This window comes from Desulfovibrio sp. (assembly GCF_041907885.1).
Classification (GTDB): Bacteria; Desulfobacterota; Desulfovibrionia; order Desulfovibrionales; family Desulfovibrionaceae; genus Desulfovibrio.
In genome coordinates, this window is sequence record NZ_JAYRGM010000001.1 from 287,220 (window position 1) to 344,890 (window position 57,671).

Sequence of the window (57,671 nt, forward strand, 5' to 3'; positions counted from 1 at the left end):
TGACCTTGTGCTCGATATCGGCAATTCGCGCACTACGGGCATTCTGGTTGAAACACTGCCCCAGCGCATCACCAACCTCAACGACAGCTATCTGCTTGAGCTGCGCGACCTGAGCCAGCCAGAACACATTTATTCTGACCCCTTTGAAACACGGGTGGAATTTGTGGACGCGGCCTTTGGCAACGATGCCCTCTCGCGCCGTTCTGGCCGTCAAACCCCAGCCTTTGCCTGGCCTTCTGCTGTGCGTATCGGGCCGGAGTCTGCCCGGCTTGCCACCCAGGCCGTGTGCGCCGAGGGTACAACAGGCATGTCGAGCCCCAAGCGTTACCTGTGGGACGAGCGCCCCTGGCAACAGAGCTGGCGTTACAATACCGGCGGCAAGGCAGAACCCATGGTGAGCCGTGGCCTGTTTCCCCGCCAGTTAAACCCGCAGGGCACGCCACTTTCGTGCTTTGACGACCCCTTGTTCAAACAGAGCCCGGCCCTGCGCAAGCAGGAGGCCGAGCCCATTTTTGAGTCGCTGTTCACGCGCTCTTCGCTCATGCTCTTTATGCTGGGCGAAATACTGACCCAGGCGCTTGTGACCATCAACTCACCAGCCACGCGCTCACGGCGCGAGCTGCCCAACCTGCCGCGCAGGCTTAGAAGAATCATTTTTACCGTACCCACAGCCATGCCCGTGGCCGAAAAACGCATTTTTCGCCGGTGGGTTACCTGGGCTGTGCGCGTGGTGTGGAATGCCCTGGGCTGGAGCGAGTGGCATACGCCAAGCCAGCAAAGACGCACCCTCATGGGCGATTACCGGCAAAGCCCGCAAGTGCGCTGCGATTGGGACGAGGCCAGCTGTTCGCAACTGGTGCTGCTCTACAACGAGCTTGCCGTCAAACAGCACGGCGATGCGCACCATCTGTTCCGTCTTATGGGCAAGCCGCGTAAATCGTGCGACATGCACCCCTGCGTGCGTATGGCATCCATTGATATTGGCGGCGGCACCACCGACCTTTCCATCACCACCTTCGAACTCGCCAGCGGCGAGGGCGACACGGCGCGAATAAAGCCCCATACGGAATTCAGGGACGGCTTCAACATTGCGGGCGATGAAGTGCTGCGCGAGGTGGTGGCCAATCATGTAATTCCCGCCATTGGCCAGGCGCTGTCGCGCGCAGGTCTTGCCGAACCCCGTTCGCTGCTTGGGCAGCTCTTTGGGCGCGACTCCATCGGCATGTCGCAGGAAGACCGCAACACCCGTGTGCGCCTGGTGCGGCAGATAGCCGTGCCCGTTGCCCTGGGCCTGCTTTCCACCTGTGAGAATCCCGATCTGCGCGGTACAAGCTTCAACTGTACCCTGGGCGACTTTTTTGAGCCCGATCCGGTAGCTGCCGCCATAAGCAAGGAAGCCGCCAAGGATACAGAGGAAGAAGACAAGGCCGGTTTTCACCCTGCAACGCTTGCGCCGCGCCCGCAGCCAGCCACCTTGCGCGATGTGGCGGCCATGGTACGGCGATCCACTTCCTTCATCCAGAACTTTAATGTTCTGGATGTGCCCATTGTCGTTAACCAGGCAGCAGTGGAAGAAACCATACGCAGCACGCTTGGGCCAACGCTTTCGGCCCTGTGCGAAGTGGTTCACATGTATGATTGCGACGTACTGCTGCTCACCGGGCGGCCCAGCTCGTGGAACGGCGTTATCGCAACCGTGCTTGCCAAGTTGCCCGTGCCGCCAGACAAGATCATTCCCATGCGGCGCTATCACGCCGGTTCGTGGTATCCCTTTGCAGACGCCCAGGGCCGCATTACCGACCCGAAAACCACGGTTGTGGTGGGGGCAATCCTGTGCGCGCTGGCCGACGGACACCTTGAAGGATTCTCCTTTGATTCCGCTTCTCTCAAGCTCACATCAACTGCCCGCTATATCGGCGAAATGGACATCAACAGCCAGCTCAAGCGGCCCAAGGTGTGGTTTACCGTAGATGTGGAAAACAAGGACAGCATCGACAAGGAACGCATAGTGGCTTTTAGCGGGCCCCTGTTCATCGGCTATCGGCAGCTGGATGCCGAGCGCTGGCCCACCACGCGTTACCATCTGCTCACGTTTGCCACAGAGGAAGCCCGTTCGCGTGCTTCGGGGCGTCTTCCCTACAAGGTCGAGGTTTGCCTGAGCGTTGCCGAAGCCCTGGACAAGGACGAAATCCGCAGCGAATCGGACAAGGACAAGCGCAGCGAAGGTGAGTTCTGCATCGTGTCCATTACCGATGAAAAGGGAAACAGCGTCAACCCGCGTGACCTTGAAATTCGCCTGCAAACCCTGAAACTGGACGAAGGCTACTGGCTGGATACGGGCATTGTTACCGACGCCGGATAATCGAGGATGGTTATGCAGCAACAGGATATGGATTTGGCGCGGCGTTGCCGCGAACTGTCGGAAAACTCGCGTAGCGCTGGTGCGTGGCTTCAGGACAATGCCGAGCTTGTGGGCAGTGAACGCGCAGCCCTGCAAAAGGATCTGCGCCACGCGGCCCGCTTTTTTGACAAATGTGAGCAGGCCGCCCGCCGCAAAATGTGCGTGGGTGTTTTTGGCCCCAGCCAGTCGGGCAAGTCCTACCTTATTTCAACCCTTGCCAGCAATGCAGACAAGGTGCTTCTGACCGATTTTTGCGGTCAGACATTTGATTTTATCAAGGACATAAACCCCGTTGGCGGCAAGGAATCAACGGGCCTTGTCACGCGCTTTACCACTACCCCGCCCGAAGGCGTGACAGAGGCTTTTCCCATCCGTCTGCGTCTGCTTTCTGAAACAGACGTGGCCCGCGTGCTGGCCAATACCTATTACGCCGACTGCGACCACAAGGACGCCCCCAATGCCGAGGCCCTGGCCAAGGAGCTGGAACGTCTGGAAGGCCGCGCCAAGGCCGGGCCGGTTGCTGGCGGCCTGACCGTGGACGATGTGGAAGAACTGCGCGATTACGTTAATAAAAACTTTATTTCGCGCCCCAGGGTGCAGATGTTTCAAAACGGCTTTTGGGTGCGGGCCATGGAACTTGCGCCGCGTCTTGAGCTGGAAGACCGCGCCTGCCTCATCAGCCTGATATGGGACAACGTGCCTGAATTCAAAGCCGTGTACTTGCAGCTTGGCGCTGCCCTGCAACAGCTTGGCAACCCCGCAGAGGCCACGTGCGGTATTGATGCCCTTATTCCGCGCAACAACAGCATAATCGACGTTGAACTGCTCAAGGGGCTTAACAATCCCTCTACCGATCTGCTGACGGTTGTGGGTATTGGTGGTCGCAAGGCTGATCTGCCGCGTGCGCTTGTAACGGCGCTTACGGCAGAAATCACCATACATATGCTTGAAAAGCCGGACGATTTCTTTGACCACACCGATCTGCTCGACTTTCCCGGCTACCGTGCCCGCTACAAAATAGGTGATCTGCGGGCCAAGCTTGGCGAAGAGGACATGCTCAAGCAGCTTTTTTTGCGCGGCAAGGTTGCCTACCTTTTTGAGCGCTACCGCGAAGAAAAAGAGCTCACCAGCATGTTGCTGTGCATCGGGCCCAGCACTCAGGAAGTGCAGGACCTTCCGCAGGCCGTGTACGAATGGATATGCTCCACCCATGGCGAAAAGCCCGAAATGCGCGCTGGCAAAGCGCCTTCGCTCTTTTTTGTGCTCACCAAGATGGATATGGAGTTTGAAAAAAAGGCTGGTTCTTCGTCAGACGAAAACCGCTGGTCAATCCGCCTTGAATCATCGCTGCTGAAATTTTTTGGCCAGTTGCACGACTGGCCTCAAAACTGGGACGGCACACATCCTTTCAAGAATGTCTTTTTGCTGCGCAATCCCAACTTTTTGTGCGAGGCCATATTCGACTACAACGGCAGAACTGAAACCGGCATTCGTCAGGATCAGCAGGCCTTTGTGGAGCAGGTGCGTCAGTCCTTCCTCAGCTCGGAGATGGTGCAAAAGCATGTGGCCAACCCCGAAGAGGCTTGGCAGGCGGCCATGACCCTCAACGACGGCGGCGTGGGCCTGCTGCGCAAGTGCCTGAGCCCCCTGTGCAATCCTGATCTCAAACGCCAGCAGATCAATGGCAGCCTTGCGGAAAAATGTGACCGCATACAAACGGGCCTTACGCCATTTTACCGCACAGACGACCGGGAAGAACTGCGCAAGCAAAAGGAACAGCTATCCCGTCTGCTGGTTTCGCTGATGGCCAAGGTTGCGGAAAGGCAGATGTTTGGCGAGTTTTTGCGCAGGCTTCAGGTGCGTGATTTCGACCTGTACGAAATTTGCCTCAACGCCCGCCAAAATCAGGGCGATGGCCAGAACGGCAACACTGTTCAGGTGGTGGGCGCACGCGTGTTGGCCAACGACATTCTGGACGACATATTTGGAGGCGATGCCCCTGCTGCCCCGCCTGAAAATGATACGGTGCAGGATGAACAGACCATGGACAATGCCCAGGTTTTTGCCGGGCTGGTCATGGATCACTGGACAGGCCGCCTGCATGACCTGTGCAACGATGCAGAGACCAGAAACCTGCTTGGCCTGCCCGCAAGGGAACTGGACCAGTTCTGCCACGAGCTTGCCCAGGCGGCGGCCCGCTGCAAACTGCGCGATACCCTTGAGGACGAGCTGCGGCGCTGCTCGGCATTCAGCAACATCACCCGCGAACGGCTTATGTGGAAGCAGGTGAGCCTTGCGGCAGATGCCATCAACGCCTTTGTGGACTGGTGGAGCTTTGACCCCCGTTTTAAGGACCAGCCCCAGCGCACCGTTGTTTTTGGGGGCAAAAGTGTGTCCCTGTTCAACCCGCCACCAGAAATCGAGGGGGAACCCTCCATTGGCGAGGTGGAATCTCCCTACGACCGCATGTGGTATACGGACTGGCTGCGCGCCATGGCCTACAGCGTTATGGCCAACGTGGATTTTGACGGCCAACAGAGCCTCAACCCGGAACAAAATAACCGTCTGCGCGAAATTTTGCAGGCGTTTAAAGGATAGCACATGCGTGCCAGCATTTCAGCTGATACCGGGCGCGGCCCCGGCAACGGCATCATCGAGATATTTGACGCGGGCATTGTGAGCGAACCACGTTTTACCCTGCTGCGCGCCTCGGACAGCAAAAGCCTCAGCCCTCGCGGCTGGCAGGAAAGTGAAACCCTGCTCACCCCAGAGGCATGGGATAATGACGGCGGCAGCCTGCGCCTTGCCGTAGGCCCGACGGTGGTTGACGAGGTGGATAACCTCGATGCCTACCGCATCAGCCTGCGGGGCGTGGGCAGCTGCGCACTGGCTGTAAAGTCGCTGGTGTACTCGCATATCGCTGGTGGCGATGGTATGGGCGAGGCGAAACCGTTAACGCCCCCCGCACCAGTACCGCCAAAGCCCAAGCCAGAGCCGGAACCCGTGCTGGAATCGCCAGAGCCGCCCCTTGCCTTTGAGGAGCCGCAGCCCGCACCCCAGCAGGAAGATCCGCTTGTAATGAACAGCCAGCAGCCGGAAAAATCCGGCAGCAAGACATGGCTGATCGTGCTGATTGTGCTTGCCCTTCTTGCCGCTGGCGCTGCCGCATGGTGGTTTTTGCTGCGCGAGCCGGAAAAAGCCCCCCTGCCCACTCCCCCTGCGCAAGAGCAGAATGCAGAAAAACCGCAGACTCCAGAGCCGGAAAAACCCAAGCCTGCTGACAATGCGCCACAAAAGGATGCCGAGGCTGCCAAACCGGCGCTTTCGCCCCTTGCTTCTGCCCGCGAACAGCTTCGCGGCCAGGCTTTGCCCGATGTAAGCCTTGGCATGGCCAAGCCCCTGCGCAAGGCCGAAGCCACACCCGAAGAGAGCGATGCCGCCTTTTTGCTGCTTGAAGATGCGGCGCAAAAGGGCGATGCCGAATCCATGTTTCTTGTGGGGCAGTATTATGATCCTGCCAGCACCCTGCCGCGCGGCAGTATCCCCGCCGATCTTGCCCAGGCCAAGCGCTGGTACGATCAGGCCGCGCAAAAGGGGCAGCCCCAGGCCAGGGCAGCGCTCGACACGCTCAAGGAACACGCCCGCGCCCTTGAGGCCAAGGGCGATGCCGAGGCCCGTTCGCTGCTGCAAAACTGGCAGTAAGGCCTGCACATCAGGCTGGCTGCTTTATTGGGGTTAAACAGACTAATCGGGCGCTTGTGCCTTTGTGGCGGGTGTTGCACTGCACCCGCCAGGGCATTCTCAGGCTGAGGTTGCCCTTTTCTGCAAGGAGTTCGCTATGCATTCCATGCCCTTCCTTCGCCGTTGCTGCCTTGTATTGCTGCTGATGCTGGGCTTTGGCGCCTGCCTGAACGGCAGCCTTTCTACCGTATCTGCCGCGCCACTGTTGCAACAGGGCAAAAAAACACTTTTCCAGCGGGTGGTGAGCCACCCCGGCGCGGCCCTGCTGGCCGAGCCCAAGGCCGATGGGGCCGTGGTACGCAAAAGTGTTGTGCCCTTTACGGTCATGTATGTTTATGACCGCAAGGAGGGCTGGATTCAGGTTGGCGCATCCACCGCGCAAGCCGATGGCTGGATGGAAGCCGCCAAGACAACGGACTGGAACCAGTCGCTTACCTTGCTGTTCACGCCGCGCACGGGCCGTGATCCTGTGCTGTTTTTCAAAACAGAAACAGGGCTGAACGAGCTGTGTGCCGCGCCCGATATGGAAAAAAGGCTCGACGCGCTGGAAGCCCAGGCAGCAGCCCTGCGGCAGAGCAAGGAACCGGCCCCCGAAACCATGCCCATTCTCGCCAGCGAACCGGCTGACGCTCAGGGCGCTGTTTCTGAAAAACGTTTTTATCTCATGCCCATACTGGACATGAAGGACCCCTTTGACGGTGTAAAATTTCTGCGTGTGGCCTCCATCGACCCCGGTAACGGCAATGCCAAGGACGGCAAGAACGGCCCGCCCAAAACCGGTATTGCCCTTGTCATCGACACCACAATTTCCATGAAGCCCTACATCGACCAGAGCCTCAATGTGGTGCGCCACATATACGACAAGATTGAAAAAGACCACATGGCAGACAATGTGGGCTTTGCCGTTGTGGCCTTTCGCAGCAGCACCAAGGCGGCCCCCGGTCTGGAATACACAACCCAGGTTGTGAGTGACTTTGCCACCGCCAAAGACCGCAAAAGTCTTGAAGAAAAGCTTTCAAAAGTGCAGGAGGCCAAGGTCTCCAGCCATGATTTCAACGAAGATTCACTGGCTGGCGTGTACAAGGCCGTTGAAGCGCTCAACTGGAGCGACTATTCCTCGCGTCTTATCCTGCTCATTACCGACGCTGGCCCGCTCAAAAGCGGCGACAAATATGCCTCTGTGAACATGGGGCCGAGCGAGGTCAACGACTTTGCCCGCCAAAAGGGCATCTGGATCACCGCCCTGCACCTCAAGAGCCCCAGCGGCAACGCCAACCACGCCTATGCCGAGCAGAGCTACCGCGCCCTGAGCAAGCTTTCTGGCAACCGCTCAAACTATCTGGTGGTTGCTGCGCCCACGCCCACCAAGGGTGCGGAACAGTTTGCCGCCATTACCAAAACCCTGGCCAACGGCATGGTGGATATGGTTAAAAACACCGCCGAGGGCAAGGTTATGACCAGACCCAAGGACGAAAAGCCCCAAACGGCCTCGGCAGAAGATCAGGCCGCCAACCTGGCCGCCACACTCGGCTATGCCATGCAGCTGGAATACATGGGCAGAACACGCGACAATGCCGCTCCCTCGGTGGTTAATTCGTGGATTGCCGACATGGATCTGAACCAGCTCGCCAAGAGCAGGCAAACCCCCTGTGTTGACGTGGCCGTGCTGCTGACCAAGAACCAGCTCAACGACCTGAGCACCCAGATCAAAACCATCATCGACAATGCCGAGCGCACCAAAAAGACCGATGCGCGCGACTTTTTCCAGGGCGTGCTTTCTGCCTCCACCCGTATGGCCCGCGATCCCAACATGCCCACTCAGGGCAAAAACCTGGCGGAACTGGGCGTGCTCTCCGAATTTCTGGATGGCCTGCCCTACAAGAGCGACGTTATGCTGCTGCGCGAGGAAGACTGGTACCGCATGAGCGTGGGCGAACAGACAGCCTTTATCAACCGCCTCAAGTCGCGCCTTGCCCGGTATGAAGAATACGACCGAGACCGCGCCAACTGGGAGAGCTTTGGCCAGTCCAACCCCGGCGACTGGGTGTACCGCGTGCCCCTGAGCATGCTGCCCTAGAACTGGGCAACTTTGAGAATGGCATTCTCGAAGTTTTCGGCACGCACGTTTCAGCATTTGGCAGCGTAGCAGACAGCTGCGCTGCCGCCACCCATAGCCGCCCATCCGTTTCTGGCGCTTATATGCGGCAAACGGATGCCGCAAGGCAAAAAAACGCCACGGGCTGAAGCAACGTTACACCCGCGCGGCGGGCTCTGCTCAGGCAGACGCCAGAGCATTTCAAAACCTAAATACGCTAATCGCAATATCTGGGCTGGGGTTTGCTCCGCTGCCCGGAGGTGTTAATGACTGACATGGTTTTTTTGCTGCGCAATATTGCCAAGACGCGCCCCGGCAATGAGGGCTTTCGTCTGCGCATAGAGCAGCTTGACGTTGCGCGGGGCAGCCTGCTTGCCCTTGTTGGCCCCAGTGGCTGTGGCAAAAGCACCGCGCTCGACATGCTGGCCTGCGCCTTGAGCCCCGATATGACACCAGAGGGCTTTGCCCTGCCCCACAACACAACACCCCAGGGCAGACCGCCCGTGGGAGGCTCTGCCTCGCCAACCTTTGTATTCTGCCCTGCCGCAGGCGTACCCACTGATATCATGTCTTCATGGCGCGGTGGCGGTACAGACGCCTTGGCCCGGCTGCGGCTGCACCATCTGGGCTATGTGCTGCAAACAGGCGGTCTGCTGCCTTTTTTATCCGCGCGCGAAAATATCGTGCTGCGCTGCAAAAGCCTGGGAATTCTGCCCCAGCGGCAGGATGCCGTGGCAACTGTTGTACATCGTCTGGGCATCGGTCATCTGCTTGGGCAGTACCCGGCAACGCTTTCTGTGGGCGAACGCCAGCGGGTGGCCATTGCGTCGGCGCTGGCCCACGGCCCCTCGGTAGTGCTGGCTGACGAACCCACAGCCGCCCTCGACCCCGGGCATGCGGCCAACGTGCTGCGTCTTTTTGCCGAGCTGGCCCGCCAGCTGGGTATTACGGTGGTTATGGTCACCCATAATCTTGATCAGGCCCGTCTAGCCGGTTTTACGCTGGCACAGGTTACTGTTGGGCAGGATGCCGGCGGCAGTGTATCTGTGTTGCGCTGGGCCGGGGGGGCTGCCTGACATGGCAAATACCATTTCAACCATGTTGCGGCTGTCCTGCAAGGATTACTGGCACGAATTTCTGCTCTCTGCCTGTGCCGTGCTTGGGCTGGCGGCCGTGCTCACGCCACTGCTGGTGCTTTACGGCATAAAGTTCGGCGTGGTGCAAACCCTTACAGAACGCCTGCGCAACGACCCGAGAAATCTGGAAATTTCACCCGTTGTGAGCGGCAGATACACGCCGGAATATCTGGCGCAACTGGCCGCCCACCCAGATGTGGCCTTTGTATTGCCGCGCACGCGTTCCATTGCCGCCACCATGGACTTGATCCGTGGCGAGGGAGAGGGACGCGCACTTCTTGTTGCCTCGCTGGAACCCACGGCAGCGGGTGATCCCCTGCTGCTGCGCTTTGGCGCGGCGGCCCCATCCATGCCGCAAAATCCCGCCACCGAGGTCATTGGCGTTACCCTGTCTGCCTCTGCGGCTGAAAAGCTGCACGTCAAAGCGGGCGATACTCTTAATGGAAAGGTTGAACGTCGCTTTCAGAACAAGGTGCAGACAGCCCGCGTGCCCCTGCGCGTGGCCGCCGTGCTGCCCCTGGCCGCACAGCAGAAGGATGTGGCCTACGTGCCGCTGCCGCTCATGGAAGCTACGGAAGACTACCGCGATGGCCGCGCCGTGCCCGAGCTGGGTGCGCAAAATGGCTGGACAGGCGAACCCCGCCCGCAAGAGGCACGTGTCTACCCTGGCTTTCGGCTATATGCCCGCAGCCTTGATGATGTCATGCGCCTGCGGCAGAATTTTGCCGCCCAAAAGCTTGATGTTTACACCCATGCGGAAGAAATCGAACAGGTAACGGCACTTGCCCGCGCCCTCAACATGATATTTGCGCTCATTTGCGCGGCAACGGCCATCGGTTTTCTGGCATCCACTGCCAGCAGCGTGCTTGCCAGCATCAAGCGCAAGCAGCGCATTCTTGGCCTGCTGCGGCTCAACGGTTTTACCACCGGCAGTCTTTTGCTGTTTCCGCTGTCGCAGTCGCTGCTCACGGCGCTTTTTGGCACGGCACTGGCTGCCGGGGTGTACGGGGTGGCCGCATTTGTCATCAATACGCTGTTCAGCGCCCGCGTGAGCGGCCTTGAACAGGTATGCCTGTTGCTGCCACAGCATTTTTTGTTCACCTTTGCCGCCGTTGCCGGGCTTGCCCTGCTGGCGGCCCTTGGCCCCGCCCTGAGGGCGGCCCGCATTGAACCTTCGGAGGTTATCCGTGAAATATAACGTGTGCCCGCTCTTTCGCGCCCCGCTGCTGCGCGGCCTTGCCGCCACAGCGTGCTGCCCCCTGTTGTTGTCCATGATGCTCGTCGTTATGTTCACCCTGCTGCTTGCCCCCTGCGCATCCCGCCCCGCATTGGCCGCTCTGGCCCGCAAGGCCGATGTGAGCACCGCTGACGCCTTCAACCCCAAGCCGTCTGATACAGACGTAATCCTGCCCATGCCTTGCGGTTTGAGCATGGTTTTCAAGCTGGTGGCCGTGCCTGCCAAGGGTTTGCTGTGGGATATGCCCATGCGCCCCGGCGTGGACGACAGCGCCCATCAGGAAAGGGCCTATTACGACCGCCGTTTCAATACCGCCCTTTCGGGATCCTTTACGCTCGAAGATCTGCCCGCCGCATGGCGCAAGCTGGCTCCTCAGGGGCAGAATTTTTTCTACCTTGTGGCAAAATACGAGGTCAGCAATCTGCAATGGCGCGCCATCATGGACAATGCCTGCCCGGATACGGCCCAGCCCGGCGCAGAGGCTGCCCGCCCTGTCACCGACATAAGCTGGTACGATGCCGTGGATTTTACCCGCCGCTATACCACATGGCTGTTGCAGAACGCGCCAGATTCCTTGCCCCGCTTTGCCGGTGACCAGCGCAATGTGGGCTTTGTACGCCTGCCCACAGAAGTGGAATGGGAATATGCGGCGCGCGGCGGGCAAACCGCAGGCAGCCAGCTGCTGTTGCAGGAAAACTTTTTTGCCATGCAGCCCGAAGAAAGCAAGGCAGATTACGCGGTGTTCCGGCCCGAACAGGGGGCGCGCGCCGAGGGCATGGCCAACATAGGCACACGCAAGCCCAACCCGCTGGGCATTTATGACACGGCGGGCAATGCGGCTGAAATGGTGCTGGACACGTTTCGCTTTTCCATGGCGGGGCGGCAGCACGGCTCTGCGGGCGGATTTGTGCGCAAGGGCGGCTCTTTTCTTTCTGGCGATGCCGAAATTTTGCCTGGCCGCAGAGAAGAAACCCCCTTCTTTATGGTCGATGGCCCGGCCCACGCCCGCGACCTGGGCTTTCGGCCTGTAATATCGGGTATCAACACCCCTGGCGGCGCACGGCCACAGGAACTGACAGCAGAATGGAACAAGGCTGGCGAAAAACCGGCCCCCCTGGCTGATGGTCAGACGGCGCGCAATCCTCTGGACGAGCTCGACCGTCTGCTGGCAGCCGCGCCCGACGATACATCGCGCAAAAATCTTCAGGAATTGCGCAATACCATCAAAGAAAACAATATCATGCTTGAACGCCAAAAGCAGATGGAGGCGCAATCGCTGCTGCGCACAGGCGTGTACATGATCGAAACCATACGCAACTATGCCAGTAGGCGTAACACGCTAAAAACGCAGATAGAAATCATGGAGCGAGATAAAGCTGCCGCCAAGGGTGCGGAGCTTGAAAAGCTCAAGAAGATATTAGATACTGCCCAACGAGGAATGGTCATGCTGAATACCAGCCTGGAAAAATCCCTCACCTTCTACCGCAGCAAAGTGGAAGAAAGCGCTTTGCTTGCTCCTGAAGTGCTGGCAGCCGCCAACGAATCCCTTACCAAGGATTTCAGCGGTGCGGACCCGTTCAACGAAAACATGCACAAAAATTTAGAACTGTATCGGCTTCACGTAGATGCAATGCGCAAAAACAAGCTTTTGTCGCGTGAATCCATGCAGAAAGACATTCTGGAACGTCGGTTTCAGTAGAAAAAAGGAGTAGATCAATGTCTGATAAAATGCGTATTGGCTGGATTGGCACTGGTGTTATGGGCCTTTCGATGGCGGGACACCTTCAGGCTGCTGGCTGGCCGCTGACCGTATATAACCGCACCAAGGCCAAAACCGAACCCCTGCTCGCCAAGGGTGCCAAGTGGGCCGACACGCCCCGCGCGGTGGCCGAAGCCTCTGACGTGGTGTTTACCATTGTTGGTTACCCCCACGATGTGGAAGAAGTGACCCTGGGCGAAAACGGCGTGCTGCGCGGCCTGGCCGCTGGCGGCATTGTGTGCGACATGAGCACCTCCAGCCCTGTGCTGGCCGAGCGCATTGCCGCTGCCGCAAAGCAGCAGGGCTGCGAATCGCTTGACGCCCCTGTTACGGGCGGTGATGTGGGCGCGCGCGATGCCAAGCTCTCCATCTTTGTGGGCGGCGATCAGGCTGCTTACGACCGCGTGCTGCCCTGCTTCAACAAAATGGGCACCAACATTCTGCACTGCGGTGGCGCGGGCTTTGGCCAGAAGGGCAAGCTTGCCAACCAGGCGGCCATTGCTGGCGTGATGATCAGCACCTGCGAATCCTTCCTTTTTGCGCAGGAGGCCGGGCTTGACGTTTCCAAGTGGATGGAACTGGTAGTTGCTGGCTCTGGCGGCAGCTTTGCCATGAACACCCTTGGCCGCCGCATGCTCAAGGGTGACTTTGCCCCCGGCTTTTTCATCGACCACTTTATCAAAGACCTGGGCCTGTGCCTTGAAGAATGCCGCCGCATGAAGCTTGTGCTGCCCGGCATTACCCTGGCAGACCAGCTGTACCGCACCATGCAGGCCAAAGGCCAGGGCAGCAAGGGAACCCAGGCGCTGGTGGAATGCCTGGCCGAGCTTTCGGCCAAAAAGTGGAACGCCTGCTGCAAATAGTTTGAATCACGGCCCTGTGCGGCCTAATGCCTGCCCGGCCACGCGCCGGGCGGGCAGCATTGCATGACGAGCCTGAGCCCGCCAATTTGGGCAACCGCAAACAGGAGATCCGCCATGCCCCCCGCCATTGCTCCTGGCTGTCAAGCCAGCCCTCCAGCCAGCCCGCCAGCCAACCCAATGGAAGACCCAGCCCTGGAGCCCTACCGGCCCTTTCTCCAGCGCAGAATACGCTCGTTTATGGCAGAAAGGGAACGCATCTGCACCCATTACGGGTCGCTGCGCGCCTATGCGAATCTGCACCTCACCCTTGGCGCACAACGCGTTGACGGCCCTTCCGGCAGCCTGTGGCGCTGGCGAGAATACATGCCCAATGCCGAAAGCCTGTGGCTGACAACCGACAAGCTGAATTTTCAGCGCCACGCCAAATACCGCTTCAAACGCTGCGCCAACAATATTTTTGAGCTTGAGCTGCCGCCCGATGCCCTGGAGCACGGCACATATGTGGAACTGCGCCTGGTTGCCGCCCACAGCCCTGAAGCGCAAAACGGTGCATCGCAGAACGGTGCGTCGCAGAACGGAAAATCGGGCTCGGCCAAGGCCCTCAAGCGTGTGCCAGCCTTTGCCACCTGGGTGGAGCAAAACGCCGCCGTGCCAGAACAATGGTGCGCCCGCCTGTGGGCGCCGCAAACGCCCTACCGCTTCAGGCACAAGCGCCCGCCGCGCACGGCCTTTCCTCGCATTTACGAGGTGCATGTGGGCATGGCGCAATCCTCTCTGGCTCACAGTGGCAACAGCGTGGGCAGCTATGCCGATTTTTGCCGCCACATACTGCCGCGCATCAAGGCCTGCGGTTACACCACTGTGCAGCTCATGGGCATTCTGGAACATCCTCTGTACCGTTCGTTTGGTTATCAGGTAAGCAGCTATTTTGCGCCATCTTCGCGCTACGGCACGCCAGACGGCTTTAAAGAGCTTGTGGACACGGCCCACGGGCTTGGTCTGGCCGTTATCCTCGACATACCGCACGGCCACGCCAGCGCCAATACAGAGCAGGGTCTGGCCCGATACGACGGCAGCAACTATCTGTTTACCGAGCAGCAAAACCAGTGGGGCACGCCCTCCTTTGATTACGGGCAGGAGATGGCCCGGCGTTTTCTGCTCTCAAACTGCCGCTACTGGCTTGAAGAATTTCAGGTGGATGGCTTTAGGTTTGATGCCGTTGGCAACACTCTGTACCACGATTTTGGTGCGGACGACGATTTTTCGCATGTGGGGCGCTGCTTTTACGACAAGCAGGGCCAGCCGCGCGCCAATGTGAACGGCGAACTGTATCTTAACCTTGCCAATGCCCTGACCCACGAAATATCCCCGCCTGCCCTGACCATTGCCGAAGAGTTTTCGGGCATGCCCGGCCTCACCTGCCCGCCGGAACAAGGCGGCCTTGGCTTTGACTACCGCTTTGCCATGGGCATACCCGATTACTGGGCCAAATGCATTGCCGAGCCGCGCGACATGGGCAGCCTGTGGTACGAAATGACCAACCACCGCCCCTACGACCGCACCATAAGTTATGTGGAATGCCACGATCAGCACATCAACGGCAGCGATGCCATGATCTGGCGGCTGCTGGGCGAAGAAATGTACCGTCACATGGGCAAGGATGCCGAAAGCTGGAACATCTCGCGCGGGCTGGCCTTTTACAGGCTTATGCGGCTTATAACACTGGCAACGGCAGATGCGGGCTACCTCAACTTTATGGGCTGCGAATTTGGCCACCCCGAATGGCTGGATGCGGAAAAGCACGCCCACCGGCAATGGCATCTGGCCGATGACCCCGGGCTCAAATACCACGCCCTTGCAGACTGGGACAAAGAGCTGATGGCCCTAGTGCAGAGGCATCTGCCAGATTTTGCCCAGCCGCCGGTCTTTAGGTTTATTCACGAAGAAAAACGCCTGCTGGCCTTTGAGCGCGGCCAACTGCTGTTTGTGTTTAACTTTCATGAGCTTGAGGCGCAGAAAAATCTGCTCTTTGCCGTAAGACCCGGCAAATATGACGAGCTGTTGAGCTCGGATGAACAGCGTTTTGCCGGGCATGGCAATCTTGTGGTAAAATGCCCGCCAACGGCGCATTTTACGGCTCCCCTGCCGGACCGGGCCGAGGGCGATATTGCCCTGTATATGCCGCCGCTCGTGGGGCTTGTTTTGGAAAATTCAAAATAATTTAGAAAAACTGTTGACAGGTGAGGCTGTTCCGCGTAGTTACTTCTCTCGCGTCGGGATGTAGCGCAGCCTGGGAGCGCACTTGAATGGGGTTCAAGGGGTCGAAGGTTCAAATCCTTTCATCCCGACCAGTTTTAAAAAGCAAATGAAATTGACCGTTTAGATGTAAAATCTAGGCGGTCTTTTTCGTTGTAAAAATTGCAACAAATTAGCATGTTACTTGAGCCTTGGACATGACAAAATTTAGTTTTTAAAATAAGGTTTGGTGGGCAAGGTAGTTACATATGTGCATTGTCCAGAAAACTTTGCATTTTAAGATTTTTAATTCAAAGCAAGTAGTTGCTATATGCCTATAGATCATCAAAAAATTATACATTTTGGCTATATTACTGAGAAGAATTTTGAATTGCAGGGAGATTTTCCTGTATCTATTACAACACGTTGCTCTCAATCTTTTATAGATGAACTTGCAAAAAATGATTTTTGGTGCTATTCACCATCAAATAAAAGTAAAATTTTTGGCCAACCAACAAATTGTACAATGCATAATGTTCATTCTGAGGAGCATGGACAGTTTATGGTTCAATGTCTTTCGTTTTTGTATGGGCAGAAATTATTTACAAAAAGCAATGAATATGTAGATTCTGTTAAATTGATAAGGGATAATTGGGGGTTGCTTATTTCAAATGAAAGCATTGAAAAAGGACTTACATATTGCAACATGCTATGGGATGATATAACGCACAATAAAGCTGAAGTTGATGCCTCTAGGTTAAAGAAGCGAATATTCGGTGTTATTCATCTCCTTTTCATGAGCACTTCAAATAAGATTCTTCAATTCGAACGCTTTATGTTTCTATATATTGCTATTGATGCCTGTTTTAAACATTTTCTTGACATGAATATAATCACTAAACAAAAAAGAAATATTCCTCACAAGGAAAGGATAAAACATATCTCTGAAATAACTGGTGTTAAGTTCTCAGATCAAATCACAGAAGAATTCTTTTATAATATCCGCAACGATGTGTTTCATGAGGGGATATATCTCGAAGAGCCACTTGGATATAGTTGTGTTGGTGGAACTAAAAATTTATTATTTGCTCAAAATTTTTTAGTACGGGTAATATTTTTTGTTCTTAAAATAAAGGCTAAGGGATTTATACAGACTGTCGACACATTAGATAGAACCTGTGTTGTAATAGAATAATATTCTATAATTTTTTAAGAAATCTCATATGCATTGTTGTAATTTGTTTGATCATTCACAATTTTGATAATTTCCTTCAATACATACAAATATAGTGTTTTACCATGATATGCTTTGGAGGAATTAAAGAATGAAGATTACAGAAGCCCACATGGCAGCTATATGTGAAGTAGCTTCGTCAATGCGAATTACTGTGAAGAACTTCTTAACAAAGGAGGTGAAAGGAATCACGGCTGAACAGACACGGGAATTTTGAAAGCGTTTGCTGATGTTGCCGATGATAGCAAGATATTTACAGCGTATTGCCTTATCAGGGCTACCACTGAACAGCTTCATGGGTAGAGAGTTTTTGTTCCAGTGGAATTTTTTGATGGTATCCCCCTGACCCTCCCTCCAATCCCTCCGTCCCAAAATCTCCCGCCCTGGGGTTCGCCCTGGGTCAAATTTGAGCCCTCCTGCGATTTTTTTCTTGGAATGATGTTGGGTCAGGATTTGTAAAAAATCCCCTTAGAATCAAAATTTGGCCCAATGTCCGATTTCATATGGTAACGGCAAGATCATGCGTTTGAGCAATTAAAATCGTTCTAATGAATATTTTCAGATAGATATGTGAATAAAATCTATTTGTAGGTATTCTGATGGAATGTAATGATTGGAAATTGATCTGCTGCTACAAGAAATAAGTGATTGATAAGCTTCCTTCTCGCATCCGTTAAGCTTGTCTTAAGAAAGTATTCTGCATCATCCCCCCTGTACTTTTTGCTCTGTCTCAGAAATAGAGCATTCACTTTTGCGATGCTTTATTTCATATCTTTTTTGTATTTTTACATTTTTTTACTCATTATTGTTTTTTATGGCTGCATTTTGTAGTATAATCAATAAATTGGAAACATAAATACTGCTAACTCTGCCAACTGTATAATTAAAGGTGCAGCTATGCCAAAAAATGCCATGCAGGCCATTTATGATGATGCGAAGCGGTTTTTTCTCAAAAAGATACCTTCAGAACAGCGGGAAGAAATTCTGCAAAGCTATCTTGATCTGCCAGATTCCAGCACAGAACCGGCAGACATGCCCTTTCTTTTTGAGCGATTGCTGAATTCGGCGCAAAATGCCAGCATGAAGGCTGGCGTTATTGGAAAGTCCGTGGGCAGCGTTCAGAATTTTGGAAAGGTGTTGTTCGATTTTGATGTAGCCAAGACTCTGGAAAAATATTCTGGCAAGCCAGAAAAGCTGTTGGCCGACATTGAAAAGAAGCTTAAGCCACGGGGAGAGATCAGAAAGGAGCCCAAAAGCATCTGGCCGCTGTACTGCAAAACCATATTGTCAGCGGCATTGTTTCTTAACCAGTTCAAGAATGGCGAAGACTTTTACCAATGGGCAAATCTGTTCTACACAAACAGGCAGGCCATGGCAGCTTTGCCTTTGGTTATTGGCGAAGAGGTTGAGGGCTTTGGCTATCCGCTTGCCTGTGATTTTCTTAAGGAGCTTGGCTTTATCGAATATGGTAAGCCGGACGTACATATTATAAAGATTTTTTCTGGCATAGGCTTATGCGGAGAAAAAGACCGCCCCTATATGATACAAAAGGTCATAGTAAAAGTTGCTGATGCGGCCAATGTTTCACCTTACAACGTAGACAAGTTGTTCTGGCTGATTGGCAGCGGCAAGCTGTACAGGCACAAAAACCTTGGACGAGATGGAATAATTGGTAATTTCAGGCAGGAATACATTGATCACGCCAACGCAAAACTAAAGCGATAGCGTACACGCACCTGGCAGGGCCAAAGCCGCTGCCGGGCGTCTGGGTTACCGCCAGCATGTTTTTATGCTGACAGCCATAATAATTTAGGGAATTCATGTAACAATGAATTCCCTAAATTATTATACAGGGATTGAATAATTTAATTTTAGATCGTTTGAACAGAATAAAACATGTTGTATGCTGTCAAATTCATTCTGCTATGCAGTATTGGTAATCCGTTAAACAGCAGAATGTAGCCATTATTTTCAGTGCCAGGCATGTTTTGCTCATGCGCAGTTGTAGAGCAGTGCAAAGTAAAAGGGCCGGAGAAATCCCCGGCCCACAGACTTGCAGCAAATAGAGCGCTGTCTTTCAATGCTTAGAACGTATAACGCAGGCCAAGGCTGAATTCATTGGCATACGGGGTATTGCCGATAGAAACCCTGTTGTCGTCAACACGCTTGCTGACATCTGTATACCCCAGCCCCACAAAGCGGTAGGCCAGATCAGCCGACAGGTTTTCCGTAAAGGCATAAGAACAGCCCGCGCCCAGATTCCAGGCAAAAACTGTATTGTGCTGCGTCAGGCTGCCAGAATCGCCGTCGCCGTCAACATCGGCAGTGTACTTGGTTTTGATAAAGCCGAGGCCAAGACCACCCCCAACGTAGGGGGTAAAGGCGGTGGAGTTGTGGAAGTCCCAATACGCATTGGCAAACAGAGTTTGCACTCCCCATTCACCCTTAAAAGATGCCGTGCCAGCAGCACCTCTGGCATCCCAGGTTTTGGTGGTATTGCTTCTGATCGCATACTCCAGCTCGGCACGCATGGGCACCTGAAACTGCGGATAAAAATCATAGCCCACAAATACGCCGCCACCCACAGAATTTTGTGAATACTGGCCGATACCAATGCCCTTTACATCCCCGCTGAGCGAGAAAGGCCCCGTGCTTTGAATGGAATCAATAAATTTAAGACCAGCATATACGCCGGTAGTTTCTGCCGCCGCTGGGGCGGCAAGCGCCAGAGACAGAACCAATGCTAGCACCGCACGCTTAAACATGATGTTCTCCTTTGGTAAAACAGGATATCAGCTTTATGATGTAAGTAATCTTTTTTTATCTTAATAACAATAGCAGTAAAATATAGTTTAATTCAGTGAATGCCTCAAAAGTAGATGAAGAACAGTTGATGAAGCTGGCTCCTGAAGGTGCAGTATGGAATTTGCGGAGCTGGCTGTGATGAGCGGATGGGCAGGGTAGGATAGGCAGGCCGCAGAAACGAAAAAAGGGAACTCATGTTTCCATGAATTCCCTAAATTTCTGGTCGGGATGAAAGGATTTGAACCTTCGACCCCTTGAACCCCATTCAAGTGCGCTCCCAGGCTGCGCTACATCCCGACGCGAAAAGAGTAACTACGCGGAACTGCCGCGCCTGTCAACTTTTATAATCATTACGAGCTTTTTCTTGCACGGCAATCCGCAAATGCGGCGCGGAACCTCACTATTCTCCAACTGGCCTGCAAATTTCACCACGGCCCGGCGCAGTTACTTTTTTATGTAGCTGCCTTCAAACTGCACGCCAGCCCCGCAGCCCTGGTCTTCAATATAGGTCACTTGCGCCCCTTTGCGGGTAAACAGCACATAAAATTTGGCAATGTCATTTTCAATCACAGTCCAGCCATTGCCCGCAGTGCCCTTGCCTTCAATGGTACACGTATTCTGGCCCCTGTAGGCGTCGCCCTCTACAGAAACGGTTTTATCCTGAACCTTTACGGCGATTGTGCCATTTTGCGATTCAAACGTACCGGCCACCGGCCTGGTGGCCACCAGGCGCACAAGGGCATCGGTGCGCTCCTGCATGGCCTTGATAAAAGCCTCCACCGCTGGCATGGATGCGGCGTATTTGCTGGCTGCGGCATCACGCCCCAGACTGGCCCACTGGCGCTGCTCCTGCAATATCTGCTTGTACTGCTCTTCGCTCACGTTGGCTTTTACCTGCTTCCATGTGCTGTTGAGCAGCAAGTCTGCCAGCCTGTAGCCTTGATCCTGCAACAGTTGCGAGTGCAGTTTTTCATCAAGCTTGAGCGGCTTGCCGCTGGCGGCGGATGCGGTGGCTCCGGCTGAACAGCGGGCGCTATCCTCATCAAAACCGCCGGTCCCGTTATCGTACATGGTCAGCTTGCCACTGATGGTAACGGTGTCGCCAGAGGCCTCGGCTTTTTCAAGGCATTCGCCGTTTGCGCCAGTAAAAACGTACACAGCGCCAATAAGCAACGGTTCCCCCTTGCCCGTGTTCAGATCATACCAGAGCATGGCGGCTTCCCTGTGGGTTTCAACCTTGCCGGAAACACTGGCCTGCTTTTCGCTAACGATCTTGGGTTCTGCGGCTTGTGCGGATACAGAAAATCCGAGCAGCAACACGGGCAGGGCCGCTTTAAATAAAAAAGTGCGCATTAAAGACTCCATACATAACTGATATAGTTTTGTGAGTGTAGCGCACTGAATTAGTGCAGGCAAGACAGACACATGTACCAGCAAGTATTTTAAACAACAGTGGGCCACTATTCTGTAATCGTGCCGAGCGCCAACAGAGAGGTTAAGCCAGGCGTAAAAAATTCCCGTTGCCGCATGTTCCCACAACAGAAAAAGTGGTTTGCTGCCAGCCAAATCACCCCCATGCCTCAAACAGCCCATATTTGTCCCCAGACCCAAAAAGCACCTCAACGCGACTATACATTCAAAAATGCCAGTCAGGCCACCTCAAATCGAATGCCAGAGCGTGCTGAAAAAATTGCGCTACAATTTTGCACTCAGAAATCTTACGCAAATTCAGTCACTGCCAGACACTCGGCCAGACACCCGGCCAGACCCCCGGCCTGATCCCGGCCAGCCCCCCCGGCCTGTTCGCCAACCTGAGTATTCAAAAAACGCAGCATGCCATACGTAAACACGGCGGCCCGCTGCGCTGCATGCCCGCACCGCAGCATCTACCTGGTTCTGCATGCCCGCGCCGCAGGAGCACAAACCGCAATACCCAACAGATACAAAGGGCAAGGCCGCTGCATTTTTTAGTGGTTTGGGATTTTTTCGGCAACTGGCCGAGCCGTCATGATTTAATTTTGCCACCCCCCCTTGTGTTACGTTTTATAAAAAAGTAACATCATCCAACGAAAAACAAGTGTCTACCTCTTGGCAGATTATCTGCCAATAATACCGCAGTGTTATAAAAAACATGAGCCTGCATATGATATTTATGTGATCTTGCTCATATTTTTTTAATTTTGAGTGTATTTATATTGTATAGTTTTGATAAGAACTATGTAATTTTTTTAACAAATATTGACACAATATATTACAGGTGGTATTATTTAATATAATAAAAATTTCACAATCAACGCAGTTACAGTTTTTTTGTCTTATTGCTGTCAGATATTGCAATTTTATTCCTATAAACAAGGAAAAAATCCATGTCCAGCAGTGAACTTGTTGATATTGTCTATATCATGGCATTTTGCCTTGGCGGCATGAGCTTTGCTCTTGGGCCATTTGTAATAGTGTTTTTTCTCGCCCCCCGCCTCACACGCAACACGGTTGGCAAAACCCGGCAGATTGTCGAATGCGGCATTGACCCCATTGGCGATGCCTGGATCAAATTCGGCGCTGTGTACTACATGTACTCGCTGCTGTTTCTGGCCTTTGCGGTCGACATTCTCTTTCTCTTCCCCGTTGCCATCATCTACAACAAGGCCTCTCCCGTCAGCGACCTGTTAACCTTCGCAGAAGTCTTTCTGTTTGTGGGCATCTTGTCCCTTGTCATTGTCTATGCGTGGAAAAAGGGAGTGTTCCAATGGCAACGGAAAATATATTCGGATCGGTAGTCCACTTTTCGCGGCTCGATACCCTGTTTGACATGTGCCGTGCCAATTCGCTCTGGCCCATGACATTTGGCCTGGCCTGCTGCGCCATTGAAATGATGGCCACCGGCGCATCACGTTTTGATCTGGCGCGGTTTGGGGCAGAGGTTTTTCGCCCGTCGCCCCGGCAAAGCGACGTGATGATTGTTTGTGGCACCATCAATAAAAAGATGGCCCCGGCTGTGCAGATTCTCTACGACCAGATGCCAGAACCCAAATGGGTTATCGCCATGGGCAATTGCGCCATATCTGGCGGGCCATTTGTGTACGAAGGCCAGTACGGCGTGGTGGAAGGCGTGGGCAAGCTGTTTCCTGTGGATGTGTATATACCCGGCTGCCCTCCCCGGCCCGAAGCGCTTATAGAAGGCATTTTGAAGCTGGAAGAAAAGCTCACCGGAACCCGCCGCTGGCCAGTGGTGACGCCCCCTGGGCTGCCCGGCCCTGCTGCTGCACAGGTGGCGGCAATGGCGGCGGCTCAAGCAGAACAGGCCAAAACCGAGACTGAAGCTGAAGTTGCAGCCGGGGATGCGGCGCAATCCCCCCCTGATGCCACGCGAGAGCAGGCGCCAGAAGGACATGCGCCAGAAGGACACTCGGCTGGAGGGCAACAGGCATGAACACAACTACCCTTAACGCACAGCTTGCAGCCCTGCCTGGGGTACAGGTGCGCGAAACCGCGCACGCCTCTGTGGGCTACGATCTTTCGGTGACGCTGCCAGAAAGCACCCTGCTTGCAGCAGTAACCCTTATGGATAAAGCCGGATACTTTTTGGAAGGCATGACCGGCGTTGACTGGTTTGGCGAATGCGAGGCCCTGCGCAAAGAGGCCGAGGCAAAGGCCAAAAAGGCTGCCGAGGCTTTGGCCGCAGCCGCCAGCGCTGCTGCATCAGGCACGGCGGATGCCCCCACGGCAGCGGATGCTGCGGATACTGTGAATGCAGCGGCAGCCGAATCCCCTACCCCAGCTTCAATCCCGCAAGAAGACGAGCTTGAAGTGGTGTACGACTTCAACCGTTTTTCTGCCCGCCACCGGGTATGTCTGCGGGTACGCACGCCGCGCTCCAACCCGGAAATCGCCACAATTGCCGAAATCTATCCCATAGCCCACTGGCACGAACGCGAAATTCATGAGTTCTTTGGCATCGTCTTTGTCGGGCATCCCTACCTTATTCCCTTGCTGCTGCCCGAAGACGCGGAATACCACCCCTTGCTCAAGGACTACAGCGCATGAACTATCTTGCCCAAAGTCCCACAGACGAGCGGTTTGTTCTCAACCTTGGCCCGCAACACCCGGCAACGCACGGTGTTTTGCGCGTCAAAATGGTTATGGACGGCGAGTATATTGTGGATGCCGAGCCCGTGCTTGGCTACATCCACCGCATGCACGAAAAAATGGCCGAAAACCGCACCTGGGCGCAGTTTATGCCCAATACGGGCCGCATGGATTATCTGCACGCCCTGGCCTACAACCACGGCTATGCCTGTGTTGTTGAGCGGGCTGCGGGTATAGAAGTGCCGGAACGCGCCGAGTATATCCGCGTAATCACCAACGAGCTCAACCGCGTTTCAAGCCATCTGCTGTGGTTTGGAGCCTTTGTGCTCGACCTTGGCGGATTTTCTCCTCTCCTGTACGCCTTTGACGACCGCGAACAGATTCTTGATCTGCTCGAATCTGTCACCGGCTCGCGCCTCACGTACTGCTATTTCCGCTTTGGCGGCGTGTACAACGACATCGACGATGCCTTTGTTACAGGCACACGGGCCTTTATTACGCGCATGCGCAAGCGCCTGCCCATGTACCATTCCCTTGTATCAAAAAACCTGATTATTCAGCAGCGCCTTGTGGAAGTGGGCTTTGTGGATGCCGAAATGTGCCGCAAATACGGTGCTACCGGCCCTGTGGCGCGCGGCGCTGGTATTGCCTTTGACGTGCGCAAGCACGAACCTTACGGCGTTTACAACCGCTTCAGCTTTGATGTGCCGGTGTACCACGAGGCCGATTGCATGGCGCGCTACAACGTGCGCATGGATGAAATAGAACAGAGCCTGCGCATCATCGAACAGGCGCTGGATCAGCTGCCCGGTGGCCCTGTTATGGCGGCCAAGGTTCCCAAAACCATCAAGCCGCCCAAGGGCGACTATTACCACGCGGTTGAAACAGCGCGCGGTGTGTTGGGCATCCATGCCGTCAGCGACGGCAGCGGAACCCCCTGGCGGCTCAAGTGGCGCACGCCCTGCTTTTCAAATCTGCTTGTTTTTGGCGAGGCGTGCAGGGGCATGCTGCTGCCCGATGCCCTGGCGCTGCTCGGCAGCCTTGATCTGGTTATTCCTGATATCGACCGCTAAGGAGAACAGCCATGACGTTCTACTCCGAAATGCTGCGTCTTCTTGGGTATCTGGTGGGGTTTCTTGTTTTTGTGGCGCTTAACGCGGCCTACCTTGTGTGGGTTGAGCGCAAGGTGGCAGGGCACATCCAGCGCCGCATTGGCCCCAAGGAGGTTGGCCCCTACGGGCTGTTGCAGCCGCTGGCAGACGGCCTCAAGCTTATGACCAAACAGGTGTTCATTCCCAAGGACGCCGACGGCGTGCTGTTTTGCCTTGGCCCCGTACTGGTCATGACCCCGGCCTTCATGAGCTTTGTGACCATTCCCTACACCGAGGGGCTGGTGGCGCGTAACCTTAACCTGGGGCTGCTGGCCATTTATGCCTTTGCCTCGGTAAACGTGCTGGGCCTGCTGCTTGGGGCCTGGGGATCGCGCAACAAATACGCCGTTATTTCTGCCGCGCGCGTGGTTTCGCAAAACGTGGCCTACGAAATCCCCATGCTGCTGGTTGTGGTGAGCCTTGTGATGGTTATGGGCACGCTCAATCTCAGCGAAATAGTGGGTACGCAGTCGGGCGGGTTCTGGCACTGGAATGTGTTCCGCCTCTCTGCAAGCCCGCTCATGCCTGTTTCGTGCATCATCTTTTTCATCTGCATGCTGGCAGAGACAAACCGGGCCCCCTTTGACATGGCAGAGGCCGAAAGCGAGCTGATCGCCGGTGCGTTTACGGAATATTCCGGCATGGGTTTTGGCGTGTACTTTATGGGTGAATACGCCAACGTGGTGGTGGGCTCCAGCCTGCTCACCCTGCTGTTTCTTGGCGGGTGGGATTGCCCCCTTGGACTGTGGCCGGGGGCGCACTGGTTTGCCATCAAGCTGTACGCGGTCATCTTTACGGTCATATGGGTTCGCTGGACCTTTCCGCGCACCACCTTCTACGGCCTGCTTAACCTCTCGTGGAAGGTGCTCATACCCATTGCGCTCGTCAATCTTCTCATAACCAGCGCGTTGCTCAAGGTGCTGTAGTATGAACACATACTTCAAGAATATCTTTTCAGGCGGATGGAGCCTCTGTGTAGGCATGGGCATAACGCTGCGCTACTTTTTCAAGCCTGTGGTCACCAAATCGTACCCGCACGAGGTGCTGCCCATTACGCCGCGTTACAGAGGCCACATTGACCTTGTGTACGACGCGCAAACCGGCACAGACAGATGCATTGTGTGCGGATCGTGCCAAAAGGCCTGCCCCTCTGGCTGCATAGAGCTTGCTGGCGAAAAGCTGGAAGGAGCCAAAAAGAAAACCCTTACCAGCTACAAACTGGATTTTACCAAGTGCAGCCTGTGCGGCATGTGTGTGGAATCGTGCCCCACCGACGCGCTTACCTTTTCTCATGACTACAATCTGGCCGGTTTTGACGAGGCAGAGTACCACTTTGACCTTGTACGGCGGCTCAAGGAGCGTTCCTGATGCACAGTCATGACACAATGCAAACCCTGGCCGAGGGCATCTTCTGGTTCTTTGTGCTGGTGACCTTTTGCGGCGCAATACTGGCTGTTTCGGCGCGCACGCTCATACGCCGCGTGGCCGGGCTTGCCCTGTGCTTCACCGGTGTGGCGGGAATCTACTACTACCTGTCGAGCCCCTTTGTGGCCTTTATGCAGATGCTTGTGTACGTGGGCGCGCTGTGCGTTACCATAACATTTGCCATCATGCTGGCAGAAACATCAGATGCCAACCGCGCCCCGCGCCGTCACAAACTCAGCCTGTTGCTTGGGGCAACGGCCAGCTGTGCCATTACGGCTGCGCTGGTGGCGCAATCCATAGTGGCCCCCTGGCCCGACACCCCGCCAGCGCAGACCGAAGGAACCATTGAACGCATTGGTCAGGCGCTGCTGAGCACGTATGCCATGAGTTTTGAACTCATTTCGGTGGTTCTGGTGGTAGCCATGGTGGGGGCGCTTGCGCTGGCCCGCCACGGGAGGGACAAGTGATGCACTACGCCAGCCTGAGTCAGAATCTGGAGACATACCTTGTCATCGGCGCGGCCCTGTTCGGCCTGGGGCTGTTTGGCATGGCCATGCGCCGCACGTTCATAGGCATGCTTATCGCCTCAGAGCTCATTCTTTGCGGTGCTTCGGTCAACTTTATGGCCTTTGGCCGGTTCTGCGCGGCCGATACGATAACCGGGCAGATCGCCGCCCTGTTTGTCATGGCAATAGCGGCGGCAGAAGCGGTTATTGTGCTTTCGATCATCATTGCGGTGTACCGGCTGTACCGGTCTGTTGAAACAGACGCTCCGTCAGACCTCAAAGGCTAAGGGGAACAGCGTATGGACATTGTTGAATCCGTCAGACCCCTGGCCGCCATACTTGCAGCCTTGATAGGCGCTTGCCTCATCATGCTGACAGGGCGTCGCCCCAATCTGCGCGAAACCGTTTCGTTCATAACAGCGGTGGTCATGTTCTGCATCATCGCCTCAATGATCGGCGAGGTGGCGCCCGCGCCCATGGGGCAGGGGCACACACTGCATCTTACGGTTTTTGCCATACTGCCGGGGCTGTCGGTAAGCCTGCGGGCAGATGCGTTTTCCATGGTATTTGCGCTGGTTGGCTCATTTTTGTGGATCATCACCGTTTTTTACGCCGCAGGCTACATGCGCGGCCTCAACGAACACGCCCAAACGCGCTTCAGCGCCTGCTTTGCCCTCACGCTCTTTGGAGCCATGGGCGTGGCCTTTGCCGACAACCTGTTTACGCTCTACCTCTTCTATGAAGTGGTGAGCGTGTGTACCTACCCACTTGTGGCCCACCATCAGGATGCCGAAGGGTATGACGGCGCGCGCAAGTATATTGTGTACCTCACCACCACGGCCAAGGGCCTGGTGCTGCCCGCCATGATCGTCATCTACGTGCTGACCGGCAATCTTGATTTTGCCCACAACAGCCACACGGGCATCTTGCCCGCAGGGGCCAGCGACGCCCTGGCAACAGTGCTGTATGTGTGCTGCATTCTGGGTTTTGCCAAGAACGGCATCATGCCCTTCCACCACTGGCTGCCGGGCGCCATGGTGGCCCCCACGCCTGTTTCGGCCCTGCTGCACGCGGTGGCGGTGGTCAAGGTGGGTGTGTTTTGCACCACACGCGTCATGCTGTTTGTGTTTGGCACTGACCTTATGAAGGCCCTGAATCTGGGCGTGCCCACGGCCTATTTTGTGTCGTTTACCATTCTTGCGGCCTCCATCATCGCCCTGACCAAGGACAACCTCAAGGCGCGGCTGGCCTACTCCACTGTAAGCCAGCTTTCGTACATCATACTTGGCGTGGCCCTGCTGACGGTAGACGGTATTCAGGGAGGCATTGTGCATATCGCCAATCACGCTTTCTCAAAGATCACGCTCTTTTTCTGCGCGGGCGCAATCTATGTGGCAACGCACAAAAAATGCATCTCTGAAATGAGCGGCCTTGGCCGCACCATGCCCTTTACCTTTGCGGCCTTTGCTGTGGCCTCGCTTTCCATGATCGGCGCGCCGCCCGTGGCCGGGTTTGTCACCAAGTGGAAGCTGCTGGTGGGGGCCATGGAAATGCCCACGCATTCCATGGGCATTCTGCTGGTGCTGCTGGCAAGCACCCTGCTCAACGTGGCCTACTTTGCGCCTGTGACCTACAAGGCCTTTTTTGGCAAAAGGCCGGAAGGCGAAGAAACAGGCATCCGCGAAGCCCCGCTGAGCATGGTCATACCCATACTTGTGGCTGCTGGCGTTTCTGTGTTCATAGGCATTTACCCAGATGCCATCATGTCCTTCGTGAAGGTGGTGACAGGATGATAGTGAACATTATCGAGTTCTTCCGCGCCCGCCTCAAGGCTACCATACGCATAAGCCTGGTTGTGCTGGCGGCGCTGGTGGTGTGGGATGCCCTGTTTGTCTCCAAGGAACACGTACACACCTTTGTGGAGCGCATACCCGGATTCTGGGCCGCATTCGGCTTTGTGGCCTGCGTTGTGATTATCATCGTTTCCAAGTGGTTCGGCCACCTGGGCATCATGACCCGCGAGGATTATTACGATGACTGAACCATGGATTCACCCCTCGGCCATTCTGTTGCTTGGCGCGGTTATTCTGCCGCTGCTGCCGCGTGCCGTGCGCCGGATATTCATTGTGCTTGTGCCGGTGCTGGCCTTTGGCGCGGTGCTGCTCATGCAGGGGCACAACGGCGTGTACGGCGTGCTGCCCTTCATGAAATGGCAGCTCATATTCGGCAAGGTTGATGCGCTGAGCATGGTCTTTGCCTACATCATGACTCTCATGTGCGTGATAGGCTCCATCTACGGCCTGCATGTGGAGGAAGCCGCACAGCATTCTGCCGCCTGGACGTATGTGGCGGGATCACTGGGCGTTATCTTTTGCGGCGATTACCTGACGCTGTTCCTGTTTTGGGAGCTGATGGCCTTTTCGTCCGTATTTCTGGTGTGGTTCAGGCGGCGCAAGCAGTCGCTGGCCTCAGGCTACCGCTATCTGCTGGTACACACAGCTGGCGGGCTTTTACTGCTGGCGGGGCTTGTGCTGCGCTACCGCGCCACGGGCGACCTTACCTTTGGGCCCATCGGCGTTGCCGACCCGCAGCTGTACACTTACCTGATCATGGCAGGGTTCATTCTCAACGCGGCAGTGCCGCCCCTGCACGCATGGCTGCCCGATGCTTACGGCGAGGCTACGGTGACAGGCGCGGTATTCATGTGCGCCTTTACCACCAAAACAGCCGTGTATGTGCTTGCGCGCAGCTTTGCGGGCATGGAAATTCTTGTGCCGCTGGGCGTGTGCATGGCCCTGTACGGCGTTGTGTACGCCGTGCTTGAAAACGACAGCCGCCGCCTGCTGGCCTACCATATCATCAGTCAGGTGGGCTACATGGTGGCCGCCGTGGGCATAGGCACGCCGCTGGCCATCAACGGAGCCTGCGCCCACGCCTTTGCCCACATTCTCTACAAGGGCCTGCTGTTCATGGGCTGCGGCTCGGTGCTGCACATGACTGGCGTGAGCAAGTTTACCCAGTTGGGCGGGCTGTACAAAAAAATGCCCAAAACCTTTGTGTTTACGCTGGTGGGCGGGCTTTCCATTTCTGCCTTCCCGCTGTTCAGCGGTTTTGTAACCAAGGCCATGATTGTGGCTGCCGGATTTGAAGCGCACAACTACTGGGCGGGATTTTTGCTTACCCTGGCCTCGGCAGGCACGTTTTTGCACACCGGCCTGAAGGTTCCATACTTTATCTGGTTTGGCAAAAACAACTGCTCGCAGGAAACATGGGAACGCGCTGGCGACCCCCCGCGCAACATGCAGGTTGCCATGGCCGTGGCGGCGTTTTTGTGCATCTTTATCGGCTGCTACACGCCGTACCTCTACGACATGCTGCCCTTCCCCGATGTGGCGGCGCAGTACCACCCCTACAGCGCGGCGCATATTTCTGAAACGCTGCAAATACTGCTGTTTACGGCTGTGGGTTTCTTTTTGCTGCTCAAAAAGCTCACGCCAGAGCCCACCATCAGCCTGGATCTCGACTGGTTTTACCGCATGGGCGGCAGGCTGTTTTACTGGATTGCGCGCAAGCCCGTGCAATCGGCTGATAATACCGTGGGCGAGGCCTGGAACCGGCAAGGCATTGTGCCGCTTATGCGCACGGCGCGCTTTTGGTCGTGGTTTGACTGGCACGGCATAGATACTGTGGTTGACGGCACGGCCCGCAGCGTGCGCGCCCTGGGCGGTGTGCTGCGAGTGGTACAGAGCGGCAGCCTGCAAATCGACATCATTTCCATGGCCGCAGTGGTGGCCCTGGTGCTCACGCTGCTGGCTCTTGTATGAGCTGCGCAGAAAGGAGATCGCCGCGATGGATTTTCTGAGCATGAACACCCTGGGCTATCCCATCCTCAGCATTCTTGTTTTTCTGCCGCTGGCAGGGGCCGCCATTGTGCCTCTGCTGCCGGGAGAAAACAGCGTGCGGGTGTGGACGCTGCTTGTCACCCTGGCCAACGCCGTTGTTTCACTGCCGCTGTTTACGCGGTTTGACCCCACATACGCCCTGTACCAGTTTGCGGAACACCGGCCCTGGATCGAGAGCCTGAATGTCAACTACACCCTGGGTGTGGACGGCATTTCGCTGCTACTGGTGATGATGACAACCCTCATCATGCCGCTGTGCGTGCTGGGATCGTGGAAGTATATCCAGAGCCGCGTCAAGGAATTCATGATCTGCCTGCTGGTCATGGAAACATCCATGCTGGGCGTTTTCATGTCGCTGGATCTGGTGCTGTTTTATGTGCTGTGGGAAGCAATGCTCATTCCCATGTATCTGCTTATCGCCGTATGGGGCGGGCCGCGCAAAAGCTATGCCTCCATCAAGTTCTTTTTGTACACGCTGGCGGGCTCGGTTTTTCTGCTGGTGGCCATTGTGGCCCTGTACATCAATCAGGGTACGTTCAGCATTCCCGCCCTCATGGGGCAGCAGTATTCCGAACGCTTCCAGCTGCTGGTGTTTCTGGCCTTTTTCATTGCCTTTGCCATCAAGGTTCCCATGTTTCCCTTCCACACATGGCTGCCTGCGGCCCACGTGGAGGCCCCAACAGCCGGCTCGGTGATACTGGCCTCGGTGCTGCTTAAAATGGGAACATACGGCTTTTTGCGCTTTTGCCTGCCCATTACCCCTGGTGCTGCCATTGGCCTGCTGCCAGCCTTGCAGTGGCTCTCTGTGGCAGGAATCATCTACGGCGGCCTGACGGCCCTTGCCCAGCAGGACATGAAAAAACTTATCGCCTATTCAAGCGTGGGCCATATGGGTTTTGTCACTCTGGGTATTTTTGCCCTCAACCAGCGCGGGCTGGAAGGCGCACTGCTGCAAATGATCAATCACGGCGTGACCACCGGTGCGCTGTTTCTCTGCGTGGGCATGGTGTACGAACGCTCGCACAGCCGTGAACTTTCAGACGCCGCAGGGCTTGGCAAATTCATGCCCATCTATGTGACGTATCTGACGTTTTTTTCGCTGTCGTCGCTGGCCTTTCCCGGCACAAACAGCTTTGTGGGCGAGTTTCTCATCCTGGCCGGGGCCTTTTTCAACAACAAGATTGTGGCTGTGTGCGCCGTGCCGGGGGCCATTCTTGCGGCGGCCTACATGCTGCGCATGTTGCAGCGGGTGATCTGGGGCGGCACAAACAATCCCGACCAGTCGCGCATGTACGATCTGGGCTGGCGCGAGGCTGTAACCCTTGCCCCGCTGCTGGTATTTGTTTTCTGGATAGGGCTTGCCCCGGAACCGTTTTTGCGCGTCATGAGGCCAAGCCTTGACCATCTGCTTGCGCAGACAGGCTACCACGCCCAAAGCGCGCTGGCCCTTGCGGAACTTGTTGCGCGCTGACCGAACCCCAAGCAAGGACAAAAGGCCTACGCATGAACGCATATCTTTTTGCACCGGAACTGGTTCTTCTTGCGGGCTGCCTGCTGGCATTCTGCATGACTCTCACAGAGGCCCGCACGCAAACGCTGCGTTTGCTGGTTCTGTGTGTGGGGGCTGCCTTTGCGGCCTCCTCCCTGGGCTGCCTTTTTGCCAAGGGAACCCTGTTTTACGGAGCCTACAGGGTAGACCTGTTTTCGCAGCTGGTAAAAAGCGTGCTGTCTGTGGGCTTTACGCTTATGCTGCTTTTTGGCGCAGATACCAAGGGAATTTCGGTGCGCATGCGGCCGGAATACTACTTCTTTCTGCTCACAAGTTTGCTGGGGCTTACCCTGCTTTCAAGCAGTGTAGAACTCATCACCCTGTTCATCGCCCTTGAGCTGTCGTCGTACTCGCTCTATCTGCTCGTGCCCATGCGCACACCATCGGACAGCATGCGCGCCCCCATGGAGGCGGCCATCAAGTATCTGCTGTTTGGCGTAACGGCATCGGGCATCATGCTGTTTGGCATGAGCTGGATATTTGGCATTGCTGGCAGCACCTACCTTGAACAGATACTGCCTGCCATGCGCACCGCCCTCTCACACCCGACTGGGCTGAACGCGGCTGCGCTGGTGGGACTGCTCATGCTGCTGTGCGGCATGTTTTTCAAACTGGCGGTGTTTCCCTTCCACTTTTGGGCGCCCGATGTGTACCAGGGCGCATCCAACGACACCACGGCCTTTATCGCCTCCATGCCCAAGATTGTGGCTGTGGCGGTGCTGGCGCGCTTCTGCGCACTGGCATTCCCCGGCGAGGGGCATATGGCCCTGCTGCTGACGGGGCTTTCCATCGCCTCCATGTGCTATGGCAACCTCACGGCCCTAGTACAGACAGACGTCAAGCGCATGCTGGGTTTTTCGGGCATTGCGCATGCCGGGTACATTCTTATGGGCATGGCCACCCTTCAGGGCTGGGGCATTGCCACATCGCTGTACTATGCCACGGGCTACCTGTTCATGATGCTGGCGGCATTTTTGGTGCTGTGCGTTGTTTCGCCTGATGGGCAAAACCTGAGCATCAAGGATATGAACGGCCTTTCGCGGCGGTCGCCCCTGCTGGCATTTGTGCTTGGCGTAAGCATGTTTGCCCTGGCGGGTATTCCGCCCTTTGTGGGATTTATGGGCAAGTTCATGCTGCTCACCGGCGCGTGGCGGGCAGGGCACACGGCCCTTGTGATTGTTGCGGCCATCAATACGGCCATCGGCATCTACTATTATTTGCAGGTGGTGCGCGCCGTGTACACAGAGGCTGCCTCTGAAGACACACAGGCCATTGTGCCGCACCTTGGTGCGCGCATGGCGGGCATTTGCCTTGTGGGCCTTGTGCTGGCCTTGGGCATAGCGCCCGAAACCATGATACGTCTGGCAACCGAGGCAGTGCTGGCTGCCTGGTAAACAAGTACACCAGCGTTTAGCTGCAATATCAAAGCCCCAGGTTCGCTCAAAACCTGGGGCTTGATTTTATCTGAAACAAAATCGCCTTTGTGTGTGCCGCATGAAAAACGGGCTTGGTGTCGCCAGCTATTTCGTCAGGGTGCAACCATTACCGCATTGCGACCTGCCGCCTTGGCGGCATACAGCGCCTTGTCTGCCCTTATTACCAACTGCAGGAGCGAATCATCGGCGGACACTAACTGCCCATGCACGCCATCTGCATCACTTACCGCAACCCCAATGCTTGCTGTTACCGCAAACTTGACCCCCTCGTGCATGAAAGAATGGGCAGCTATGGCCTGGCGTATACGGTGGGCAAGCTCTTCTGCCTGCCCGGCGTCTGCACAGGTGGCAAGCACCACAAATTCTTCACCGCCATAGCGCACAAGCAGGTCGGCCTGACGCACACTGGCATTTATAATCTTTGCAACTCCCTGCAAAACCATGTCACCCGCTCTATGACCGTAGGTATCGTTGATTTTTTTAAAATGGTCGATATCAAGCATAAGGCACGAGCACAGATGACCAAAAGCCAGGGCATTCTGAAAAAAATCGGCCCCGGTGATCTGCAAAAACCGACGGTTATGCAATCCTGTAAGGACATCATTGAGGCTTTCAGCCTCTGCCTTTTTTATTTTACTGGTTACTCGGAGGCTCATGATTGTAAAGGCATCAAAAAGAATTCTGATCTCGGAAGGCATATTCTTGCTTGAATGCAGCTTGCCAGTCACCGCGTAATCATTTTTACGCAACTCAAGCGCATACGCCGTAAGTTCTTCAAGCGGGCCTTCAATGCTGCGGCAAAAACGCAGTATAAATGGCATTACCAGTAATACTGCGCACAGCGCTCCAAGAATCAGCGACAAGGTTTGCCAGCGATAACCAGCAAGAATTTTATCAACACTCTGAAAATAAATCAGCTTCCAGCCGCCCTTTCCCACATCCACAGACGCGCCCACCATGCGCGCCCCTGCGCTGCTTATGAATGTCTGACCAGAATCGTCCAATTCCATAAGCTGTGCAGAAACCTTGGCCAGGACTCCATTGTTGCCATCTGCAACAGCACTGGCCGGGGCGAGAATATTCCCTTTTGCATCGCACAGCACAAGGCCCTGCATATCTGGTATAAACGAACCGCGCATCCATGCATCAAGCTCGCCCACAAGAATGGTTATAAACACAACACCATCAAATCTGCCCTCTGCATCAAACACAGGTGCGGAAAAAATGCAGATGGGTTTACCTGATATGCGCCCCTTTATGCCCGTGGTTATTGCAGACCTTCCTTCTTGTGCTTCTGTAAAATAATGCCTGTCGCCAACATATACACCTGTTATCCCCATGGTATCTATAATGGAATTTCCATCACGTCCCACAAATACTGCTGCAGAAATACCAGGATGTGTGGCTATAAAGCCCTTGAACTCTGCTGAAGCATGTGAAATTTCAGTACGGTGTGACTGAAGAATCCTGATTGGGGTCGATAGAGAAAACGGGAAATAAAGCACGGTAAGACAGCGGCAGGCCATGCCATGCTTGGTCTTTCTGGAATGGTGTCCAGTTGAAGTACGCCTCAACCGGGCGTCAGGCACCCCACCTATGTTGCGTCAGATTAGGATCGTTTTTCGCCTTTTCTGACGATCTGCGCTCGGCCTCTCAGGCTTCAACCTGACAGATCAACCGCTAGCGTGCTTTATTTTCCGAATTCTGAGACGACCCCTGATTAAAAAATGCAAATCTTCAAAACAAACATCAACGTAGCCTTTGACAGTATTTTTATTTTTGTGAAGGTCATCTGCAATCTGGATTATTTCAGCTTCAACAATTTGCTGACGTTGAAAAAAGAAAAAAAACAGCGCAGCGACAATGCTCGGAATACAGACAACAAGCATGATGTACAGACGTATACGCCCACGAATTGTATCAAACCTGAGAAAATTCACTACATTAAATCTTTCCATATCTTGCTCGTGTAACTAGAATTATTTTCAAACAATAGTATGTGCAAGACAAAAACAACTCCACTACAAAGTTATCTGCCAGTTGCATTATAGGCAAACAATATCGGCATCCTTTTTTAGCCATATGTTCATGCCAGATACATACCCTGCGATCTATTCCTGCGATTTGCACAGCCCAAAAATCATAGCACCTTGCCCATCAAAATACGCCAGATAGGTTTGGCCGCCAAGGGCTCCACAGTAAGATTTAGAGCATTTGTTGGCTTAAGATTGCGGATTTCGCGCATATTTTTACAGAGCACTGCATGTAGAAGCATATTTGATATTTTTTTAAAGCAAAACAATATCGTATATATTATTTTTTTAAATATCTAACCAACAAAACTAAATACATGTGAAAAAAATATTTATATTTCCAAACCATCATATTGTACCATATTCATTCAAATTAGCAGAACAGTGATGACACAATTGATACCACACGATCACAGCAATGTGTATTTAATTGTAGCAGATATTACTGCTGTCATTCTCTGTTGTATAGATAAAAAACTGCTACAGACTTTCATTTTTATGGAGAAACTGCCTTGATCAGCCAGATATTGCACACGCTACGCGGAAAATTCTTCCTCACCATGTCCATTGGGGCCATCGCCATGTCTGGCCTATTTTTTCTTTCATTGCAGTCAATTAATCAAATTGAACTCAAATACGCCCAAACCCGAGACACCGCCATAGCGGGCCGGATTCTGGCACTAGATATAACAAAAAACATAAATTACTTCAGCAGATTAACAAGAAATATCATGCTTGGCAGCGACATCGGCAAAGACCTCAAGCAGATAGACACCGCAATAATGACGGTAAAAAAACATTTTGCCACACTTTCTTCACTCAACCTCCCTGCTGAATCAAAAAATCTGACAGAGAAGGCCCACAAAGCCGCTATTGCATTCATGAGCAATGGTCAGAGTCTTGTGTCTCCTCTTGTTGAGGTTCCCGTAGAGCAACGACATCTCGCCTACAAAACATACGAAAAAGATGCCACTCCCTATGCCGTGGCATTCAGGGAACATTTTGAAAAATTTGACGCAAACATTACTATCCTGGCCGAAACCGCCATGGCTGACCTGAATAAGGACATAGCCTCGCGGCGCACGGTGATGTGGTTTGAGTTTGTTTTTGCCATCTGCCTCGTGTATTGCGCCGGGTACCTGTTAACCAACCGCGATCTGTTTGCCATGCGCCAATGTTTGGCCTTTGCCGCTAATCTGGGCAAACAGCAAGCTGATCAGCGGCTTGCGGCCCACAAATGCGCCAGCCTGAGCCCCCTGGCGCTGGCGCTGAACAATACGGCAGACAATATTGCCGCCTACCGTGAATCATCGGCCAGGGCACAGGCAGAGGCCGAACACGAGCGCGAAGAAGCCACCAGGGCGCTGGACGAAGCCCGTCAGGCGCAGGTTCTTGCCGAAAAAACCAAAAATGATGGCATGTTGCAGGCTGCACAGCAGCTTGAAGCAGTGGTTGAAATTGTTGGCGGCGCATCGCAGGATCTGGCCGTAAAAATTGGGCAATCCCGCAGAGGTGCCGATGACCAATCGAGCCGGGTGCGCGATACGGCCACGGCCATGGAAGAAATGAACGCAACTGTACGCGAGGTTGCACAAAACGCCCAGCAGGCCGCTGGCATTGCCGATCAGGCACGTCAGCAGGCGCAAGAAGGTGCGCAGATTGTGAACAGCGCGGTCAAGGGTATTGAATCTGTACACGAGCAATCTCTTGCCATCAGGCAAGATATGGATTTACTTGGCAAACAGGCCGAAAATATAGGCCAGGTCATGGCTGTCATTGCCGATATTGCCGACCAGACCAACCTGCTTGCTCTCAATGCCGCCATCGAAGCTGCCCGTGCTGGGGACGCTGGCAGAGGGTTTGCCGTAGTTGCAGACGAAGTACGCAAACTGGCAGAAAAAACCATGACTGCAACGCAAGAGGTTGGGCGCGCCATTGGCGATATACAGAACGGTACGCGAAAAAACATTCTGAATGTGGAACAGAGCGCCACTGCCATCGAAAATGCAACAAAACTTTCCATACGTTCTGGCGATTCGTTAAAGCAGATTCTTGAATATGTGCATCTTGTCAATGATCAGGTACAGTCCATTGCCACTGCAAGCGAGCAACAGTCTGCCGCCAGCGATGAAATCAGCAGATCCGTTGTACAGGTAGCAACCATCTCTGCCGAAACAGCCCAAACAATGGAACATGCCGCCCATGCGGTGGATGGCCTGGCCCATCAGGCGCAGGTACTTCAGCGGCTTATCAATGATATGAAAGCTCAGGGTTAACAACACGCCTACATGACTAGCTGGATGGCTAAGTGAATTCTCTGTTGTTCTGGTGGCTTATGATAAAATCATGAGCCACCTTTTACAACGCTGCTTTCCACGCGCTGCCCAAGCCGTTGCTAAACCGCACTTCATTATTTCACTTTTGCCATAATCGTTGCGTCCACATATAGACACAAAGCGTAAGGCGCATTAATCTGAATACAACTTGTTTGCTCAAGTACTGGCGGTGTCAGCCAGATCCACGGCGCAATAACAGCGTAGCATGTCGGGGATGCAAATAATCTTACATATTTTCCCTTAGCTGCCAGGAGACCACGTCGGGCAACAGACACAGCCGGTTTCGGTAGCAGTTCAACTGCCCGGCTTGTTCACCTCACCAATAAACGGGAGGCACAGAATGCAGTTAAAAGTTGCAACCCGGCTGTGGCTGGGCTTTGGTTCCATTTTTTTTCTGATGCTGCTCAGTACCTTGATAATGCGCCACAATCTCAGCCAGGCCGACAGCCTTGCCGATACCACAGGGCACGAAAGCCTGCCCATGGCCCTGATGGCGGCTGATATGAAATTACAAACGGTGCAGGTGCAACAGTTTCTTTCAGATGTATCAGCAACCCATAGAACAGATGGATACAAGGAGGCGCAGGAAGCAGCCGATATTTTCCACGCGCATGCCAGCAAATTCAAAAACAAGTTTATCAACGAGAATGACAAAAAATCGTTGGAACGCCTTCAGGAAACTGTAAAGTCATTTGACGAAATGTATGCCCTTGGCCGCAAAATGGCCGATACATATATCAATCAGGGCGTCGAGGCTGGCAACGTGCTTATGGATGACTTTGACAAAGCCACAGAATCGCTGACAGATGCCCTTGAGCCTTTTATTGAAGAACAGATGCATGCCACAAGCCGCAATCTCGGCACTTTAAAGGACGAACTGGCCACAAGCCTGATGCTGCAATGGGTGCTGACGGCAATTTCCATAATCACAGGATCACTTGGCGCTTTGTTTACGATTAGGTCTTTCATGACCCAGCTCGGCGCAGAGCCCTCAGACGTGGCCGAAGTGGCACGCAAGATATCGGGCGGTGATCTTGAGGTAGACATGAGCCTGCACGGCAGCCGCAGAGATTGCGGGCTGTTTGCCGCCATGCGCGAAATGCGCGAAGAGCTTAAAAACAGCTTTGACAAGGCAACAGAGCGCCAGGCAGAAGCAGAACAGCAGGCAGAGGCCGCCAGCAAGGCCGTGGCCGAGGCCACGGAAGCAAAACACATGGCTGAAACGGCACGGGCTGAGGGCATGTTGCAGGCGGCCCAGCAACTTGAAGCAGTAGTTGAAATAATTTCAACGGCCTCCGAGCAGCTGGCAACACAGATAACTCAGTCGAGCCGGGGTGCGGATGAACAGTCTGGCCGTATTCACGAAACGGCCACAGCCATGGAACAAATGAATGCCACCGTGCTGGAAGTTGCCAAAAACGCCCAGCTTGCCGCCGATGTATCGGGAAACGCCCAAAAGCAGACACTTGAAGGCGTACAGATTGTGACCAGCGCGGTTGCAGGTATCAAATCCATCCATGCAAAATCCCTTGCCATCAAGCAGGATATGGGCGCTCTGGGCAAACAGGCCGAGGCCATTGGCCAGATAATGAATGTCATCGCCGACATAGCCGACCAGACAAATCTGCTGGCGCTCAATGCTGCCATTGAGGCCGCAAGAGCCGGTGACGCTGGGCGGGGTTTTGCTGTTGTGGCCGACGAAGTACGCAAGCTTGCAGAAAAAACCATGACAGCAACACGCGAGGTGGGCGAAGCCATCAGCGGCATTCAGCAAGGTACGAGAAAAAATATCGATAGCGTTGAGGATGTGGGAGAGGCGATCGAAGAAGCCACTTCGCTTTCTGCCCGTTCTGGTGATTCCTTGCGTCAGATTCTTGAGTTCGTAGAGCATGTAAACGACCAGATTCAGGCCATCGCCGCAGCCAGCGAGCAGCAGTCTGCAACAAGCGAGGAGATCAACAGGTCTGTGGAGCAGGTTGCAACCATTTCTGCCGAAACAGCTAAGGCCATGGAAAGCGCATCGCAGGCTGTGGATGCCCTTTCGCGGCAATCGACAACACTGCAAGGGCTGATACATAGCATGAAAAAGCAGGGCTGATTCTACGCAACGCCGATCGCAAGGGCCGTCCAGTGGGCGGCCTTTTTCATTTCTGCAACCTCAAAAGTGGGCTTGCCTTTTCCCTCTCCTCAAAATATTAATAATTATTTTTACTAATTGTAACAATTGCAATCTGCTTGCAATCTTTTTTGTATCTCATTATATATCGAATATAGAATTAGTATTCCTTGCAACTTATAACCAATTGTGGTGCTCCGGCTCGCCCAGAATCGGGTGTACGCGTTTGCACAACCGTAGCAGTAGCACTCATGAGTCATTCGCACCCAAGTAGAAAGGAATGTTGCGCCAAGCAGTCCCCCCTATCATAAACAAGAAAAAATCGAAACTTGATGCAGCAAGCTTACTGCTTGCAACCATATCATCAACTTGTGAAGGATCTGCCCATGACAAATCTTCTTGGTGAATTTTTTGGAACAATGATGCTTATCACCTTTGGTGCTGGCGTAGTAGCCTGCGTATTGCTTAAAGATTCCAAAGGTAATGGCGGCGGCTGGATTGTTATTACCGCTGGCTGGGCTTTTGGTGTTATTCTTGGTGTTTTCACCTCTGTTGCATTGGGTGCCCCGCAGGCCGACCTTAACCCAGCTGTAACCCTGGCTAAAACAATGCTTGGCACCTATGGCGTTGCCCAGGCCATTGCCACCATGCTGTCTCAGGTGGCCGGCGCATTTACTGGTGCTGCCATTGTGTGGCTGGCCTATCTGCCCCACTGGGCGCCCACTGAAGACGCAGGCCTCAAACTGGCCGTGTTCAGCACCGGCCCTGCCATCCGCAGCTATGGGCAGAACTTTTTGTGCGAAGTTATCGGCACCTTCATGCTGCTGTTTGCCATCTTTGCCATTTTCCACAAGAACAACGGCACCCTGCCTGCCGGTTTTGGCCCCTACCTTGTCGGTATTCTTGTGTGGGCCCTGGGCCTCAGCCTGGGCGGCCCCACCGGTTACGCCATCAACCCCGCCCGCGACCTTGGCCCCCGCATTGCCCATGCAGTGCTGCCCATTGCTGGCAAAGGCTCCTCTGACTGGGCTTATGCATGGATTCCGGTATGCGCTCCCATGGTGGGCGCGGTTCTTGCCTACGTGGTGGGCAAGGCTGTTGGCTTGATCTAAACGACGCAATTTGAGCAACTCCTGTTTTTTACGGGCAAGTAGCAGATGCTGCTTGCCCGCCCCCCACCAACAAGCACCAATCTGCTTTGGAGGAATCTATGTCCCAGAAGTACATACTGTCGCTTGACCAGGGAACCACAAGCTCGCGCGCCATTCTTTTTGACCGCGATGCCAATATCGTGCAGGTATCCCAGCGCGAATTCACGCAAATTTTTCCCCAGCCCGGCTGGGTCGAGCATAACCCCAACGAAATTTTTGACACCCAGTCGCACGTTGCCAAGGAATGCCTGAAGCATGCCAATGCCCAGGGCAACGAACTGGCCGCCGTAGGCATTACCAACCAGCGCGAAACCACCGTTGTGTGGGATAAATCGACCGGCGCGCCCGTGTACAACGCCATTGTGTGGCAAGACCGCCGCACGGCGGGTTTTTGCGACCAGCTGCGTGCCGAGGGCAAGGCCGATATTATCCGTCAGAAGACGGGCCTTGTGCTTGATGCCTATTTTTCTGGAACCAAGGTTCGCTGGATTCTCGACAACGTACCGGGCGCACGCGCCAAGGCCGAAGCGGGCGAGCTGCTTTTTGGCACAATCGACACGTGGCTGATCTGGAATTTCAGCAAGCGTGGCGCGCACGTAACTGACCCCTCCAACGCCAGCCGCACCCTGCTGTTCAACATCCATACCGGCCAGTGGGATGATGAACTGCTTGAAATCATGGGCGTGCCGCGCGCCATGCTGCCCGAAGTTGCACCTTCGTCAAGCGTTATGGCCCACACGCATGCCGAATTTTTTGGTCAGGCAGTGCCCATTGCCGGTGTTGCGGGCGACCAGCAGGCCGCTACCTACGGCAATGCCTGCATGACCGAAGGCATGGCCAAAAACACCTACGGCACGGGCTGCTTCCTGCTGCTCAACACGGGCACAAAGGCCCGCGAAAGCAAAAACAACATGCTTACCACCGTGGCCTGGGAAACCCCCAAGGGCCGCTATTATGCTCTGGAAGGCAGCGTGTTTGTGGGCGGTGCGGTTGTGCAGTGGCTGCGTGACGGCCTGGGCTTTATCCGCGATTCTTCCGAAATGGAAAGCCTTGCTATCACCGTGCCCGACAACGGCGGCGTCTACCTTGTGCCCGCCTTTGTGGGCATGGGCGCGCCCTACTGGGACCAGTATGCCAGAGGAACCATGGTCGGTATCACGCGCGGCACCAACCGTGGGCATATTGCCAGAGCGGCCATTGAATCCATCGCCCTGCAAACACTCGATATCATGGAAGCCATGCAAAAGGATGCCGGCGTTCCCCTCACTACCCTGCGCGTGGACGGCGGCGCAAGCCGCAACAACATGCTCATGCAGTGCCAGGCAAACCTGACCGGCGTTGTGGTTGAGCGCCCCACGGTTACGGAAACCACTGCCCTTGGCGCTGCCTATCTTGCAGGCCTCGCCGTGGGATTCTGGGAAAGCGAAGAACAGCTCTGCGCCCAGTGGAAGCTCGACCGCCGCTTTGAACCCAATATGCCCGAAGACCGTCGGCAGGAACTGCTGCACCAGTGGCACCGCGCCGTTGAACGCGCCAGAAGCTGGATCGAAGAATAATTCTCAACACGGCTGGGCTTTGCAGCCCAGCCCGTAGGCTCGAATAATATAAAGGGTCGCCCACGGGCGGCCCTTTATACGCATATTGGACGGGTTTGTTATAGCGGCGAGCGTATTGGCAAAACCCCTGACCCGGATCTGCACTTTCCACAAGCACTCTCTCCACAAGCCCTGCTGCCCCAAAACGCCAGCGCTACACAGCGCAAACTGGGGGTTCTCCTGTCTGCCAGCTGATTGATAAAAATCTGCGGCATGAATAAGCCAATATTTCGACATTGAAATTTACTTTCAAATCTGATAATCAACATTTTCGCGCTTCACGCATCAATCTTTTCAGTAAATCTTTGCCACTCCGGTGTGTCTGGCTGCTGGCCGTAAGGATGTTCAAATGCTGTGCAATTCTCGCCTCAATCTTGCCGAATGCGCTCATCGCCAAGACCGTGCCACGCCCTGCAACAACGCAGTTACCGAAATAATCCACCAACTTGCTGAATCACTGGGCAAGGCCATAGACGCAAAAGATACGTACACACTGGCGCATTCAGAAGAAGTAGCGGTTATTTCGCAAACCCTGGCCCTTTCCATGGGCCTTGGCCATCAAATGGCAGACCTTATTCATGTGGCCGGGCATTTGCACGACCTTGGCAAAATTGGCGTGCCGGATGAAATTTTAAGCAAAACAGCTGCCCTTACAACAAAGGAATGGCTGTCAATTCGCAAGCACCCCGATATTGGGGCAGATATTCTAGCGCCCATTGCCTGCCTGCGCGAATGCGGCATTGTGGATATGGTGCGGGCACACCACGAGCATTACGACGGCAGCGGCTATCCGCAAGGGCTGGCTGGCGGCCAAATACCGCTTGGGGCGCGCATTATTGCCGTGGCAGACAGCCTTTCGGCCATGCTTCAGTCGCGGCCGTACCGTGCGGCAAAAACATTTGATGAAGCCTGCCGCGAAATTGCCCTCGGCACGGGCAGCCAGTTTGATCCCAAGGTAGTGGCGGCATTTGAACGGGTAAAAGATCGCCTGCGCGATCTGGTTGCCATGCTGCGCATTGAATAAGCCCTTGCTGTTTGCACACGTTCTGGCTCTGCCCAGTGCTTTTAATGTAAGTCTGCCCGCTGGGATTGCTGCATTTTTTGCTGGCCTGCACAGATTTGTTGCTGCACTGCTCTGATTTTTTTGCCATACGGGCAGCAATCGTTCTCAGCTGTGGCAGTGATCGTTATGGCCGAGCACGCAGCCGTATACCCAAATTATTTGACTGCCACACAGCAACAGGTTATTTTATGGTTTTGGCAAACGCTCGGCTTATCTTTTTTTGACCGCACTCCCCGCTCCACTCTGCTGCCCAGGCGCGCTTACCAGCCGCTCAGGCAGCGCGCGGTGTACCGGCAGCTGGCCGCCAGCTCTTTTGCCCTCACGCAGAATCTTGCACTTCGCTAGCCGAAGCTTGCTTGCTGCTCACACCAGACCTTTGAATTTCAGGCAGTTTTTATGCAAACAAACATATCGTCGGCCATAGGCCGCGAAGCTCTCAGGCGCCGCACTTTTGGCATTATCTCTCACCCGGACGCAGGCAAAACCACCCTCACCGAAAAGCTGCTGCTCTTTGGTGGTGCCATCCAGATGGCGGGGGCTGTCAAGGCTAAAAAAGCCCAACGCCACGCGACCTCCGACTGGATGGAAGTGGAACGCGAACGCGGCATTTCCGTTTCTTCATCGGTGATGAAGTTTACCTACGCCGACCATATCATCAATCTGCTTGATACCCCCGGCCATCAGGATTTTTCAGAAGACACCTACCGCGTGCTCACAGCGGTGGACTCTGCCCTCATGGTCATCGACTCGGTCAAGGGCGTTGAAACCCAGACCCGAAAGCTCATGGAAGTGTGCCGCATGCGCGACACGCCCATTCTTACCTTTATCAACAAGCTTGACCGCGAAGGCCGCGATGCCTTTGATCTGCTGAGTGATATCGAACAGACCCTGGGCATTCAGGCGGCTCCCATGACCTGGCCCATCGGTATGGGCAAGAGTTTTCAGGGTGTGTATGACATTGAGCGGCAGGCTATCCGTTTTTTTGCCGAAGATGGCAAAAAATCGTCGCGCCCCAAGGAAGCGCTGACCATCAATGGCCTCAGCGACCCACAACTTGTCGAGCTCATTGGCGAAGACGCCGCCGAACAGCTGCGCACCGAAATTGATCTGCTTGAAGGCGCCGGCTACCCCTTTGACAAGGAAATGTACCTCAAGGGCAAGCAGACTCCGGTTTTTTTTGGCAGCGCCGTCAACAATTTTGGCGTCCAGGAACTGCTCGACACCCTTGTACGCCTTGCGCCCGGCCCCATCCCCAGAATGGCCGAATGCGCAACGGGCGAACGCCTTGTTAACCCGCTTGAAGAAGACTTTTCAGGCGTGGTATTTAAAATTCAGGCAAATATGGACCCCGCCCACCGTGACAGAATCGCCTTTATGCGCATCTGCTCCGGCAGGTTTGAGCGCGGCATGAAGGTCAAACACCACCGTATCGGCAAAGAGGTGCAGCTTTCGCGGGCCATTACCTTTATGGCTCAAGACCGTGAAGGCGTGGAAGACGCGTGGCCCGGCGACATTATTGGCTTGCACAACCACGGCACGCTCAAAATCGGCGACACGCTCACCACTTCAGAACCGCTCAAGTTTACGGGTATTCCCAATTTTTCGCCCGAACATTTTCGCCGCGTACAACTGGCAGATCCTTTGCGTTCCAAACAGCTGGCAAAGGGGCTTAAACAACTTGCTGAAGAAGGTGCTATCCAGGTTTTCAGGCCCCTTTTTGACAGCTCGCATATTCTCGGTGCTGTGGGTGTGCTTCAGTTTGACGTTATCATTGCCCGTCTCAAGGCCGAATACGGCGTAATTGCCGTGTACGAGCCCTCGCCCATTTCGGCTGCGCGGTGGATAACTTCAAATGACAGGGCCGCGCTTGAATCATTCAAGTCTGACCAGCAGTCAAGCCTTGCCTACGATGGCGACGACTGTCTTGCCATACTTTCTACCAGTGAATGGAAGCTCTCACGTATTATTGAAGAATGGCCTCAAATCACCTTTCACACCACCCGCGAAATCAGGTAGCCAGAAAGGTACATATCCAAAACAGCTAATCCGCACACGCAGTTGCCCGAATAAACCGGGGGCCGCGTGTGCGTTACTGTTTTTGTCTGCCGTCTTGCAGGGCAACAGAAAACGGCATGCCGCCCACCCCAGAAATCTACGCTTGAAATGCTTTTCAAGCAGGCATATATGAAGTATCAGATTATATTCAAGGCCCGCCCTGGTTCTACGGCTGCCGTGGCAAGGCAGCCAAACATCTGATCCCCGAAACTCCCAGTCAATCCTCATTGTTATGTTAAAAAAACTACTGGCTTTCGTGTTTGTATTTATAGCCATGCTTGAGCTGGCATCGTATTTTTATATAAAATGTATAAATACCAACATCCAAATGCCCTCTTACAGTTTTGTAAACGTCAACAGCAAGTTTTGGACGTTCAGCGACGAGCACTTCGGTGTCTGGCATCATCCGTCTTCTACGTACATGCATAAAAAGCCCTGTTTTTCGCAGCACTATGCTTCCAATGCCTATGGCATGCGCGACAAGGAGCGCACCAAGGATACAGAACAGCAGCGTGTGGTGGTGCTGGGTGATTCCTTTATCGAAGGCTGGGGTAACCAATCTGAAGACCGGCTTTCCAATCTTCTGGAAGCATCTACGGGAAAAGAAGTACTCAATTTTGGTACTTCTGGCGGCTTTGGAACTATTCAGGAATGGCTGCAATACAAATACATGGTCAAACAATTCAAGCACGATGTTGTCATGCTGGGAATTTTGCCCCGCAATGATTTTGAAGACAACAGTCTTGAATTCTATCATACGCAGGATACGAACGACTACAGACCCTTTCTTGTGGGCGAATACCCCGACTACAAGCTGTTTTATCCTGTAAAAAATCTGCCGCATCCCACACGTATTGAGGCTTTTGGCAAGAGCTTGCAGCTTACGTTGCTGGAATGGAGCTGCCTGTACCGTGTGGCCATTTATTTGCACGATTTTAAGATTGACAACATGAAGCTTGTTCCCCGCTGGGCCCCTGAAAACGTCAGTGACCCTTCCGGTGGCTCCATGTATTATTCTGTACCCGATGAAGAATGGAACATAATGCGGTATTCGCTTGAACAGCTTGTGGCCGAAGCGGGCTCCCGCAAGGTTATACTGTTCACCATTCCCGCATACCAGGATTTTGAACACTACGATGGCAAGGAACCGCCCCTGGCCCGCAAGCTGCGGGAACTGGCCAACCGCACAGGCGTGACCTATGTGGATCTTATGCCCGCCATGGTCGCCAGGGGAGTCAAATACCCAGACCTGTACTTTAGCTGCGACAAGCACTGGAATGCATTTGGCAATGCCGTTGCCGCCGATATTCTGGAACCCTACGTGCGTGCCGCGCTGCAATCTACCCCCGCTGCAAAAGGTAACTGATGCAAGAACGCAAACTGTATTTTGGCTTTTTGCCTGCTGAAGTGAGCAACAAGGAATGCGCCGATACCGCCATGGCCATGACCTTGATAAGCCTGCTGGCCACTATGTACACCCGGTCACTCACCCTTTTGCCGCTTGCCATTGGTTTGCTGCTGCTGGGAATGGTGTGGCCCCGCGCCTACTCGCCACTTGCCAGACTCTGGCTGGGAATTTCCCTGCTGCTGGGCTCTGTCATGTCGCGCCTGGTGCTGAGTATTATTTTTGGGGTCATAGTAACCCCCATTGCCCTGATCATGCGTCTGTTTGGCCATGACCCCATGCACCGTAAGGCATGGAAAAAGGGTACGGATTCCACATTTGTTTCTCGTGACCGCCTGATTGAAGCAAAAGACCTGGAACATCCTTTCTAGGATGATATCCACAGGAGATATATAATGGAATTTTTTAAGGATATGCTGCAATTTTTTATGCAGCGCAAAAAATTCTGGCTTCTTCCGCTCGTTATTGTGCTGCTGCTGTTTGGCGTGCTTGTGGTAATGACAAGCGGATCGGCCATAGCTCCCTTTATTTACTCTGTTTTTTAACTTCGCCTGTGCGGCGCGTTGCGCGCCTGCGATATATGGAGTTTTTAATGCCCAGGGCCATTCTTGGCATATCAGCCTACTATCACGATTCTGCCGCTGCCCTGCTGGTGGACGGCAAAATTGTGGCAGCCGCCCACGAAGAGCGGTTTTCTCGCATCAAGCACGATTCTGGCTTTCCGCGCAATGCTGCGGCCTATGTACTGCGCGAGGGCGGTCTGAACATTTCCGACCTTGAAGCCGTTGCTTTTTACGACAAGCCATACCTCAAATTCGAGCGTTTGCTCGAAACCTACAACGGTTTTGCCCCGGCTGGGCTGCGCAGCTTTCTTTCGGCCATACCCGTGTGGATCAAGGAAAAGCTGTTCATGCGTTCCATGCTGCGCGATGCCATAGCCGAGCTTGGCCCCGGGTCACCCAAGGTACTTTTTCCAGAGCATCATCTGTCGCATGCGGCCAGTGCCTTTTATCCCTCGCCTTTTGACAAGGCCGCCATTCTGACCATTGACGGCGTGGGCGAATGGGCAACCACCACCATCGGGCTTGGCGAAAATTCCCATATTCGCATTCTCAAAGAGCAACAGTTCCCCCATTCCCTGGGTCTGCTGTACACAGCCTTTACGGCCTACTGCGGCTTTAAGGTGAATTCTGGCGAATACAAGCTGATGGGCCTTGCACCTTACGGCGATGGCGATATGGAACTTGTGGACCGGCTCAAGAAAGCCATTTGTGACACCTTGGTTGACATTCGTGAAGACGGCTCCCTGTTGCTGAATATGGAGTATTTCGATTACGCCACCGGCCTGCGCATGTACAAACGTACCAAGTGGGAAAAATTGCTGGGTATCCCCCCCCGCGATGCCGAAAGCGAAATCGGACAGGAATACATGGCCCTTGCGCTGGCTATCCAGCAGGTAACGGAAGATATAGTATTGCGGCTGGCCCGCACCGCACGCGAGCTGACTGGCTGTGACAATCTGGTTATGGCTGGCGGCGTGGCGCTCAACTGCGTGGCCAACGGCCTGCTGATCCGCAAGGGTATTTTTAAAAATGTGTGGATTCAACCCGCGTCCGGCGACTCTGGCGGCGCCCTGGGCGCTGCCTATGCGGCGTGGCATATCTGGGCTGGCAATGAACGACCCTCACCCAAGGGTGTTGACGCCATGCAGGGGGCCTACCTTGGCCCGGAATTTTCGCGCAATGATATTATGCGGGTCGTGCGCCGTTTTGACGCCCCCCACAAAGAATATGGCAATACAGACGAGCTGTATTCGACCGTGGCCCAGCACCTTGCCGACGGCGCTGTTGTGGGCTGGTTTCAGGGACGCATGGAATATGGCCCCCGTGCCTTGGGTGACAGGTCTATTCTGGGTGACCCCAGAAGGCCTGAAATGCAAAAGAAGCTGAATCTCAAGATTAAGTTTCGTGAGGGATTTCGTCCTTTTGCACCATCTGTGCTTGAGGAATACTGCGCCGAATGGTTTGACCTTGAACCCATGTCACCCTACATGCTGGTGTGCGCCCCGGTGGCGCAGAAACACCGCACCCCCCTGCCGGATAACGCTCGTGAGTTGCCGCTCTACGACCGCCTGTACCTGCAACGCTCTACGGTTCCGGCCATTACCCATGTGGACGGATCTGCCCGTATACAAAGCGTGTCGCGCAGCACAAATCCCCGCTATTGGGGGCTTATCGATACCTTCAGGCGTGAGCAGGGTTGCCCCATGGTTGTGAACACCAGTTTTAACGTGCGCGGAGAACCCATTGTGTGTACACCGCTTGACGCATACACATGCTTTATGCGCACGGAAATGGACTTTCTTGTGCTTGGAGACATCGTTTTTGACAAGCGTGAACAGCCAGAATGGCAAGAAAATGTAGACTTCAAGTCCATATTTACTCTCGACTGACAAGCACCAAAGCCAGTATTATAAAAACCGGGTACAAAATTCCTGTAAAGGAGTTTTGTACCCGGTTTTTACGTTGCAGTCGCATTAATCTAATACATCTATGAATATGCAAATTAATGATATATATTACTATTGATTGTTATTAAAAATTCACCAATCATATTGCTGTTCAATAAAATATTATATAAATTACAGCAGATACCTATCTAATCCACATGCAGCATCGTGCGTTTCATTTACTGAAAAATGCGATTGTACAAACGGAGCAAGAGTGGAATTACATATTCCAACAATTTTTGTAATGCTTGTTGCTGGATGTATAACACTTGCTGTTTCTGCTCTTGCAGCTTCAGAACGGCACGCATGTGACGGATTGCGTGAATGGGGCCTGGCACTCTGCGTGCATGCTACCAGTTATATTCTCTTTGCCTTGCGTGGTCTTATTCCAGATTTATTATCCATTGTGTGCGCAAACGCTTTTTTTTCCATATCCTATTCCATTTTTTACTACGCAATCCATGTTTTTTTAGGAATTCAACCCCGGCGCCGCTGGCTGCTCTGGGCACCACCACTGGTTACAACCATTGCGGTGTTTATTTTTATAGATAACACAGTCGTTCGTGTTCTGCTGGTCAATGCGATGCTGGCATCTCAGGGCTACCTGGTGCAAAAGCTGCTGTTGAGCCACAAATTTGATTTTCCTGTTCGCGGCCGCAATCTGATGGTTTTTGGCATTGCCCTTTCGCTTGTGGCTCTTGCATGGAAATTTTTCACCGCCATAGTTACGCCAGATCAGGTAATGAGCATCTTTTTATCCTCACCAGCGCAACTCACCCTGTACATCATCACCTTTATTTCTCTGATTATGGTATCAAACGGCTTTGCGCTTATGGCAAAGGAACGCTCGGACGCCTCTCTGCGCAGGGCAGCCCTGCTTGATGGGCTGACCGGCTGCTGGAACCGCGTTCGCATTGAAGAAATTCTGCACCAGGAAATGGCACGCCTGCGCCGCTACGGTCACCCGGCAGCACTGCTGATGCTGGATCTGGACAAATTCAAGCAGATCAACGACCAATATGGCCATCTTGCTGGCGATGAGGTACTGCGCGGCTTTGGCAGACTGCTGTGTACCCAGATACGGGCCACCGATGTGCCCGGGCGGTGGGGCGGCGAGGAATTCATTATTGTCTTGCCTTCGTCCACTTTTTTTGACGCAGTAACCCTGGCAGAGCATCTACGGGAGCACCTCTCAAAACTTAGATTTACCTTTGCGCTGCCATAACAACAAGTATTGGCGTGGCGGCCTGTAGGCCGGCAGATTCCGTTGAGGAATGGATCAAACGGGCCGATCTGGCCCTGTACAGGGCAAAGATCAATGGACGCAACCAGGTAAAAGTTGAAGACCTGGAAGGCAGCGTAGACAACTTTATGTGCGGAGCTTCGCGCTCATTGCTCTTGCAATGGAGCAAAACATATGAATGTGGACACGCAGAAATTGATCAACAGCACCGTAACCTGTTTGCACGAGCCAACGAATTGCTGCAAATGAACGGCAATAATGCCGATAAGGAGCACATTGCGCTTACAGTTAAGGCACTGCTCGAAGAAACCATTGCGCATTTCAAATATGAAGAACACATTCTTGAAAAAATTGGCCATCCCGACGCTTCAGCGCACGCGCAGTCACACCAGCGGCTTCTGGAAAAAACCAACATTCTGTTTTCCAAATTTCAGCGCGGTGGGGCTGAACTCACCGCCCTGCTCCACTTTATGATTTACGAGCTCACCGCCCAACACATTATGATTGACGACAGATGTTTTGGCAAAATCAATATTTCCGAGCCCGAAGCGACAACACAAACATAAAACGGGCGAGTGCCCTAACAGACACCCGCCCGCAACACCCTGCAAAAACCCCTTTCTTCGACAAATAGCTATACTTTTTGCCCGCCTCGTCGCACAAAGCAGCCCACAAAGCCGAATATGCAGGCGGGAACAATCCAGCCAAGCCCCACAGACTCAAATGGCAGGCTAGAGGTCAGCTTAACGGGCAGGCCAAAGCCTTCCAGCACGCTTATGCCACTGCACAGCAATGCGCCCCCTGTGGCAAACCGAAAGATGTTGTCGTTGCGAATGTGCCTGTCAAAAAGCGAAAGCACGATAACAACCAGAGTGCCTGGGTACAAAAAGGTGAGTATGGGTGCGGCAAAGGCAATAATACTGTCCAGGCCCACATTTGAAACCACCATACTGAAAAGCCCGGTACACACGGCCACGCATTTATAGCTCAAACGGCCCTTGCTGAACTGCGAAATAAAGGTTCCCGTTGTACCAATAAGCCCCACAGATGTTGCCATGCACGAAACACTCATCACCACTGCCAGCACCACATTACTGGCACGGCCAAACAGCCCGCCCACCAGATAGGCCGCCAGAGCGCCTTTTTCCGTATCTGCCGGATACAGGGCAGAACCCGTTGCCCCCAGATAGCACAGCCCGCAGTAGATCACGAACAGCAACGCACCGGCCACAAGACTTGATATCCCCACCGAGAGCACCTTCTGGCTACCAGAAGTATAGCCCTTGCTTTTCAGGGCGCTCACAATCACAAAACCAAACACCAGCGAAGCCATGACATCAAGGGTTTGATAGCCTGCCAGAATGCTGTTCCAGGCCACGTTGGCATCGTGTACCGAAGGGTTGATTTCCCCAAGGGGCCAGGCCACAGCCGCAATCACTATCAGAATAAAGCCGCCAATCTTTATGGGGGAAAGATAACGGGCAATGGCGTCCACCATGTTGGATTCACGGTAGGCAAGAATGGTAGAGATGCCAAAAAACACTATGGAATACAGAACTTTGGCCAGACTGATGCCCTTTGAGGAATAGCCCAAGGGTGCAAAAGAGATGGCAAAAGCCGTTGCCCCGGTACGTGGAATGGCCAGCAAGGGACCGATGCACAAAATGATGGCGCTCATCATAAGCATGGCAGGCAAACCGCCAAGCCTGTGCAACAGGCCTTCCTTGCGATCTATACAGTCAGATGCAAGCATGGCGTAGATGGTCAGCAGCGCAAGGCCCACATCTGCTGCATAGTAGCACAAAAACCCTGTAAACCACTGATTGCCCGCTGTAAGACCGATATAGAGAGGAAAAACAACATTTCCTGCCCCAAAAAACATGGAAAATAGCGCCGCACCAACTATAAAAGAGTCACGCACAAGTTTTTTGTTCATATGTTTCCAATAATGAATTTATTACCCGACATTTCCGTGCGCCATGGCTCATTGCCAAAGCGTCAGCCGCCGCCTCAAATAACAGAATGAGCCACGCGAGGCCATACACTGCCGCCAATTTTTTTCTGGCAATGCCGAGTACGCAACGATCCAAAAACTAACAGTACAATTTTATGCAAAATACAAGACGGCCCAACTGTACAGCAACAGTTGGGCCGCAAAAGCAAGCAGGCCGAGCCAGCCGACTGCTTACAAACTCGTATTGGTCACACTATTTGGGCACAGCAAGAATAACCTGCGAGGCCTTAACAATGGCGGTAACCTTTTTGCCAGCTTCAAGGCCAAGATTTTTGATGCTGCCCATGGTTACGATGGATGCAATGGAAGCACCGTCTGCCAGATCAACGATAACTTCTGCGTTGACCGCACCGGGGGTAACCTTGCTCACTGTGCCAACAAACTGGTTGCGGGTAGAGAGCAGATACTTGTCCGCATCATTCATCAGCAGCACAAAGCTGGCCTTGATGAGAGCTATGGCACTGGCACCAGGCTTGAGGCCAAGATTATTGGTGCTTACCTTGGTGATGGAAGCAACAATGTTGATACCACCTTCAACGGCAAGTTCAACTTCATCATTTACTGCACCAGAATTTACAGCAACAACCTTGCCGCTAAAAACGTTTCTTGCACTGGTTTCCATATTATTCTCCTTAAGTTGTGCGGAGTGATTATCATAACACACGGGGGGAGGTATTCCTCCGCATTGCATGAGTAGACCCTACAATTTCTGCAAAAAAATAACCAACCACACACACCATAACATAAAAAGTTAAAATTTTACTTTAATTATAGATAGTTATATGTTCACTATTGTGATAAAAGCTTGATTTTGCGAAAAATTTTGCAAACTTTCCCGCAGCCACAAGGCAAGCCGGTATGTTCAGCAACGCACCAGATGACAATTCTTTGAAGACACCGTACCATGCCAGCCGGATGCCAACCAGCAGCCTGCCATTGGCAACTGCCCAGCATCCTCTCACCGTTGCCTCGGCCACGGTATTCTCCAATAATGTTCGCCTCTTTGCCTATAGTGGAGCAAGCATGAATACATTTGATGTTGTTGTTATCGGTGGTGGGCCTGGCGGTGCCAAGGCCGCAGGCATACTTGCCCGTGGTGGAAAATCTGTAGCGCTGGTTGAAAACAGTCATCTTGGTGGCGTGTGCCTCAACTGCGGCTGCATCCCCACCAAGCTTCTGCTTGGGGCTACCGCGCCCAAGGGGCTTTTGCGTGGTCTTGAACGCCAGCGCGTGGCAAAGGGATCCATTGAAGTGGATTACGATGCCCTGCAAAAGCGAATTCAGCGCTTTATAAAGGGTTCGGCCCAAGCGCTGGGCAAAAGCCTTGAACAACTTGGCGTTACCCTTATTGAAGGTCGCGCTGTCTGCACCGGCCCCACCGAAGTGCTGGTAACCGGCACCGATGGCAGCAGCCAGGGCCTGCACGCGCAGCACATCATCCTTGCGGGCGGTTCGCGATCTGCGGCTTTTCCCGGCATGGCTCCCGACCATGTGGCTGTGCTCGACAGCACCGACATGCTGCGCATCGCCGCCGTGCCCGAAAGCCTGATTGTGGTGGGCGCTGGGGCCATTGGCCTTGAAATGGCCGACTTTTTCAGTGCCATGGGCAGCAAGGTAACCATTGTTGAAGCCGCCCCGCATCTGGCCCCCACAGAAGATGCCGATGTGGGTCTGGAAATGGGCAAACTGCTTGGCAAGACCGGCATCACCGGCATCACCGGGGTCAAGGCTGCATCGCTCACAACCAGTAATGGCATGGCCACACTGGCCCTTGAAGATGGCCGCGAGCTTACGGCCGCCAAGGCGCTTGTGGCCGTGGGCAGAACCCCCAATACAGACGGCCTCGGCGCAGAAAGCGCTGGCTGCACGCTTCAGGCACGCGGTTATGTGACTGTTGACCAGTGCCTTATGGCCTCGCCCACGGTGTACGCCATTGGCGATATCAACGGGCAAACCCTGCTGGCCCACGCGGCCGAGCACCAGGGAGCCTACGTGGCGCGGCACATTCTTGGCCAGCAAACGACCCCCTATGCCTCCGGGCCCATACCCTCATGCGTATACGGCAGCCTGGAGATCATGCGCGTGGGCATTACCGCAAGGCAGGCCCTGGCCAGCGGCGGCAAGGTCGAGGTCGCCAGGGCGCAGCTCATGGGCAACGCCATTGCTCAGGCCGGAGGCGATGCTTCGGGCTTTGTGAAAATTGTGTGGCATAATGGCGCGCTGGCGGGAATTTCTGCGCTGGGTCACGGGGTATCGCACCTTGTTACGGCAGCTCAGCTTTTGCTTTTGGGGCAATACCATGGCGATGCCCTGCACGCCTTCATGTTTGCCCACCCAACCCTTGATGAAGCGCTGCACGCAGCGCTTGAGGCCCCCAGGGAAGTTGTTACCGCCTGATTTTGCCCCTCGGCCCTATCCTGCAAAGCCCCGGTCTGCGCAAGCTGACCGGGGCTTTGTTCGCTTTTGCCAATTTTTACATATCAGATTAAGTATCAAGTATAATTCTTGTCAAACTGCACTATCTTGTCTAACATGATAATGTTTGTGTTTGGTTTATGCAAAAATTTTTCCGTGCAATCCTTATCCCCCCTATCAGGAGAGCAAAATGGCCTATGTGGAACGAGTGCTGAACAACCTTAAAGAAACATATCCTCACGAGCCCGTTTTTTTGCAGGCAGTACAAGAAGTGTTGCAAAGTCTGCAACCTATCCTGTGTAAAAAGCCGGAATACGCAAAGATGAAAATTCTTGAGCGGATTACGGAGCCTGAACGCTGTGTTTCCTTCCGCGTGCAGTGGATGGACGACTCCGGGCAAGTGCAGGTAAACCGTGGCTATAGGGTGCAGTTCAACTCGGCCCTTGGCCCATTCAAGGGCGGCCTGCGGTTTCACCCAAGCGTGAACCAGGGCCTGCTGAAATTTCTTGGTTTTGAACAGATTTTCAAAAATTCCCTCACGGGTCTGGCCATCGGCGGCGCAAAGGGCGGCTCTGATTTCAACCCCAAGGGCAAATCAAAGATGGAAATCATGCGCTTCTGTCAGGCCTTCATGACCGAGCTTTGCACCCATATTGGCCCCACGGTGGACGTGCCTGCGGGCGACATTGGCGTGGGCAGCCAGGAGATCAGCTTTCTTTTTGGGCAATACAAACGCCTCACCCGCCGCTACGAAGGTGTGCTTACCGGTAAAAATCTGCTTTTTGGTGGATCGCTGGCCCGGCCCGAAGCTACGGGCTACGGCGCGGTGTATTTCGCCCAGGCCATGCTTGAGGCAGGCGGGCAAAACCTTGAGGGCAAGGTCTGCACTGTTTCCGGCGCGGGCAACGTGGCAATCCACTGCTGCGAAAAGCTTATTCAGGTGGGCGCAAAGCCTGTGACGGTTTCCGATTCATCGGGCATGATCTACGATGCGGAAGGCATCAGGCTTGATGTGCTCAAACAGGTGAAAGAAATTGAGCGCAAGCCTCTCACCCGCTATGCGGAGCTGGTTTCTACAGCGACCTACACGCCCGTAAAGGCTTATCCCGAAGGCCGCAATGCCGTGTGGAACGTGCCCTGCTTTGCGGCCTTTCCCTGCGCGACACAAAACGAGCTGAACCTTGCCGATGCTCAAACCCTGCTGGCCAACGGGTGCGCCTGCATTGCCGAAGGCGCAAACATGCCCTCAACGCTTGAGGCGGTACACGCCATTATAGCCGCTGGTATTGCCTATGGCCCTGCCAAGGCCGCCAATGCTGGCGGTGTGTCGGTAAGCCAGCTTGAAATGGCCCAGAATGCCAGCATGCAGCGCTGGACCTTTGAGCGGGTGGACAACCAGTTGCGGCACATCATGTATGATATTCACCACAATGCCGCAGCTACCGCCGCCGAATTCGGCCATGCCGGCAACATTGTGATGGGAGCAAATATTGCGGGCTTCCGCAAGGTGGCTGAAGCCATGCTTGCCCTGGGCCTGTAAACAGCCTGCCTTGCACATGCGCCGGAGCGGTGCATGCAAAAAAGCCTGTTGCGCTGGAATGCCTGAAGAGGCGGCATCCCAACGCAACAGGCTTTTATCTGCGCTGCCGCATTGCTGAAAGAATCAATCACAGGGACGAGAGGCATCGCCCAGCCCAAGCGGGCGCTGCATAAGCACGATATCGACCCACTGCCCCAGCTTGTAGCCAACACTGCGCAGCGCACCCATGTGCTGAAAACCCAAACTGGCGTGCAGGGCTATGGAGCCCGCGTTGCCGCTGTGCCCAACCACCGCAATCATCTGCCGCCACGGGCCCTGCTCGCAGCGGGCAATAAGCTCTTGCAGCAGGGCATGCCCAATGCCGCGACCATGACAGTGAGCATCCACATATATGGAATCCTCAAGGCAGTAACGAAAGGCAGAGCGCGAACCATAAAGCCCGGCATAGCAGTACCCCACAACAGCCCCGCCCTGTCGCGCAACCAAAAACGGCAAGCCGAGCGAAATCACGGCCTCGCGCCGCCGGGCCATCTCGTCCACATCCGGCGGCTGTTCCTCAAAAGTAGCCAGCCCCTGCAACACGTGCGGGGCATAGATGGCCTGCACGGCGGCCATATCCTGTTGCCGTGCGTCTT

45 protein-coding genes, 2 tRNA genes and 1 pseudogene (2 of these 48 cut by a window edge) are annotated in these 57,671 nt (G+C 54.2%); 39 read left to right on the forward strand and 9 right to left on the reverse strand.

Annotated features, from left to right (window positions below):
* From ACE3NW_RS01170 to ACE3NW_RS01225, 12 genes are all read left to right on the forward strand, one after another.
* On the forward strand, positions 1-2,362 hold the 3' portion of the coding sequence (locus tag ACE3NW_RS01170; protein WP_374279547.1) for a virulence factor SrfB. 758 nt of this gene lie to the left of the window's left edge; the window shows 2,362 of its 3,120 coding nt (coding positions 759-3,120); its start codon lies beyond the left edge, outside the window; it ends in the stop codon at positions 2,360-2,362.
* 12 nt (positions 2,363-2,374) lie between these two features.
* Positions 2,375-4,999: a virulence factor SrfC family protein gene (locus ACE3NW_RS01175; protein WP_374279549.1), complete on the forward strand. Its 2,625-nt coding sequence runs from the start codon at positions 2,375-2,377 to the stop codon at positions 4,997-4,999.
* 3 nt (positions 5,000-5,002) lie between these two features.
* Positions 5,003-6,103, forward strand: a complete 1,101-nt coding sequence (locus ACE3NW_RS01180; protein ID WP_374279550.1) for a sel1 repeat family protein — start codon at positions 5,003-5,005, stop codon at positions 6,101-6,103.
* Positions 6,104-6,239: 136 nt separating this feature from the next.
* Complete coding sequence (locus tag ACE3NW_RS01185; protein ID WP_374279551.1) at positions 6,240-8,219, forward strand: vWA domain-containing protein; 1,980 nt, start codon at positions 6,240-6,242, stop codon at positions 8,217-8,219.
* Positions 8,220-8,503: 284 nt separating this feature from the next.
* Positions 8,504-9,313 (forward strand): ABC transporter ATP-binding protein, encoded by an 810-nt coding sequence (locus tag ACE3NW_RS01190; RefSeq protein ID WP_374279552.1) that lies wholly within the window; start codon positions 8,504-8,506, stop codon positions 9,311-9,313.
* Position 9,314: 1 nt separating this feature from the next.
* Positions 9,315-10,571, forward strand: a complete 1,257-nt coding sequence (locus ACE3NW_RS01195; RefSeq protein ID WP_374279553.1) for an ABC transporter permease — start codon at positions 9,315-9,317, stop codon at positions 10,569-10,571.
* Entirely contained in the window at positions 10,561-12,309 is a 1,749-nt protein-coding gene (locus ACE3NW_RS01200; protein ID WP_374279554.1) for a formylglycine-generating enzyme family protein, read from the forward strand. Before ACE3NW_RS01195 ends, ACE3NW_RS01200 begins: the two co-directional genes overlap by 11 nt.
* Positions 12,310-12,326: 17 nt before the next feature.
* Entirely contained in the window at positions 12,327-13,232 is a 906-nt protein-coding gene (locus tag ACE3NW_RS01205; protein ID WP_374279555.1) for an NAD(P)-dependent oxidoreductase, read from the forward strand.
* A gap of 177 nt (positions 13,233-13,409) precedes the next feature.
* Complete coding sequence (locus ACE3NW_RS01210; protein WP_374279556.1) at positions 13,410-15,452, forward strand: alpha-amylase family glycosyl hydrolase; 2,043 nt, start codon at positions 13,410-13,412, stop codon at positions 15,450-15,452.
* 54 nt (positions 15,453-15,506) lie between these two features.
* Positions 15,507-15,583, forward strand: a tRNA-Pro gene (locus ACE3NW_RS01215).
* Between the two features lie 215 nt (positions 15,584-15,798).
* Positions 15,799-16,662, forward strand: a complete 864-nt coding sequence (locus ACE3NW_RS01220; RefSeq protein ID WP_374279557.1) for a hypothetical protein — start codon at positions 15,799-15,801, stop codon at positions 16,660-16,662.
* 936 nt (positions 16,663-17,598) lie between these two features.
* Positions 17,599-18,426 (forward strand): hypothetical protein, encoded by an 828-nt coding sequence (locus ACE3NW_RS01225; RefSeq protein WP_374279558.1) that lies wholly within the window; start codon positions 17,599-17,601, stop codon positions 18,424-18,426.
* Between the two features lie 359 nt (positions 18,427-18,785).
* Here the strand turns inward: ACE3NW_RS01225 and ACE3NW_RS01230 are convergent, their stop codons facing one another.
* From ACE3NW_RS01230 to ACE3NW_RS01240, 3 genes are all read right to left on the reverse strand, one after another.
* Positions 18,786-19,466 (reverse strand): outer membrane protein, encoded by a 681-nt coding sequence (locus ACE3NW_RS01230; RefSeq protein ID WP_374279559.1) that lies wholly within the window; start codon positions 19,464-19,466, stop codon positions 18,786-18,788.
* A 260-nt stretch (positions 19,467-19,726) separates the two neighbouring features.
* Positions 19,727-19,803, reverse strand: a tRNA-Pro gene (locus ACE3NW_RS01235).
* A 147-nt stretch (positions 19,804-19,950) separates the two neighbouring features.
* Entirely contained in the window at positions 19,951-20,859 is a 909-nt protein-coding gene (locus tag ACE3NW_RS01240) for a hypothetical protein (protein WP_374279560.1), read from the reverse strand.
* Between the two features lie 1,013 nt (positions 20,860-21,872).
* Here ACE3NW_RS01240 and ACE3NW_RS01245 point away from each other — a divergent pair.
* The 13 genes and pseudogenes from ACE3NW_RS01245 (at position 21,873) to ACE3NW_RS01305 (ending at position 33,519) form a co-directional block, all read left to right on the forward strand.
* Positions 21,873-22,283, forward strand: coding sequence for an NADH-quinone oxidoreductase subunit A (locus ACE3NW_RS01245; protein WP_374279561.1), 411 nt, complete (start codon positions 21,873-21,875; stop codon positions 22,281-22,283).
* Positions 22,253-22,801 (forward strand): annotated as a pseudogene (locus ACE3NW_RS01250) (NADH-quinone oxidoreductase subunit B); the annotation flags it as partial. The gene ACE3NW_RS01245 and the pseudogene ACE3NW_RS01250, both read left to right, overlap by 31 nt.
* A 131-nt stretch (positions 22,802-22,932) precedes the next feature.
* On the forward strand, positions 22,933-23,550 hold the full coding sequence (locus tag ACE3NW_RS01255) for an NADH-quinone oxidoreductase subunit C (protein WP_374279562.1): 618 nt from the start codon (positions 22,933-22,935) through the stop codon (positions 23,548-23,550).
* On the forward strand, positions 23,547-24,665 hold the full coding sequence (locus tag ACE3NW_RS01260) for an NADH-quinone oxidoreductase subunit D (RefSeq protein ID WP_374279563.1): 1,119 nt from the start codon (positions 23,547-23,549) through the stop codon (positions 24,663-24,665). Before ACE3NW_RS01255 ends, ACE3NW_RS01260 begins: the two co-directional genes overlap by 4 nt.
* Before the next feature lie 11 nt (positions 24,666-24,676).
* Entirely contained in the window at positions 24,677-25,669 is a 993-nt protein-coding gene (gene nuoH / locus ACE3NW_RS01265) for an NADH-quinone oxidoreductase subunit NuoH (protein WP_374279564.1), read from the forward strand.
* Between the two features lies 1 nt (position 25,670).
* Positions 25,671-26,111, forward strand: coding sequence for an NADH-quinone oxidoreductase subunit I (locus tag ACE3NW_RS01270; RefSeq protein WP_374279565.1), 441 nt, complete (start codon positions 25,671-25,673; stop codon positions 26,109-26,111).
* Positions 26,111-26,635 carry an NADH-quinone oxidoreductase subunit J gene (locus ACE3NW_RS01275; RefSeq protein ID WP_374279566.1) on the forward strand — a complete coding sequence of 175 codons (525 nt, stop codon included), beginning with the start codon at positions 26,111-26,113 and terminating at the stop codon, positions 26,633-26,635. Before ACE3NW_RS01270 ends, ACE3NW_RS01275 begins: the two co-directional genes overlap by 1 nt.
* The gene (gene nuoK, locus ACE3NW_RS01280) at positions 26,635-26,961 is read left to right on the forward strand and encodes an NADH-quinone oxidoreductase subunit NuoK (RefSeq protein ID WP_374279630.1); all 327 of its coding nucleotides are present in this window, start codon (positions 26,635-26,637) and stop codon (positions 26,959-26,961) included. Before ACE3NW_RS01275 ends, nuoK begins: the two co-directional genes overlap by 1 nt.
* 12 nt (positions 26,962-26,973) lie before the next feature.
* On the forward strand, positions 26,974-28,467 hold the full coding sequence (locus ACE3NW_RS01285; RefSeq protein WP_374279567.1) for a monovalent cation/H+ antiporter subunit D family protein: 1,494 nt from the start codon (positions 26,974-26,976) through the stop codon (positions 28,465-28,467).
* Complete coding sequence (locus ACE3NW_RS01290; protein WP_374279568.1) at positions 28,464-28,715, forward strand: hypothetical protein; 252 nt, start codon at positions 28,464-28,466, stop codon at positions 28,713-28,715. Before ACE3NW_RS01285 ends, ACE3NW_RS01290 begins: the two co-directional genes overlap by 4 nt.
* Positions 28,708-30,498, forward strand: a complete 1,791-nt coding sequence (locus ACE3NW_RS01295) for a Na(+)/H(+) antiporter subunit D (protein WP_374279569.1) — start codon at positions 28,708-28,710, stop codon at positions 30,496-30,498. Before ACE3NW_RS01290 ends, ACE3NW_RS01295 begins: the two co-directional genes overlap by 8 nt.
* 25 nt (positions 30,499-30,523) lie before the next feature.
* Entirely contained in the window at positions 30,524-32,047 is a 1,524-nt protein-coding gene (locus ACE3NW_RS01300; protein ID WP_374279570.1) for an NADH-quinone oxidoreductase subunit M, read from the forward strand.
* Between the two features lie 32 nt (positions 32,048-32,079).
* On the forward strand, positions 32,080-33,519 hold the full coding sequence (locus ACE3NW_RS01305; RefSeq protein WP_374279571.1) for an NADH-quinone oxidoreductase subunit N: 1,440 nt from the start codon (positions 32,080-32,082) through the stop codon (positions 33,517-33,519).
* A gap of 134 nt (positions 33,520-33,653) precedes the next feature.
* Here the strand turns inward: ACE3NW_RS01305 and ACE3NW_RS01310 are convergent, their stop codons facing one another.
* Positions 33,654-35,087, reverse strand: a complete 1,434-nt coding sequence (locus ACE3NW_RS01310) for a diguanylate cyclase (protein WP_374279572.1) — start codon at positions 35,085-35,087, stop codon at positions 33,654-33,656.
* Positions 35,088-35,234: 147 nt separating this feature from the next.
* Positions 35,235-35,519 (reverse strand): hypothetical protein, encoded by a 285-nt coding sequence (locus ACE3NW_RS01315; RefSeq protein WP_374279573.1) that lies wholly within the window; start codon positions 35,517-35,519, stop codon positions 35,235-35,237.
* Positions 35,520-36,325: 806 nt separating this feature from the next.
* Between ACE3NW_RS01315 and ACE3NW_RS01320 the strand changes: the two genes are divergently transcribed.
* From ACE3NW_RS01320 to ACE3NW_RS01375, 12 genes are all read left to right on the forward strand, one after another.
* Entirely contained in the window at positions 36,326-37,870 is a 1,545-nt protein-coding gene (locus ACE3NW_RS01320; protein ID WP_374279574.1) for a methyl-accepting chemotaxis protein, read from the forward strand.
* A gap of 400 nt (positions 37,871-38,270) precedes the next feature.
* Entirely contained in the window at positions 38,271-40,028 is a 1,758-nt protein-coding gene (locus tag ACE3NW_RS01325; protein WP_374279575.1) for a methyl-accepting chemotaxis protein, read from the forward strand.
* Positions 40,029-40,432: 404 nt separating this feature from the next.
* Complete coding sequence (locus ACE3NW_RS01330) at positions 40,433-41,158, forward strand: MIP/aquaporin family protein (RefSeq protein ID WP_374279576.1); 726 nt, start codon at positions 40,433-40,435, stop codon at positions 41,156-41,158.
* A gap of 98 nt (positions 41,159-41,256) precedes the next feature.
* Entirely contained in the window at positions 41,257-42,753 is a 1,497-nt protein-coding gene (gene glpK / locus ACE3NW_RS01335) for a glycerol kinase GlpK (protein WP_374279577.1), read from the forward strand.
* A gap of 388 nt (positions 42,754-43,141) precedes the next feature.
* Positions 43,142-43,816, forward strand: coding sequence for an HD-GYP domain-containing protein (locus tag ACE3NW_RS01340; RefSeq protein WP_374279578.1), 675 nt, complete (start codon positions 43,142-43,144; stop codon positions 43,814-43,816).
* A 435-nt stretch (positions 43,817-44,251) separates the two neighbouring features.
* Positions 44,252-45,871, forward strand: a complete 1,620-nt coding sequence (locus tag ACE3NW_RS01345; RefSeq protein ID WP_374279579.1) for a peptide chain release factor 3 — start codon at positions 44,252-44,254, stop codon at positions 45,869-45,871.
* Positions 45,872-46,238: 367 nt separating this feature from the next.
* Positions 46,239-47,276 carry an SGNH/GDSL hydrolase family protein gene (locus ACE3NW_RS01350; RefSeq protein ID WP_374279580.1) on the forward strand — a complete coding sequence of 346 codons (1,038 nt, stop codon included), beginning with the start codon at positions 46,239-46,241 and terminating at the stop codon, positions 47,274-47,276.
* A complete protein-coding gene (locus ACE3NW_RS01355; RefSeq protein WP_374279581.1) occupies positions 47,276-47,686 on the forward strand; it encodes an SxtJ family membrane protein in 411 nt (136 codons plus the stop codon). The genes ACE3NW_RS01350 and ACE3NW_RS01355 overlap by 1 nt, the downstream gene beginning before the upstream one ends.
* A gap of 24 nt (positions 47,687-47,710) precedes the next feature.
* On the forward strand, positions 47,711-47,860 hold the full coding sequence (locus ACE3NW_RS01360; protein ID WP_374279582.1) for a DUF5989 family protein: 150 nt from the start codon (positions 47,711-47,713) through the stop codon (positions 47,858-47,860).
* A 47-nt stretch (positions 47,861-47,907) separates the two neighbouring features.
* The gene (locus ACE3NW_RS01365; RefSeq protein ID WP_374279583.1) at positions 47,908-49,767 is read left to right on the forward strand and encodes a carbamoyltransferase; all 1,860 of its coding nucleotides are present in this window, start codon (positions 47,908-47,910) and stop codon (positions 49,765-49,767) included.
* A gap of 640 nt (positions 49,768-50,407) precedes the next feature.
* Complete coding sequence (locus ACE3NW_RS01370; protein WP_374279584.1) at positions 50,408-51,049, forward strand: GGDEF domain-containing protein; 642 nt, start codon at positions 50,408-50,410, stop codon at positions 51,047-51,049.
* 14 nt (positions 51,050-51,063) lie between these two features.
* The gene (locus ACE3NW_RS01375; RefSeq protein WP_374279585.1) at positions 51,064-51,633 is read left to right on the forward strand and encodes a hemerythrin domain-containing protein; all 570 of its coding nucleotides are present in this window, start codon (positions 51,064-51,066) and stop codon (positions 51,631-51,633) included.
* A 68-nt stretch (positions 51,634-51,701) separates the two neighbouring features.
* Here ACE3NW_RS01375 and brnQ read toward each other — a convergent pair whose 3' ends face one another.
* The 3 genes from brnQ to ACE3NW_RS01390 form a co-directional block, all read right to left on the reverse strand.
* On the reverse strand, positions 51,702-53,003 hold the full coding sequence (gene brnQ, locus ACE3NW_RS01380; RefSeq protein WP_374279586.1) for a branched-chain amino acid transport system II carrier protein: 1,302 nt from the start codon (positions 53,001-53,003) through the stop codon (positions 51,702-51,704).
* Positions 53,004-53,274: 271 nt separating this feature from the next.
* Positions 53,275-53,703 carry a molybdopterin-binding protein gene (locus ACE3NW_RS01385; RefSeq protein ID WP_374279587.1) on the reverse strand — a complete coding sequence of 143 codons (429 nt, stop codon included), beginning with the start codon at positions 53,701-53,703 and terminating at the stop codon, positions 53,275-53,277.
* A 142-nt stretch (positions 53,704-53,845) separates the two neighbouring features.
* Entirely contained in the window at positions 53,846-54,058 is a 213-nt protein-coding gene (locus ACE3NW_RS01390) for a hypothetical protein (RefSeq protein ID WP_374279588.1), read from the reverse strand.
* Positions 54,059-54,104: 46 nt separating this feature from the next.
* On the opposite strand from ACE3NW_RS01390, the gene ACE3NW_RS01395 reads away from it, so the two are divergent.
* Complete coding sequence (locus tag ACE3NW_RS01395; protein WP_374279589.1) at positions 54,105-55,478, forward strand: NAD(P)/FAD-dependent oxidoreductase; 1,374 nt, start codon at positions 54,105-54,107, stop codon at positions 55,476-55,478.
* A gap of 208 nt (positions 55,479-55,686) precedes the next feature.
* Positions 55,687-57,036, forward strand: a complete 1,350-nt coding sequence (gdhA, locus tag ACE3NW_RS01400; protein WP_374279590.1) for an NADP-specific glutamate dehydrogenase — start codon at positions 55,687-55,689, stop codon at positions 57,034-57,036.
* Between the two features lie 123 nt (positions 57,037-57,159).
* Here gdhA and ACE3NW_RS01405 read toward each other — a convergent pair whose 3' ends face one another.
* On the reverse strand, positions 57,160-57,671 hold the 3' portion of the coding sequence (locus tag ACE3NW_RS01405; protein ID WP_374279591.1) for an N-acetyltransferase family protein. It continues 55 nt past the right edge of the window; 512 of the gene's 567 nt are visible here — the last part of the coding sequence; its start codon lies off the right edge, out of view; its stop codon occupies positions 57,160-57,162.

Coding starts and splice junctions, on each gene's coding strand:
- nuoH (WP_374279564.1), top strand. CDS start 24,677: ATGACGTTCTACTCCGAAATGCTGCGTCTTCTTGGGTATCTGGTGGGG.
- ACE3NW_RS01320 (WP_374279574.1), top strand. CDS start 36,326: ATGCTTGGCAGCGACATCGGCAAAGACCTCAAGCAGATAGACACCGCA.
- ACE3NW_RS01290 (WP_374279568.1), top strand. CDS start 28,464: ATGATAGTGAACATTATCGAGTTCTTCCGCGCCCGCCTCAAGGCTACC.
- ACE3NW_RS01185 (WP_374279551.1), top strand. CDS start 6,240: ATGCATTCCATGCCCTTCCTTCGCCGTTGCTGCCTTGTATTGCTGCTG.
- ACE3NW_RS01210 (WP_374279556.1), top strand. CDS start 13,410: ATGGAAGACCCAGCCCTGGAGCCCTACCGGCCCTTTCTCCAGCGCAGA.
- ACE3NW_RS01240 (WP_374279560.1), bottom strand. CDS start 20,859: ATGCGCACTTTTTTATTTAAAGCGGCCCTGCCCGTGTTGCTGCTCGGA.
- ACE3NW_RS01365 (WP_374279583.1), top strand. CDS start 47,908: ATGCCCAGGGCCATTCTTGGCATATCAGCCTACTATCACGATTCTGCC.
- ACE3NW_RS01385 (WP_374279587.1), bottom strand. CDS start 53,703: ATGGAAACCAGTGCAAGAAACGTTTTTAGCGGCAAGGTTGTTGCTGTA.
- glpK (WP_374279577.1), top strand. CDS start 41,257: ATGTCCCAGAAGTACATACTGTCGCTTGACCAGGGAACCACAAGCTCG.
- ACE3NW_RS01195 (WP_374279553.1), top strand. CDS start 9,315: ATGGCAAATACCATTTCAACCATGTTGCGGCTGTCCTGCAAGGATTAC.
- nuoK (WP_374279630.1), top strand. CDS start 26,635: ATGCACTACGCCAGCCTGAGTCAGAATCTGGAGACATACCTTGTCATC.
- ACE3NW_RS01275 (WP_374279566.1), top strand. CDS start 26,111: ATGCACAGTCATGACACAATGCAAACCCTGGCCGAGGGCATCTTCTGG.
- brnQ (WP_374279586.1), bottom strand. CDS start 53,003: ATGAACAAAAAACTTGTGCGTGACTCTTTTATAGTTGGTGCGGCGCTA.
- ACE3NW_RS01190 (WP_374279552.1), top strand. CDS start 8,504: ATGACTGACATGGTTTTTTTGCTGCGCAATATTGCCAAGACGCGCCCC.
- ACE3NW_RS01300 (WP_374279570.1), top strand. CDS start 30,524: ATGGATTTTCTGAGCATGAACACCCTGGGCTATCCCATCCTCAGCATT.
- ACE3NW_RS01205 (WP_374279555.1), top strand. CDS start 12,327: ATGTCTGATAAAATGCGTATTGGCTGGATTGGCACTGGTGTTATGGGC.
- ACE3NW_RS01370 (WP_374279584.1), top strand. CDS start 50,408: ATGCTGGCATCTCAGGGCTACCTGGTGCAAAAGCTGCTGTTGAGCCAC.
- ACE3NW_RS01220 (WP_374279557.1), top strand. CDS start 15,799: ATGCCTATAGATCATCAAAAAATTATACATTTTGGCTATATTACTGAG.
- ACE3NW_RS01260 (WP_374279563.1), top strand. CDS start 23,547: ATGAACTATCTTGCCCAAAGTCCCACAGACGAGCGGTTTGTTCTCAAC.
- ACE3NW_RS01345 (WP_374279579.1), top strand. CDS start 44,252: ATGCAAACAAACATATCGTCGGCCATAGGCCGCGAAGCTCTCAGGCGC.
- ACE3NW_RS01325 (WP_374279575.1), top strand. CDS start 38,271: ATGCAGTTAAAAGTTGCAACCCGGCTGTGGCTGGGCTTTGGTTCCATT.
- ACE3NW_RS01310 (WP_374279572.1), bottom strand. CDS start 35,087: ATGGCCTGCCGCTGTCTTACCGTGCTTTATTTCCCGTTTTCTCTATCG.
- ACE3NW_RS01175 (WP_374279549.1), top strand. CDS start 2,375: ATGCAGCAACAGGATATGGATTTGGCGCGGCGTTGCCGCGAACTGTCG.
- ACE3NW_RS01270 (WP_374279565.1), top strand. CDS start 25,671: ATGAACACATACTTCAAGAATATCTTTTCAGGCGGATGGAGCCTCTGT.
- ACE3NW_RS01315 (WP_374279573.1), bottom strand. CDS start 35,519: ATGGAAAGATTTAATGTAGTGAATTTTCTCAGGTTTGATACAATTCGT.
- ACE3NW_RS01180 (WP_374279550.1), top strand. CDS start 5,003: ATGCGTGCCAGCATTTCAGCTGATACCGGGCGCGGCCCCGGCAACGGC.
- ACE3NW_RS01305 (WP_374279571.1), top strand. CDS start 32,080: ATGAACGCATATCTTTTTGCACCGGAACTGGTTCTTCTTGCGGGCTGC.
- ACE3NW_RS01285 (WP_374279567.1), top strand. CDS start 26,974: ATGGACATTGTTGAATCCGTCAGACCCCTGGCCGCCATACTTGCAGCC.
- ACE3NW_RS01295 (WP_374279569.1), top strand. CDS start 28,708: ATGACTGAACCATGGATTCACCCCTCGGCCATTCTGTTGCTTGGCGCG.
- ACE3NW_RS01355 (WP_374279581.1), top strand. CDS start 47,276: ATGCAAGAACGCAAACTGTATTTTGGCTTTTTGCCTGCTGAAGTGAGC.
- ACE3NW_RS01350 (WP_374279580.1), top strand. CDS start 46,239: ATGCCCTCTTACAGTTTTGTAAACGTCAACAGCAAGTTTTGGACGTTC.
- ACE3NW_RS01255 (WP_374279562.1), top strand. CDS start 22,933: ATGAACACAACTACCCTTAACGCACAGCTTGCAGCCCTGCCTGGGGTA.
- ACE3NW_RS01340 (WP_374279578.1), top strand. CDS start 43,142: ATGCTGTGCAATTCTCGCCTCAATCTTGCCGAATGCGCTCATCGCCAA.
- ACE3NW_RS01230 (WP_374279559.1), bottom strand. CDS start 19,466: ATGTTTAAGCGTGCGGTGCTAGCATTGGTTCTGTCTCTGGCGCTTGCC.
- ACE3NW_RS01245 (WP_374279561.1), top strand. CDS start 21,873: ATGTCCAGCAGTGAACTTGTTGATATTGTCTATATCATGGCATTTTGC.
- ACE3NW_RS01395 (WP_374279589.1), top strand. CDS start 54,105: ATGAATACATTTGATGTTGTTGTTATCGGTGGTGGGCCTGGCGGTGCC.
- ACE3NW_RS01330 (WP_374279576.1), top strand. CDS start 40,433: ATGACAAATCTTCTTGGTGAATTTTTTGGAACAATGATGCTTATCACC.
- gdhA (WP_374279590.1), top strand. CDS start 55,687: ATGGCCTATGTGGAACGAGTGCTGAACAACCTTAAAGAAACATATCCT.
- ACE3NW_RS01225 (WP_374279558.1), top strand. CDS start 17,599: ATGCCAAAAAATGCCATGCAGGCCATTTATGATGATGCGAAGCGGTTT.
- ACE3NW_RS01360 (WP_374279582.1), top strand. CDS start 47,711: ATGGAATTTTTTAAGGATATGCTGCAATTTTTTATGCAGCGCAAAAAA.